The 56,302-nt window shown below is 59.0% G+C and carries 51 protein-coding genes and 2 pseudogenes (1 of these 53 only partly in view); 18 read left to right on the forward strand and 35 right to left on the reverse strand.

Going from position 1 to position 56,302, the window contains the following annotated elements; all coding sequences use genetic code 11:
- A protein-coding gene (locus NW805_RS01105; protein WP_414421375.1) for a hypothetical protein crosses the window boundary here: on the forward strand, window positions 1-1,146 show its 3' portion. Its footprint begins 486 nt before the window's first position; only the last 1,146 of its 1,632 coding nucleotides appear in the window; the start codon falls outside the window, past its left edge; its stop codon occupies window positions 1,144-1,146.
- Here NW805_RS01105 and NW805_RS01110 read toward each other — a convergent pair.
- From NW805_RS01110 to NW805_RS01125, 4 genes are all read right to left on the reverse strand, one after another.
- Window positions 1,140-2,348 carry a glycosyltransferase gene (locus tag NW805_RS01110; protein WP_414421376.1) on the reverse strand — a complete coding sequence of 403 codons (1,209 nt, stop codon included), beginning with the start codon at window positions 2,346-2,348 and terminating at the stop codon, window positions 1,140-1,142. The two genes, NW805_RS01105 and NW805_RS01110, sit on opposite strands and share 7 nt — an antisense overlap.
- 29 nt (window positions 2,349-2,377) lie before the next feature.
- Window positions 2,378-2,791 (reverse strand): PH domain-containing protein, encoded by a 414-nt coding sequence (locus NW805_RS01115; RefSeq protein WP_414407948.1) that lies wholly within the window; start codon window positions 2,789-2,791, stop codon window positions 2,378-2,380.
- A gap of 75 nt (window positions 2,792-2,866) precedes the next feature.
- Entirely contained in the window at window positions 2,867-3,373 is a 507-nt protein-coding gene (locus NW805_RS01120; RefSeq protein WP_414421377.1) for a hypothetical protein, read from the reverse strand.
- 62 nt (window positions 3,374-3,435) lie between these two features.
- Complete coding sequence (locus NW805_RS01125; RefSeq protein ID WP_414421378.1) at window positions 3,436-4,251, reverse strand: ion transporter; 816 nt, start codon at window positions 4,249-4,251, stop codon at window positions 3,436-3,438.
- Window positions 4,252-4,399: 148 nt separating this feature from the next.
- Between NW805_RS01125 and NW805_RS01130 the strand changes: the two genes are divergently transcribed.
- Window positions 4,400-4,993, forward strand: coding sequence for a Maf family protein (locus NW805_RS01130; RefSeq protein ID WP_414421379.1), 594 nt, complete (start codon window positions 4,400-4,402; stop codon window positions 4,991-4,993).
- On the opposite strand, the gene gatB is transcribed toward NW805_RS01130, so the two are convergent.
- The 3 genes from gatB to NW805_RS01145 all read right to left on the reverse strand — a co-directional run bounded on the left by gatB (window position 4,990) and on the right by NW805_RS01145 (window position 7,076).
- A complete protein-coding gene (gene gatB / locus NW805_RS01135) occupies window positions 4,990-6,462 on the reverse strand; it encodes an Asp-tRNA(Asn)/Glu-tRNA(Gln) amidotransferase subunit GatB (RefSeq protein WP_414421380.1) in 1,473 nt (490 codons plus the stop codon). The two genes, NW805_RS01130 and gatB, sit on opposite strands and share 4 nt — an antisense overlap.
- Before the next feature lie 150 nt (window positions 6,463-6,612).
- Window positions 6,613-6,897 (reverse strand): acylphosphatase, encoded by a 285-nt coding sequence (locus NW805_RS01140; protein WP_414351467.1) that lies wholly within the window; start codon window positions 6,895-6,897, stop codon window positions 6,613-6,615.
- Entirely contained in the window at window positions 6,894-7,076 is a 183-nt protein-coding gene (locus NW805_RS01145) for a hypothetical protein (protein ID WP_414421381.1), read from the reverse strand. Before NW805_RS01145 ends, NW805_RS01140 begins: the two co-directional genes overlap by 4 nt.
- A gap of 585 nt (window positions 7,077-7,661) precedes the next feature.
- On the opposite strand from NW805_RS01145, the gene NW805_RS01150 reads away from it, so the two are divergent.
- Window positions 7,662-8,404 (forward strand): IS5-like element ISSoc13 family transposase gene (locus tag NW805_RS01150; RefSeq protein WP_414421273.1). Its coding sequence is split into 2 segments (ribosomal slippage): window positions 7,662-7,980 and window positions 7,980-8,404, totalling 744 coding nucleotides; the frame shifts between segments, so codons are not numbered across the junction.
- Between the two features lie 400 nt (window positions 8,405-8,804).
- Here the strand turns inward: NW805_RS01150 and NW805_RS01155 are convergent.
- From NW805_RS01155 to NW805_RS01170, 4 genes and pseudogenes are all read right to left on the reverse strand, one after another.
- Window positions 8,805-9,866, reverse strand: a complete 1,062-nt coding sequence (locus NW805_RS01155) for a sensor histidine kinase (RefSeq protein ID WP_414421382.1) — start codon at window positions 9,864-9,866, stop codon at window positions 8,805-8,807.
- 567 nt (window positions 9,867-10,433) lie between these two features.
- Window positions 10,434-11,162, reverse strand: coding sequence for a DUF2993 domain-containing protein (locus tag NW805_RS01160; protein ID WP_011432355.1), 729 nt, complete (start codon window positions 11,160-11,162; stop codon window positions 10,434-10,436).
- 125 nt (window positions 11,163-11,287) lie between these two features.
- Window positions 11,288-13,302, reverse strand: a pseudogene (gene bchD, locus NW805_RS01165) (magnesium chelatase ATPase subunit D).
- Window positions 13,303-13,581: 279 nt separating this feature from the next.
- Entirely contained in the window at window positions 13,582-15,024 is a 1,443-nt protein-coding gene (locus NW805_RS01170) for a gamma-aminobutyraldehyde dehydrogenase (protein ID WP_414412980.1), read from the reverse strand.
- A gap of 332 nt (window positions 15,025-15,356) precedes the next feature.
- Here NW805_RS01170 and NW805_RS01175 point away from each other — a divergent pair, with 332 nt between their 5' ends.
- The 4 genes from NW805_RS01175 to NW805_RS01190 all read left to right on the forward strand — a co-directional run bounded on the left by NW805_RS01175 (window position 15,357) and on the right by NW805_RS01190 (window position 20,220).
- Window positions 15,357-15,497, forward strand: a complete 141-nt coding sequence (locus NW805_RS01175) for a hypothetical protein (RefSeq protein WP_414384465.1) — start codon at window positions 15,357-15,359, stop codon at window positions 15,495-15,497.
- A gap of 434 nt (window positions 15,498-15,931) precedes the next feature.
- Entirely contained in the window at window positions 15,932-16,645 is a 714-nt protein-coding gene (locus NW805_RS01180) for an efflux RND transporter periplasmic adaptor subunit (RefSeq protein WP_414421383.1), read from the forward strand.
- Window positions 16,564-17,229 (forward strand): efflux RND transporter periplasmic adaptor subunit, encoded by a 666-nt coding sequence (locus tag NW805_RS01185; RefSeq protein ID WP_414421484.1) that lies wholly within the window; start codon window positions 16,564-16,566, stop codon window positions 17,227-17,229. The genes NW805_RS01180 and NW805_RS01185 overlap by 82 nt, the downstream gene beginning before the upstream one ends.
- Window positions 17,230-17,292: 63 nt before the next feature.
- Window positions 17,293-20,220 (forward strand): efflux RND transporter permease subunit, encoded by a 2,928-nt coding sequence (locus NW805_RS01190; RefSeq protein WP_414421384.1) that lies wholly within the window; start codon window positions 17,293-17,295, stop codon window positions 20,218-20,220.
- Window positions 20,221-20,466: 246 nt separating this feature from the next.
- Here NW805_RS01190 and NW805_RS01195 read toward each other — a convergent pair whose 3' ends face one another.
- From NW805_RS01195 to NW805_RS01210, 4 genes are all read right to left on the reverse strand, one after another.
- Window positions 20,467-20,724, reverse strand: a complete 258-nt coding sequence (locus NW805_RS01195) for a DUF2949 domain-containing protein (RefSeq protein ID WP_011432361.1) — start codon at window positions 20,722-20,724, stop codon at window positions 20,467-20,469.
- A 193-nt stretch (window positions 20,725-20,917) separates the two neighbouring features.
- A complete protein-coding gene (locus NW805_RS01200; RefSeq protein WP_414390040.1) occupies window positions 20,918-21,712 on the reverse strand; it encodes a hypothetical protein in 795 nt (264 codons plus the stop codon).
- A gap of 128 nt (window positions 21,713-21,840) precedes the next feature.
- Window positions 21,841-22,584 carry a low-complexity tail membrane protein gene (locus NW805_RS01205; protein WP_414421385.1) on the reverse strand — a complete coding sequence of 248 codons (744 nt, stop codon included), beginning with the start codon at window positions 22,582-22,584 and terminating at the stop codon, window positions 21,841-21,843.
- Between the two features lie 34 nt (window positions 22,585-22,618).
- Window positions 22,619-22,843: an NAD(P)H dehydrogenase subunit NdhS gene (locus NW805_RS01210; protein WP_011432364.1), complete on the reverse strand. Its 225-nt coding sequence runs from the start codon at window positions 22,841-22,843 to the stop codon at window positions 22,619-22,621.
- Window positions 22,844-23,057: 214 nt separating this feature from the next.
- On the opposite strand from NW805_RS01210, the gene NW805_RS01215 reads away from it, so the two are divergent.
- The gene (locus NW805_RS01215; RefSeq protein ID WP_414421386.1) at window positions 23,058-23,648 is read left to right on the forward strand and encodes an FHA domain-containing protein; all 591 of its coding nucleotides are present in this window, start codon (window positions 23,058-23,060) and stop codon (window positions 23,646-23,648) included.
- Window position 23,649: 1 nt separating this feature from the next.
- On the opposite strand, the gene NW805_RS01220 is transcribed toward NW805_RS01215, so the two are convergent.
- On the reverse strand, window positions 23,650-25,116 hold the full coding sequence (locus tag NW805_RS01220) for a cation:proton antiporter (RefSeq protein WP_414421485.1): 1,467 nt from the start codon (window positions 25,114-25,116) through the stop codon (window positions 23,650-23,652).
- Window positions 25,117-25,423: 307 nt separating this feature from the next.
- Entirely contained in the window at window positions 25,424-26,098 is a 675-nt protein-coding gene (gene pth / locus NW805_RS01225; protein WP_414421387.1) for an aminoacyl-tRNA hydrolase, read from the reverse strand.
- A 215-nt stretch (window positions 26,099-26,313) separates the two neighbouring features.
- Between pth and NW805_RS01230 the strand changes: the two genes are divergently transcribed.
- From NW805_RS01230 to NW805_RS01240, 3 genes are all read left to right on the forward strand, one after another.
- Entirely contained in the window at window positions 26,314-27,531 is a 1,218-nt protein-coding gene (locus NW805_RS01230; protein WP_414421388.1) for an HD domain-containing phosphohydrolase, read from the forward strand.
- Between the two features lie 282 nt (window positions 27,532-27,813).
- Entirely contained in the window at window positions 27,814-28,935 is a 1,122-nt protein-coding gene (locus NW805_RS01235; RefSeq protein ID WP_414421389.1) for a methyl-accepting chemotaxis protein, read from the forward strand.
- A gap of 237 nt (window positions 28,936-29,172) precedes the next feature.
- Window positions 29,173-29,915, forward strand: a protein-coding gene (locus NW805_RS01240; protein WP_414421273.1) for an IS5-like element ISSoc13 family transposase whose coding sequence is annotated in 2 segments (ribosomal slippage) — window positions 29,173-29,491 and window positions 29,491-29,915 — 744 coding nt in all. Because the reading frame shifts where the segments join, the coding sequence is not laid out codon by codon here.
- Window positions 29,916-29,929: 14 nt separating this feature from the next.
- On the opposite strand, the gene NW805_RS01245 is transcribed toward NW805_RS01240, so the two are convergent.
- A complete protein-coding gene (locus tag NW805_RS01245; protein WP_414421390.1) occupies window positions 29,930-30,202 on the reverse strand; it encodes a DUF4359 domain-containing protein in 273 nt (90 codons plus the stop codon).
- Between the two features lie 245 nt (window positions 30,203-30,447).
- Here NW805_RS01245 and prfB point away from each other — a divergent pair.
- Window positions 30,448-31,579 (forward strand): peptide chain release factor 2 gene (gene prfB, locus NW805_RS01250; protein ID WP_414421391.1). Its coding sequence is split into 2 segments (ribosomal slippage): window positions 30,448-30,519 and window positions 30,521-31,579, totalling 1,131 coding nucleotides; the frame shifts between segments, so codons are not numbered across the junction.
- Here the strand turns inward: prfB and NW805_RS01255 are convergent.
- A complete protein-coding gene (locus NW805_RS01255) occupies window positions 31,576-32,616 on the reverse strand; it encodes an o-succinylbenzoate synthase (protein ID WP_414421392.1) in 1,041 nt (346 codons plus the stop codon). The two genes, prfB and NW805_RS01255, sit on opposite strands and share 4 nt — an antisense overlap.
- A gap of 313 nt (window positions 32,617-32,929) precedes the next feature.
- On the opposite strand from NW805_RS01255, the gene cynS reads away from it, so the two are divergent.
- Window positions 32,930-33,379, forward strand: a complete 450-nt coding sequence (cynS, locus tag NW805_RS01260; RefSeq protein ID WP_414344350.1) for a cyanase — start codon at window positions 32,930-32,932, stop codon at window positions 33,377-33,379.
- 3 nt (window positions 33,380-33,382) lie between these two features.
- Here cynS and NW805_RS01265 read toward each other — a convergent pair whose 3' ends face one another.
- From NW805_RS01265 to NW805_RS01275, 3 genes are all read right to left on the reverse strand, one after another.
- Window positions 33,383-34,672, reverse strand: a complete 1,290-nt coding sequence (locus NW805_RS01265) for a M16 family metallopeptidase (RefSeq protein WP_414421393.1) — start codon at window positions 34,670-34,672, stop codon at window positions 33,383-33,385.
- A 60-nt stretch (window positions 34,673-34,732) separates the two neighbouring features.
- Window positions 34,733-36,037 carry a M16 family metallopeptidase gene (locus NW805_RS01270; RefSeq protein WP_414421394.1) on the reverse strand — a complete coding sequence of 435 codons (1,305 nt, stop codon included), beginning with the start codon at window positions 36,035-36,037 and terminating at the stop codon, window positions 34,733-34,735.
- A 194-nt stretch (window positions 36,038-36,231) separates the two neighbouring features.
- Window positions 36,232-37,446, reverse strand: a complete 1,215-nt coding sequence (locus tag NW805_RS01275; RefSeq protein WP_414418684.1) for a site-2 protease family protein — start codon at window positions 37,444-37,446, stop codon at window positions 36,232-36,234.
- A 391-nt stretch (window positions 37,447-37,837) separates the two neighbouring features.
- Here NW805_RS01275 and nrdJ point away from each other — a divergent pair, with 391 nt between their 5' ends.
- Together nrdJ and pheS are read left to right on the forward strand one after the other, a co-directional pair.
- Entirely contained in the window at window positions 37,838-41,224 is a 3,387-nt protein-coding gene (gene nrdJ, locus NW805_RS01280; protein ID WP_414421486.1) for a ribonucleoside-triphosphate reductase, adenosylcobalamin-dependent, read from the forward strand.
- 133 nt (window positions 41,225-41,357) lie between these two features.
- Window positions 41,358-42,359, forward strand: coding sequence for a phenylalanine--tRNA ligase subunit alpha (gene pheS / locus NW805_RS01285; RefSeq protein ID WP_414421395.1), 1,002 nt, complete (start codon window positions 41,358-41,360; stop codon window positions 42,357-42,359).
- Window positions 42,360-42,420: 61 nt separating this feature from the next.
- Here pheS and NW805_RS01290 read toward each other — a convergent pair whose 3' ends face one another.
- The 5 genes and pseudogenes from NW805_RS01290 to NW805_RS01310 form a co-directional block, all read right to left on the reverse strand.
- Entirely contained in the window at window positions 42,421-42,717 is a 297-nt protein-coding gene (locus NW805_RS01290; RefSeq protein ID WP_414407870.1) for a PipX family protein, read from the reverse strand.
- 191 nt (window positions 42,718-42,908) lie between these two features.
- Window positions 42,909-43,484 carry a TIGR04376 family protein gene (locus NW805_RS01295; RefSeq protein ID WP_414421396.1) on the reverse strand — a complete coding sequence of 192 codons (576 nt, stop codon included), beginning with the start codon at window positions 43,482-43,484 and terminating at the stop codon, window positions 42,909-42,911.
- A 202-nt stretch (window positions 43,485-43,686) separates the two neighbouring features.
- A complete protein-coding gene (locus NW805_RS01300) occupies window positions 43,687-44,442 on the reverse strand; it encodes an ABC transporter ATP-binding protein (protein WP_414421397.1) in 756 nt (251 codons plus the stop codon).
- 54 nt (window positions 44,443-44,496) lie between these two features.
- Complete coding sequence (locus tag NW805_RS01305) at window positions 44,497-45,783, reverse strand: MBL fold metallo-hydrolase RNA specificity domain-containing protein (RefSeq protein ID WP_414421398.1); 1,287 nt, start codon at window positions 45,781-45,783, stop codon at window positions 44,497-44,499.
- Window positions 45,784-45,799: 16 nt separating this feature from the next.
- Window positions 45,800-46,171: pseudogene (locus tag NW805_RS01310) on the reverse strand (MBL fold metallo-hydrolase); the annotation flags it as partial.
- On the opposite strand from NW805_RS01310, the gene NW805_RS01315 reads away from it, so the two are divergent.
- Window positions 46,088-46,279, forward strand: a complete 192-nt coding sequence (locus tag NW805_RS01315; protein WP_414421494.1) for a hypothetical protein — start codon at window positions 46,088-46,090, stop codon at window positions 46,277-46,279. The pseudogene NW805_RS01310 and the gene NW805_RS01315 sit on opposite strands and share 84 nt — an antisense overlap.
- Window positions 46,280-46,541: 262 nt before the next feature.
- Here the strand turns inward: NW805_RS01315 and NW805_RS01320 are convergent, their stop codons facing one another.
- The 8 genes from NW805_RS01320 to NW805_RS01355 form a co-directional block, all read right to left on the reverse strand.
- A complete protein-coding gene (locus NW805_RS01320; protein WP_414421399.1) occupies window positions 46,542-48,014 on the reverse strand; it encodes a cellulose synthase in 1,473 nt (490 codons plus the stop codon).
- 244 nt (window positions 48,015-48,258) lie between these two features.
- Window positions 48,259-48,528, reverse strand: coding sequence for a 50S ribosomal protein L27 (rpmA, locus tag NW805_RS01325; RefSeq protein ID WP_011432382.1), 270 nt, complete (start codon window positions 48,526-48,528; stop codon window positions 48,259-48,261).
- Between the two features lie 76 nt (window positions 48,529-48,604).
- The gene (gene rplU / locus NW805_RS01330; RefSeq protein WP_011432383.1) at window positions 48,605-49,030 is read right to left on the reverse strand and encodes a 50S ribosomal protein L21; all 426 of its coding nucleotides are present in this window, start codon (window positions 49,028-49,030) and stop codon (window positions 48,605-48,607) included.
- A gap of 285 nt (window positions 49,031-49,315) precedes the next feature.
- The gene (locus tag NW805_RS01335; RefSeq protein WP_414349974.1) at window positions 49,316-50,074 is read right to left on the reverse strand and encodes a photosystem reaction center subunit H; all 759 of its coding nucleotides are present in this window, start codon (window positions 50,072-50,074) and stop codon (window positions 49,316-49,318) included.
- A gap of 36 nt (window positions 50,075-50,110) precedes the next feature.
- On the reverse strand, window positions 50,111-50,227 hold the full coding sequence (locus NW805_RS01340; RefSeq protein WP_414421400.1) for a chaperone modulator CbpM: 117 nt from the start codon (window positions 50,225-50,227) through the stop codon (window positions 50,111-50,113).
- A 172-nt stretch (window positions 50,228-50,399) separates the two neighbouring features.
- The gene (locus NW805_RS01345; protein ID WP_011432386.1) at window positions 50,400-51,335 is read right to left on the reverse strand and encodes a DnaJ C-terminal domain-containing protein; all 936 of its coding nucleotides are present in this window, start codon (window positions 51,333-51,335) and stop codon (window positions 50,400-50,402) included.
- 428 nt (window positions 51,336-51,763) lie between these two features.
- On the reverse strand, window positions 51,764-52,618 hold the full coding sequence (locus NW805_RS01350) for a M28 family peptidase (protein WP_414421401.1): 855 nt from the start codon (window positions 52,616-52,618) through the stop codon (window positions 51,764-51,766).
- The gene (locus tag NW805_RS01355) at window positions 52,618-53,397 is read right to left on the reverse strand and encodes an HAD family hydrolase (RefSeq protein WP_414407863.1); all 780 of its coding nucleotides are present in this window, start codon (window positions 53,395-53,397) and stop codon (window positions 52,618-52,620) included. The genes NW805_RS01350 and NW805_RS01355 overlap by 1 nt, the downstream gene beginning before the upstream one ends.
- A 119-nt stretch (window positions 53,398-53,516) precedes the next feature.
- On the opposite strand from NW805_RS01355, the gene lpdA reads away from it, so the two are divergent.
- Window positions 53,517-54,899, forward strand: a complete 1,383-nt coding sequence (lpdA, locus tag NW805_RS01360; protein ID WP_414421487.1) for a dihydrolipoyl dehydrogenase — start codon at window positions 53,517-53,519, stop codon at window positions 54,897-54,899.
- Between the two features lie 48 nt (window positions 54,900-54,947).
- Entirely contained in the window at window positions 54,948-56,276 is a 1,329-nt protein-coding gene (locus NW805_RS01365) for a class I SAM-dependent methyltransferase (RefSeq protein ID WP_414421402.1), read from the forward strand.
- Window positions 56,277-56,302: the final 26 nt, after the last annotated feature.

The following is a 56,302-nucleotide window of genomic DNA, read 5'->3' on the forward strand; positions in this document are numbered from 1 at the left end:
GCCCAACTGCAGCTCCGTGTACAGCAGCTAGAGGAGGAAAAAGCACAATTGCAAGCGCAAATCCAAGAGTTGGCTGCTCGACCTTCTGCACAAGAACTGGAAACCCTACGGGCGGAGCTAGAGGCTGCCCACCGCCAAGCGGAAGCCGAATGGCAGCGTTTGAAGACCCATCTGGAAACCGAAAAGGCACACATGGAAGCTGACCTGAACACCGCCCGGCAACGTATTCGCGAACTGGAAGAGCGTCCTACCCCAGAGCAATGGGCACGCTTGCAGGCGGAGCTGGATCATCTGCGCCAACAGGCCTCTTTTGCCAAGGCCGAGCGGGCCACCTTGCTGGAAGAGCTGCAGCAGAGTCAGCGGCAGCAGGCCGAGCAAGCCCAACAGATTGCCAAGCTGGAAGCGGAAGCAGCCCAGGCCGCCCACCTCAGGGAAACAGAGTCCTCACAGGCGCAGCGAATCCTTGCCCTGGAGGAGCAGGTGCAGGCTTTGACCCGCGAGCTTGGTGCTTTGCGAGCCGAGCGGGATCAGCTCATGCAAGAGTTGGCCCAGCGTCCCACCCTTGCCCAGTGGCAGGAAGTTCAGCAGCAGGTGCAGGACACCCGAGAAAGCCTGGAAGCAGCCCGGCGGGGGCGAGAACTGGCCGAGGCCCATCATCTGGTCAGCCAAAAGCAAATCGAGAAGTTGCAGCAGCAGGTGATGGCTTTGAAAACCGAGTGTGTGCAGGCCCACGCCTACGCGCAAACCCAGGAAAAGGAAGTGGCCCTGCTGCAGCAGCGCAATCAAGAACTGGAAGAGCAACTAGCCACACTGCGTCAGTCGGCCTCCGCTTCCCCTCAGCCAGCGGTTGTCGAGCCCAGGTCGAATCATCCGGCTAGTGCTCCGCACCGCTGGCGCGACCAGGAACGGATTCCTGCCGCGGCTGACGAGTCTGCTCCTTCCCCGGCCACCACCTGGAGAACACCCACCCCAGGGATCCCGCCGCTCACCCTGGACGAGCGGGAAGAAAGTGCCCCGCTCGGCTGGCGCCAACGGACAGAAAGGCTCCTGAAACGCTCCGCTTTGGCCGCTTCACGGGCAGGAGGGGAAACGGGCAGTCGCAACCGGATTGAGTTGCCGACTTTTGTGCAGCGGCGGCCCTACTGAGCGCTCCATTCTCGGGGATCCAACCGTTCTCCAGCTTGAAAACGAGGCCAAGCCCAGCGCAACAGGGCTCCCAGCTGGGCATGAAACCGCTCTGGGGCAAATTGCAGAGCATGGGCCCGAATCCGCTGCGGATCCCATTCCTGTCGATCCGCCTGCCGCAGCCCTTCCACCAGCGCTTCCACACTGGCCTCGGGAATGAGGATGCCGGTTTGGCCGTGGATGACCGTCTCTTGGGCACCTCCCCGGTTGAGGGCAACCACGGGGCGGCCGCAGGCCTGGGCCTCCACTGCCACTAGGCCAAAATCCTCCTCCCAGGGGAACAGCAGCAGCCGGCAATTGGCTAGCAGTTCCCGGAAACGATCGGGGGGCTGATGGGGCAAAAACTCCACCTGCGGCCCCGCCAGTCGCTTGAGCCGAGCCAGCTCCGGCCCTTCGCCCACAACCAGCAGCCGACGACCCAGCCGTTCACAGGCGGCAATCGCCAGATCCACCCGTTTGTAGGGCACCAATCGGCCCGCCACCAGGTCGTAATCGGCGCTGGGATCCGCCACCGGCTCCAACCCCTGCAGCGGAACGGGCGGATAAATGACCACAGCCTCGCGGCGATAGAGCTTGGCAATGCGGCGGCAAATGTGCTGGGAGTTGGCGATCAACAGATCTGGACGTTGAGCTGCCAGAAAATCCCACTGGCGCAGGCGGTGCAGCAGCCATTGGCTAATTGTGCGAATGGGCCCGATTCCCCCCAACCCTTCTCGCTGCAGATACAGCTCCCGGTTCTCCCACAGGTAACGGGTGGGGCTGTGGATATAGCTCAGGTGCAGGGTAGAGGCTCCCGTCAGGATCCCTTTGGCAAAGGCGTGGCTGCTGGAGATCACACAGTCATACCCCGAAAAGTCGAAGCTCTCGTAGGCCAACGGCATCCAGGGCAGCAGATACTTGAGGCGGGCGTGGTAGTCAGGGCGCAACACCCCCAGCCACTTGGCCCAGCCTTGCAAAAAGGAGGTGTGAATTGTCAGCTCCTGCCAGCTCGGCGGCAGGGTGTGAGCGGAGAAGAGACTGACGTAAAGGGGGGCCTGTGGGGCAAAAGCCACCAGCTCCTGCAGAACCTTTTCCGATCCCCCCGGCCAGATCAGGTACTCGTGCACCAGGGCCAGGCGCTCAGGCCAAGCGGGATCCCGGCTGGGAAGAGTGGGGACAGCCACAGGAAGGGATCCCCAAGGCTCAGGCACGGTCAGGACTGGGCAGAGCGGCGTTTTTTGCCAATTGGGCCGCTCACCTGCTTGGCCTTCTCGTCGATCCGCTCATTGATGTAGTTGTAGATCTCGCGGAAGCGAGGCAGGGCCCGCATCTCCAGGCGACTGCCATCCTTGAGGGTGAGCACCATGTCTCCCCACACGCCCAAGCCACGGGGCACCATGACCACCTTGGCGATCTCGCTGTAGATTACATCTGAGCGCTCCTTGCCGCCCCACCCCCCGATCACGGTGATGCGACGATTGGTAATCCGATAGTGTACCCACAGCTTACGCACCAGTGCCCCCACAAACAGAGGCAAGCCGACAAGTGTAGCCCCAATGAAGGAGTTCAACACCAAATCGCCACTGTGGGGGCCGCCCTCAAAAAAAACCTCCTCTTGCACCGCCATGCAGAGCACCGTCCGGTTGTTTAGAGTGTTGCCGTTAACGATCTTAAACGATTTCTCAGCTTTCCCCAACTGGGGCTAACGGCAGGTTCGGGATTGGGTCAGCCTTCGGACGGCTTGTAGGGAACGGCAGGTGGCCAAGACCAGGTAAACAAACAACACCATCACCACCACCGCCACCGCTGCAGCTCCGGCATTACCCAGCCAGCCCCACCCTTCCAGCCCCGTCAGGGCCACCAAAGCCCAAGAAGCCGGGTGCAGCATTCCCCCCAACAGGAGAATTTGCGAGAGCATTTGCCCAGCCGTAAAGCGGGATCCCAGCACCACCAGGGCCAGTCCGCCGCCGATGTTGATCAACCCCATGTTGCCCAAAAAGGCGTAGCAAATGTGCCAGGCGTACTTTTGTTTGGGCACCTCCTGCCAGAGGAGGGGCTCGGCAGGGATCCCCGAAGCCTCCTGGGGGGCGAGCGGCAACGGCTGAACTTGGCTGAGGATCCAGCCGAGGACAATGGCGGCAACCAGCATCGCCACGCCCGCCTTCACGTTCAGCTTGCCGGGGATGGTTAGCTCGGGGTAGGCCAACATCGCAGATCCTCCTGCAACCCGTCCTAGCCTATCCTGTCTTTGCCCCAAATTGGCCAACAGCCTCAATCCCTTGGATAGAGCAGTGTGCCGCAGCGCTTGCAGAATTGGGCATCCCCATCGTGTTGGGACAAACCGCACCCTGGGCAGGCCCATTGCACCGAGTTGCCGCTTTTCACCAATTGTTTGATCAGCTCCCCCACTTGCCAGGGAATTAGAGCGATCCCCGTCAGGATCATCAGCACCGTCAGCAACCGACCCAGCTCAGAACTGGGGGTGAGATCCCCAAACCCCACCGTGGTCATGGTAACGACGGAAAAGTAGAAAGCATCCAAAAAGGTGGCAAAAACACCAGGATTCACTGGATGTTCTACCTGATAGATCAGCCCAGAGTAGACGAAAACAATGGCAAAGAGAGTGAAGAAAATGCGCAGCAAAATGCGGCTATCGGCGGAGATCACTTGCCCAAACAGGGTTTTGCCCTCTACCAGGCGCAGCAGCCGCAAAATGCGAAACCAACGGAAGATGCGAATGAAGCGAATATCGGTTAGCCCGGCAAAAAAAGGCAAAATGGCGAGCAAATCGATGAGCGAATACAAGCTCACGACATAGCGCAACTTCTGCGGGGCCGCTGCCAGTCGGAGCAGATATTCCACCACAAACAAGCCGAGAATGAGGCGATCCACCCGCTCCAGCCAAAGACGTACCTCAGGGGGAATGGGATAGGTTTCCACCACAAAGAAGGTGGATGAACAGAAAACCAACACCGCCACCAACAAATTCACCCAGCGGCTTTCCGGGGTGTCTTGATCCCCCCAATAGCGCTGAAGGATCCCGGAACGGGCAAGATCGAGATCAGCTTGGGTGGGGAGAGTGGTCACAAACGGGATCCAGCTGGGAAGATATCGAGAGAGTTTCCTTTCAACGCCCATCAGGCGCATACTAACTAAGCTAATGGAAACTAGCTCACAGAGCGAACTTCCCCTAAGCAAACGTCCAGGCTTTGGGTGTTAATTAGGTGTTGAGTCGATGTTGCCTCCTATCGTACTGGCCTCGCAATCCCTTGCCCGCCGCCAATTGTTAAAGGCTGCCGGGATCCCTTTTCGCGTTCAACCCAGCTACTTCGACGAAAGCCAAATCCAGAGCTCTAATCCGGTGGAGCTGGTGCAGAAGCTGGCCTCGGCAAAAGCAGAAGTGGTGGCGGCCCAGCAACGGGAGCCCGTCTTGGTCGTGGGGGCCGACTCCGTGCTCTACCTAGATGGCGAGATCCTGGGCAAGCCGGCCAATGCTCTGGAGGCGGAACGGCGCCTGCGGCAAATGCGGGGCGAAGTGGGAGAGCTCTACACAGGCCATGCCTTGATTGACACGAAGCAGAACCGCCGCCTCACCCACTATGCGGTGACGCGGGTGTTTTTTGCCAAGCCCAGCGACGAGGAAATCCGCGCCTATGTGGCCACCGGTGAGCCGCTCAATTGTGCTGGCTGTTTTGCCATCGATGGCCGCGGCAGCCTGTTTGTGGAGCGGATCGAGGGGTGCCCCGGCAATGTTATCGGGCTGAGCTTGCCCCTGCTGCGGCGCATGATCCAGGAGTTGGGCTATTCCCTCACCGATGCTTGGAGCTAGCCGTCGAGGTGTTGCTTGAGCAGGTCGTTGGCCAGCTTTGGATCTGCCCGTCCCTGAGTTTTTTTCATCAATTGCCCGACAAAGTAGCCGAAGAGCTTGGTTTTGCCCCCCCGATACTGCTGCAGTTGCTCGGGGTTTTCTGCCAGCACCTCGGCGATCATCTGCCCCAGCAGAGCGCTATCCGAGATTTGGGTCATGCCCTTAGCTTCCACCAGGGCGCGGGCCGACCCGCCTTTTTCCAGCAGTTCCGGCAGGATCTCCTTGGCGATTTTGCTGGAGATGGTGCCCTGCTCGATGAGGCCAATCAGCTCGGCCAGGGTTTCCGGCTTCAGGGCAATGTCGGGATAGTCCAGCTTGTGGGTGTTGAGGTAGCTGGCGATGTCGCTCATCATCCAGTTGGCGGCTGCTTTCGGGTCGGCACCGGCGGCGATCACGGCTTCAAAGTACTCGGCAGTATTGCGCTCGTCGCTGAGGTAGCGGGCATCGTACACCGAGAGACCGTACACCTCCTGGTAACGTCGCCGCTTCACACCGGGCAATTCCGGCAGCTCTGCCCTCCAGCGGGCCTTTTGCTCTTCGGTAACGCGAATCGGCGGCAGATCCGGCTCCGGGAAATACCGATAGTCGCTGGATCCCTCTTTCTTGCGCATGCTGATGGTGCGCTGGCTGTTTTCTTCCCAAAGGCGGGTCTCTTGCACGATCCGCTCGCCTGCCTCCACAGCCTTGACTTGGCGGTTGAACTCGTACTCGATGGCCCGTTGGATGGCGTTGAAGGAGTTCATGTTTTTAATTTCCACCTTCGTGCCAAAGGTCTCGCACCCCAGCGGACGCACCGAGATGTTCACATCACAGCGCAGGGATCCCTCCTGCAGGTTGCCATCGCACAGCCCGGCATAGCGCAGGATGCGGCGCAGCTCTTGCACATACTCGGCTGCCTCTTCCCCGCTGCGGATGTCCGGCTCGCTGACGATCTCGATGAGGGGAACCCCCGCCCGGTTGAAATCCACCAAAGAGTAGCTGGATCCCGATAGGCGGTCGCTGCCAGCGTGGACCAGCTTGCCCGCATCTTCTTCCATGTGCAGACGGGTGATGCCGATGCGCTTGGTACGACCGTCGCTGAGCTGGATCTCAATCCAGCCGTGGGTAGCAATCGGCAGGTCGTATTGGGAGATTTGGTAGTTTTTGGGCAAGTCGGGGTAAAAGTACTGCTTGCGGTCGAACTTGCTGTAGGGGGCAATGGTGCAATTCAAGGCCAAACCCGCTTTGACCGCGTACTCCAGCACCTTTTCGTTCAACACCGGCAGGGTGCCGGGCAAGCCCATACAAATCGGGTCGATATTCGTGTTGGGGGGAGCGCCAAATGCCGTCGCGCTGCTGGAGAAGATCTTGGAGCGAGTGCTGAGCTGGCAGTGAACTTCCAGCCCAATCACAGCTTCGTATTGCACTTTGGCGGGGGCAGCAACAGTCATGGGATAGGAAAAACTGGCGGTGTAACCATTCTAGTGTGACCTTGCAGGGATCCCAGCTCACAGACAGTTTCTGGGGACGGCAGCCCAGAACCCAGGACGAGGCCGGAGCAGCCCAGCTTGAAGCAGATCCTCAGAACAGCGAAACTTCACTCAAACGGTAGGGCGAATCTCAAAAGTGGGTAGACCTTCCGGCGGCTCGGAACGTTGCTCAATGGCCTCCACAACCGAACCGGGGCTGCCCTGTTGGCACCAGCGCAGCATCGCCTCCACTGCGGCAGGGGATCCTTCAAAAACAGCCTCTACACGACCATCCCGCAAGTTGCGCACCCAGCCGCCAACACCGGCATTGCGGGCCATGGCTTCGGTGTGGGCGCGAAACCCCACCCCCTGAACCCGCCCCCGTACCCAGACGTGAACGCGAACCCTGTCACTCATGCCGACGGGGATCCCTCCGTTGTGCTGCAGGGTTCTGGCGACTCGGTCGGCTTCTCTGGAGTCTCTGAGGTCTGCCGATCCAGCCACCCCACAAGAACGTTGACCAGGGCAACCAAGCCTAGGAGCCCCAGCGAGATCCCACAGGCATACCCAATCGCTTGCCACAGCACGGAAGACATGAACCCAACCTCACGAACGCTTGTGCAGAGGATCCCACCCTTCATGCACCGTGACATCCTCCCGGCGCTCGTCCTGTGGATAGAGCGCGGGCCACCCTTCCCGTCAGCAGGACGGAGTCCTTACCTCGCGGCTGGGCATTCCTGCCCCACGCCACTTGTCTGGGTCTACAACCCCCGACAAAACGACTGGACAGGTGGTTCCCCTTCCCCAGCCTCCCTGGCTACTGCCAGCTTGCAAAACAAGTCTAATCCACAGGGAACGGTGCATCGGCAGGCAGGATGGACTCCTGCACCCAGGAACCCCTGTCCACCGGACAAGAGCAAGAGGCATCTGGATCAATCCGGTACTTGTAGGTTACCGCCAGCATAAGTAGGTTTTACTACAGATTTCGCTCAACAGATTTCGCTCAGAGGTATGGCGGGGATCCCTGTATCCCGGTGCTTACCCTGCGGGTAGAGTGCAGGACTGATTGCCCCTGCACCCCCGTTAGTTACCGCTAGCTACACCGCCGGGAAGCCCCGCCCTCTATTAGGTCGTGTTGATCTTATGTTAGGATAGAGAGAGTAATTTATAGAGGAAAGAGGATGAAGTTGGTTTTTTTAGATGAAAACAAATGGCAGAAGATATTGGCTTTTTTACAGACAGAAGAGAGAGTTAACATTGGGAAAGAAGCAAACTGCAAACAGTTTATTGAAGCAGTTCTTTGGATAGCCCGTTCCGGTGCTCCTTGGCGCTACCTCCCAGAAGGATATGGCAAATGGTACACCATCTATCAAAGATTCCACCGGTGGAGTCGTTTTGGAGTGTGGGAACGGATGTTCAAGTATTTTATTGACGACCCTGATTTAGAGCATCTCATTATTGATTCAACCACGGTTCGAGCGCACTCCTGTGCTGCCGGAAAAAAGGGGAGCAAGCTTTGGGGAGAAGCCGAGGCGGATACAGCACCAAGATTCATGTGAGTGTAGATGGGTTGGGAAATCCGCTGGAATTGAGAATAACTGGCGGAGAAAAGAGCGATATTACTCAAGGGGAAGAATTGATAGAGGGCTGGCAGAGAAAGGATACCAAAGTAATTGGGGATAAAGGATATGATGCGGATAAGTTGATTAAGAAGATAGGGGAAGCTCAAGCGGTTATTCCGCCTAAAAGGAATAGAAAGACGCAGCGGCATTATGACAAGCATCTGTATAAAGAGAGGCATTTAATCGAATGCTTTTTTCATAAGTTAAAGCAGTACCGGCATCTATGTTCTCGTTTTGACAAATTGGCCAGGAACTTCTTGAGTTTTCTCTATCTCGTCAGTGCTCTCTTTTGGCTCAAATGAAAGATCAACACAACCTAGTTAGTGGCTAGTGAATAGTGAATAGTCACTATCCACTAACCACTATCCACTATTCACTATCCAGGGTGAGGGTCGGGATGAAAGGCGGGGACATGATGTTTTGTCCTTACTGGTGCCATAAAAAGTAGTGGGTTTTATACACTGCCGCTATAGACATCAAGTACAGGGGCGGGGCATCCCGTCCTTTTCGCGTTAGCGGGACGTAGTCCTTAAGCCCAGGAAATGTCCTTTTCGCGCTAGCGGCGCGGAGCGCTAACCGGAGTCACTAGGAAGCCCGCACTCTCTCGCTTTAGCGGCGCGGAGCGCTTTACATCAACATGAGTGCGGGAGTATGTCACTTAATAATGACTACACCAGTCTTGTTCAGCACCAATCTATTGGGTTAGCGCAACACCAGGGCTAGAGCAGTCCCTTGGGATCCCGTCTCGACCAACCGCAAGTCCCCCCCGTGGGCCTGCAGGATGCGCCTGGCGATATATAGCCCCAGACCTCCTGAGCCGGTTGGGTAGTGGTGGCCGGCAATGTGAATGGGCTGGGTCACGTAGGGTTGGGCCAACTCTTCTAGGGGAGCCGGCAAGCCGGGGCCATCATCCTGCACCTGGATCTGGTGGGGGCTGACGATTAACACCACCGCATGGCGTGCGTAGCGCAAGGCGTTGTCCACCAGATTCACCAGCGCCCGCTCCAGCTCTGCCTCATCGGCGTTGCCCCACCCTTCTCCTTCGACTCGCAGATCGATTCCCCGCTCCTGGGCCAGGGATCCCATGAGCTCGGCCACCTTTCTGGCCAGGGATCCCAGATCACAAGGCCGAGGATGCAACTCGATCTCTCCCCGCTCCAGGCGGTGAGCCTCCACCATTTTCTGCACCAGAGAGAGATTGTGTTGATTTTCCTGCAGGATGCGATCCAGCAGAGCGCGACGTTGCTCCGGCTCGAGCTGTTGATCCTGTTTAAAGGCGCTCAGCAGGTGCCCAAAGGCGATGAGGGGGGTTTTGAGGTCGTGAACGAGGGTAGCGGTAAAGGCTTCTCGCCGCATTTGATCGATCTGGATCTGGCGCAGCAACTGGGCAAAAGCCTGCCGCAAGATCAGGGCTTCCTGGGGATCCCCGGGGCGGAGCAGCAGATTCCAACGGGCGGGCTGGTTAATCAAGGTTTCCAAATGAGCCAACTCGCGGGCCAGCAGGGTGAGGGGGCGCAAAATCATGGAGGACAGAGCATAGCCCACCACCGCCGACAGCACCGCCAGCAACGGGATCCACAGCAGCAGCAGGAGGATCCCTTCAGTGCTGAACTGCGTGTCGGGCCAGATCCACTGCACCGACAGGATGAAAACCAAGTTGGGGACGAACGAAAGGCTGGCAATGACCAATGCCACCTGGGTGCGCAAGCTGTGGGGAAAGCGGCGGCGCCAAAACTCAAGTACGCGGAGTGGTTGCTGTTTCAAACTCGGTGCGCTCGCTTTGACAAGACCTGCTTAAATAATGAACCAATGGTACGGAAGAATGAACATCCCCTCACGGTCAAGGCTGAAGAGTTCTTTGATCCCAGAACGACCCTTGTGTTTTGAGCCACTTCATCCTTCTGAACAGGGGGGATGCTGTAGCCCCAGCTTTTAGGATACCCAACTGCCCCACTCTTTAGAGCTAGAGAAGCCGCGCCGTATTCCGGTTGGCAAAGCTGCGGACATCACAGCAAAGGCAGCTTGATCCCCGGGCATGACCAACGTCGAGCAATTATGGCCATCTTATAGCCATTTCAAACTAGATTGAGACACTCCCCAAGCGCTCTGCGCCGCTTCCGCGACCACCCCAAGCCCCTCTCTTTTTGGGAGAGGGGAGTTAGAGAGCAATGAACGAAAATGTTTTATTCCTATTCAAGATGACTATAATGCGGAGCACTTAAGCTCCTAGGACATGAAAAAACCCCTGGGCGTCTGTCCGTGTTTCGACCCCAGAGGCTTCTTCTCTTCACTCCTCACCACTATTGAGCGTAGCCGCCCTTCCAAAGGCTGTCAAGCACTTTCCCATTGGGGTTGGCGTGTGGGAAATTGCGCTAGGGTGGCACTGCCGTACAGGATCATCTGCTGGGGCTGCAAGTTCACCCGGTCTACCCGCAGCTCAGTGCCTCGCAAGGCGAGCCGATCCAAATCCAGAAGCTCATTCAGGCAGCGTACCAAAGCTTGGCTCAAGGCTAGCTCCTCTTCTGTACCGCTTTCAAACACTGGATCTGTAAAGCGGATGCGACGCCGCTCCAGCACCTCAACCTGGGCGGAAAAACCGACGCAGAAAGCCCTGGCTTCTCCCTGCTGTACATTTGCCTGGAATTGCAGTCGTCGCGCCGGGGTGATGCTGATATGGACGTGATGGAAGGATAGGGGGCTATCATCCTGCTTTCCTAAGGCCAGCCTATTCAGCACAAAAGGTGTGTTAAACGATTGCGCCAGATCGTCTTCGCTCAGCACCACGCGCATTGTGGCCTGTACTGGCTGGCGCAGCTTGATCTTCCCCTGCCAAATTTGGCTGAAATCGATGGCCACCGCATTGCAGAATAGCTCCAGAGCCGAAAGCCTCAGGCCGTTGTACATCTGCAGATGCTGGCCCAACAGTTCAAAGCTGTCGATACGACCCTGCAACAATTTGGCAACAGGCTCCACTCGCACGCGCGCCTCCAGCCGCTCTGCATGCTTAAAGAGGGCACGAATGGCTGCGCCTACCCCTCGGCTAACCCAATCGACAGCCATGGGATTCTGCAGGGAAAGTTGGGGCAGGAGTCCTGTAGCCATGGGAAAAGGTAAAGAGCGCCTACAGGGATCATAACCAACCATTAAGAAAAGTTACAACCTCCGCCGACGGAGAGGCTGTTCTCTCAGGAGTAGGTGCGTCCTTCCTGCATAGCCGAGCGGGCCACGGCTGCGATCCCCTGGTCGGTGGCGCGGGGCAGATGAAAGTACCGTCCGCCCGCCAATTCCGCCAGCTCGGCGCTGAAGCCGGTGGTTACAAAGCGGCTTTGGGAGTCGATCAAGAGCAGCTTCAACCCCAGGGCGCGGATGCGCAGGGCAATCTCCCGCAGCTCCTGCTTCAGGTCGATGGGATCCGCTCCCAACTGGCTTTTGCTGTCGCTCCGTCCCAAGGAGCGGCTGAGGGGAATGTTGGCCCGGCCATCGGTGAGGGCCACCAGCATCACCTGACCTACATCGCCAGCGGTGCGGGCATTGACTCCCATGCGCACGGCTTGGGTGAGGGCATGGGCGAGAGGGGATCCCCCGCCACAGGGCAGGGATTCCAGACGGCGGCGGGCCAGCTCGATGGAGCGGGTGGGGGGGAGCAACACTTCGGCAGTTTCCCCACGAAAGGCGATGAGGGCCACCTTGTCACGGTTTTGGTAAGCCTCGGTGAGCAGGCGCAGGGCGGCACCTTTGGCCGCTTGCATGCGGTTGAGGGCCATGGAGCCGGAGGCGTCCACCACAAAGATCACCAGGGCTCCGGCCTTGCGAACCAGCTTTTTGGCGCGGATATCGCTCGGCTCCACAATCACGCTACGTCCCGGTTGCCGCTGGCGGCGGCTTTTCTGATAGGGGGCAGCAGCTCGCAAGGTGGCATCGACGGCAACGCGGGGGTTGGATCCCTGGGGCAGGATGGGCTTGATGTAACGGCCCCGGTCGGCGCTGAACACCAGGCTGCGGGATCCCGTTTTTCCCTGCTGGTTGAGGGACTGGGCAAAGGCCAGCAGGCGCGGGTCCAGGGCCACCTGCTCAGGATCGAAAAAAAACTCCTGCGGCAGGCTGAGGCTTTCCGGCTGGGGATCCGTCTCCTCCTGGTCCTCGCCGGTGTCGTCGGAATTGCTTGGGGAAGGATCGGGCTGTTGGGATTGGGGTGGGGGGGGAGGCGGGGCTGGTCGGGGTAACGGGCGCGGGGCAGCAGCACCAGCTGCACGGCCTGCTGCAGATCCTCGGCCAGGAGGCGATCCCGCCCCTCCAGCGCCGCCAGGGCACAGGCGGCTCGCAGGGCAAATTGTTCTCCCCGGTGCCCTTGGACGTTGCCGCGGATGGCCTCCTGCACCAGGTAGAGGAGCTGTTCCCGCTGCGGCTTGACCTGGGGCAGCCACTCCCGCGCCAGGAGGATGCGGGTGCGGATTTCCTCCAGTTCCGCCTGGTGCTCGGCCAGGAAGGGCTCGGGAGCATCGACAAATTGCGTTGCCCGTTGGACAATTTCCCCTCGCTCTTCTAGGCTCAGCTCCTGCCCCACCGGCACCACCAGTGCCAGGCGATCCAGCAGGTGGGGGCGCAGGGATCCCTCTTCGGGGTTGTAGGTGGCCACCAAGAGAGGCCGGCAGGGGTGTTGCAGACTCAGCCCCTCCCGTTCCAGGCGGTTGACCCCATCCCCCACCACCGTCAGCAACAAGTTGACGATGGCGTCGTCCAAGAGGTTGATGTCATCCACATAGAGCACGCCCCGGTGGGCGGCAGCCAAGATCCCTGGCTGGAAGACCGTTTCCCCCTGCCTGATGGAGGCCTCCACATCGACGGATCCCAGCAGCCGATCTTCGGTGACGCCCAGGGGAACCTGGACAAAGGGGGGCGATATCACTTGGGTGGGCGGCACCTCTCCGGCTGGGTAGCGAGCCTTGGCCCAGTCGGACCAGGTATCCGGCTGCGCTGGATCGTCGTTGCAATAGGATCCCGCAATCACCTCGATGGGCGGTAGCAAGGCGTGGATCCCTCTGGCCAAAACCGACTTAGCGGTGCCGCGAGGCCCCACCAGCACCACACCCCTTAGGCTGGGATCCACTGCTGCCAGCAGCAGAGCCAGCTTGGCCGCCTGTTGCCCCACCACAGCGGTGAGGGGAAAGGTACAAGGAGCGGATAGAGTTGCGGATCCCATGGTTGGCGGGTAGGCTTGGCGAGCAACGGTTCAATCGAGCAGATTCGCAGCGGAGCGGGAGCTGTACACCCCAGTCTATCGCTTGAGTGCTCCGCACCGCCTTTGCAACTGAGATTTTCTGGGGAGGTTCCAAACCGGCTCCAGACAGTTCCCCAAGCCCTCTCCCAAGGGGAAGGGGTAGGTCGGAATCAAGGCCACCAATGGCCTACGGCGACTGGGAATACCCCTGGTGAGCCGCCGCTGTTTGGTGGTCATCTTCTGTTCAAAATGGGCATCACTTCAGCGGGTTGCAATCATCACGTGTTTGGTGATTTGGTAGTCGCGCACCGCTTCTGCCGAGAGATCTTTGCCAAATCCCGATTGCTTAAAGCCGCCATGGGGGGCCTCAGAGGCAATGGGAATATGGTCGTTGATCCAGACGGTGCCGAACTCCAGATCGGCGGCCAACCTCATCGCTCGTCCGATGTCTTGAGTCCACACAGAAGCCGCCAGCCCGTATAGGACGTCATTGCCCAAGCGTAGCGCTTCCGCTTCTTCGCGAAACGAGCCGAGCGTGAGAACCGGCCCAAAAACCTCACTCTGTACGATCTCCGCTTTTTGATCGACATTGGCAATCACCGTGGGTTCATAGTAGTAGCCCTGGGCAAGCTGGGAAGGGATCCGACCGCCGGTCAGCACCTTGGCTCCCTCTGCTTTGGCCCGCTCCACAAATCCCATCACCCGCTCCCGCTGGGCTGCTGAGACCAAAGGCCCCATCTCCACTCCCGCCTCGAAAGGGGATCCCACCGTTACTTTGCGCATGGCTTCTACAATGGCCTCTTGCGCCTGCGCCAGCTTGCTCTCGTGCACATAGACGCGGGTGGCTGCCGTACAGTCTTGGCCGGTATTGACGGTGGCAGCAAATGTGGCCTTGGCAGCAACGGTCTCTACGTCCGCATCCTCGAAGACGATAAACGGCGCTTTGCCCCCCAGTTCCAAATGCACCCGCTTCAGGGTATCTGCCGCTGTCCGCATCACCTGCTTGCCGGTGGCGGTAGAGCCGGTAAGGCTGACCATGCGCACCTGGGGGTGCTCAACCAGGGCTTGGCCGGTGGCATTGCCTCCGGTAACGATATTGACTACCCCGGGCGGGATCCCAGCCTCGGCGATCAGTTCCCCCAGCATCAGGGTGGTCAGGGGGGTGGCAGGAGCGGGCTTGAGCACCACCGTACAGCCGGCGGCCAGGGCGGGGCCGATTTTCCAGACAGCCATCATCAGCGGATAGTTCCAAGGGGTAATTTGCGCGCACACCCCCACTGGCTCTTTGCGAAAGAGGGAGGTGTAGCCCTTGGCGTATTCCCCAGCACTAAAGCCATGGATGTCGCGGGCGGCGGCGGCGAAGAAACGCAGATTATCCACCGCAAATGGCAGATCTCCCCCCAAGCTGAGGAACTCGTAGGGCTTGCCAGTGTTTTCCGATTCCAAGCGAGCCAATTCGGCGGCGCGAGCTTCGATTAGATCCGCCAATTTCCAGAGGGCCAGGGAGCGCTCGCCGGGGGTGAGTTTCGACCAACGGCCATCGTAGAAGGCTGTTTGGGCGGCCTGCACCGCCCGATCCACATCGGCAGGGCTGGCATCCACCACCTCTGCCAGTTTTTCGCCGGTGGCCGGGTTCTCGATGGTCATCAGGCCCCCCCCTTGGCTATCGACCCATTGGCCGTCGATCCAGAGTTTGTAGGCCATAGCGATGTCCTCAACAGCTTGGTGAAATGGCTCTCCCCATTGTGCCGAATCTTTTTGGCTCGGCTTGAATCATAAGCTTCATTCAACTTTGGCAACTTTGGGGTGCAGAGATGGGATCCTTTGGGATTGGGATGGCCCAAACGGCTATTCGCAAAGCGGGCCGTAGACTGTGGCCAACGGCGCACTGGTGAGGATCCCGCATCTGCTAACTAACGGAGGTGCAGGGGCAATCAGTCCTGCACTCTACCCGCAGGGTGAGCACCGGGATACAGGGATCCCCGCCATACCTCTGAGCGAAATCTGTTGAGCGAAATCTGTAGTAAAACCTACTTATGCTGGCGGTAACCTACAAGTACCGGATTGATCCAGATGCCTCCCAACAAGCCGCTCGCGGTAGCGGGACGGAGGCCTTGCTGTTAGCGTGGCTGGAGATTGGCCGGCGCGTATACAACTACACTTTGCGGGAAACCTAAGGAGTGGATAGCATCTTGCTCTTGGCCGGTGGACAGGGGTTCCTGGGTGCAGGAGTCCATCCTGCCTGCCGATGCACCGTTCCCTGTGGATTAGACTTGTTTTGCAAGCTGGCAGTAGCTAGGAAGGCTGGGGAAGGGAAGCCACTTGTCCAGTCGTTTTGTCGGGGGTTGTAGACCCAGACAAGTGGCGTGGGGCAGGAATGCCCGACCGCGAGGTAAGGACTCCGTCCTGCTGACGGGAAGGGTGGCCCGTGCTCTATCCACAGGACGAGCGCCGGGAGGATGTCACGCATCCACCCTAGCTCTGGATTGGGAAGGATGGCCAGCGCTTTTGCACAGGCGCAGCAGGGCACAGTCTCAGTACCCTGGTTGATTGAGTCAATGCAGAGGTGGGATCCCTCTGTTGGGATAGCCGTTAGGGAGGCAGGTTCACGATGCAACTGCGAACAGCTCTGCCGCTGTTGTGCCTTTCTCTCTTGGTAGCTGCTTGCCGGCCCGGCGGGCCACCTCGCAGCATGGGGGGTGAAGGGGGCGGAGAAGGCCAACCCACACCAGTGGCCGTCGGCAGGGTAGAGGAACAGCAAATCGAAGAGACTTCAGAGTTCATGGCCAGCCTCGGATCCCAGCAGGTGGCCAGCATCCGGCCCCAGGTGAGCGGACAGGTGACTCGGGTGTTGGTGCAGTTGGGATCCCAGGTGGCTGCCGGAGCCCCTCTCTTTGAGATCGACAGCCGGCAGCAACAGGCGGCGGTGGCCGGCCAAACAGCGGGGATTGCCGCAGCCCAAGCCAACCTGGAGAGCGGCCGGGCCGTGCTCAGCCAGTTGCGGGCGGATCGGCTGCGGCTGGAGGCAGCGGCGGAGTTTGCCCGGGAGCAGCACGAGCGCAACCTGCGCCTCTTGGCCGAGGGGGCCATCAGCCAGGCGCAAGCGGATCAATCCAGCCGCGACCTGCGCCAGGCGGAGGCGGCTTTGGCGGCGCAACAGGAGCAGATCCGCGCTCAGGAGGCCGCGACTTGCGGGCAGAGCGGGAGGTGCAGCGAGCCCAGGCCGAGGCGGAGCGGCAACAGGTGCAACTGCAGTTTTTCCAGGTTACAGCTCCCTTTGCCGGCATTGTGGGGGATGTTTTGGTGCGGCAAGGGGACTACGTGACGCCTCAGACGGTTTTGACCACCTTGACCCAAACCCAGGCGCTGGAGCTCAACCTCAACATCCCGTTGCAGCGGGCCCCCCAGCTGCGCATTGGCACGCCGGTGCAGATCCTGGATAGCCGCGGCGAGGTGATCGGCAGCAGCCAAATCTCTTTCATTGCTCCCGAAGCCAACGCCGCCACGCAATCGGTGCTGGCCAAGGCTCTTCTGGAGAACCCTGCCGGCCAGTTGCGCTCGGCCCAGTTTGTGCGGACTCGGGTCATCTGGGAGGAGCGGCCGGCCTTGCTGGTGCCGGTGACGGCGGTGGCCCGCTTGGGGGCGCAAACCTTTGTCTACACGGTGCAGACAACGGAGCCGCCAGCAGAGGGCATGCCCCCGGGGGCGGTGGCGGTGCAAAGGCCGGTACGGCTGGGATCCATCTACGGAAACAGCTATGAGGTGCTGGAGGGTTTGGAGGCCAATGAGCCAATTGTGCTGAGCGGCCTGCAGAAAATCCGCGATGGCGCCCCGATTGTCGATGAGGTGCTTTTTCAGCAGAGGATGCAGCCACAAGGGGGAGGGAGACCTCCTGGATCCCCGCCCTAGGTCCTCTCTCTCCGGCGGTTTCCCAACTCAGCTATCCCCTTTCACTCCTCACTGCGCTGGACTATGTTTGTTGACTTTTTCATTCGCCGCCCTGTTTTTGCCAGCGTCTGCTCCATCCTGATCGTGCTGGTGGGGGCGGTGAGCATTCCCCTACTGCCGGTGGACTACTACCCACAGGTGGCGCCGCCAGCGGTGAGGGTGACTGCTGTTTATCCTGGGGCCAACGCCGAGACGGTGGAGACGGCGGTAACCAATGTGCTGGAGCAGGAGATCAACGGCGTCGAGGGTATACGGTCTATCGCCTCGGTGAGCAGCAGCAACGGCACCAGCCAGATCACCGTTACCTTCAGCCCGGATCGGGATCTGGACACGGCGGCTGTGGATGTGCAGAACCGGGTGGCGCGGGCCCAGGGCCGGCTGCCGGCGGAGGTGATCCAAAACGGCATCAGCGTGGAAAAGGCCGGCGACAGCGCCTTTGTGCTGGTGTTGGCGCTGCGCTCAGAGGCGGGGGAATACGACGAGCTGTTTTTGAGCAACTACGCGGAGCTGTTTGTGCGGGATGCTTTGCGGCGCATCCGCGGCGTCAGCGATGTCATCATTTTCGGGGAGCGCACCTATGCCATGCGCATCTGGCTGGATCCGACGCGGCTGGCCAGCTATGGTTTGACAGCTCTGGATGTGGTAAACGCAGTGCGCCAGCAGAATATCCAGGTGCCCGCCGGCCAAATTGGCGGCCAGCCCAGCCCCCCGGATCAGGAGTTTCAGATCAGCGTCCAGGCCACGGGGCGGCTGTCGCAGCCGGAGGAGTTCGCCCAGATCGTTCTCAAGGCCAACGCCGATGGCAGCTTGGTGCGCATTGTCGATGTGGGCCGGGTAGAGCTGGGGGCCCAAAGCTACGATACGTTCTTCCGCATCGGGGGGCAGGAGGCGGTGGGGATCGCCATCACCCAACAACCGGATGCCAACGCCCTAGAGGTGTCGCGGCAGGTGCGGCAGACGTTGGCGCAGCTGGCGGAGAGTTTTCCGCCCGGCTTGATCTACGAGATCCCTTTCGACGCCACCCTGTTCATTACCGAGTCGGTGCAGGAGGTGATTTTTACCCTGCTGCAGGCTATTGCCCTGGTGGTGCTGGTACTGTTCATCTTTTTGCAAGATTGGCGCGTCACCCTCATTCCCACCGTTACAATTCCGGTGGCGCTGCTGGGGACCTTTGCCGTGTCGGTTTCGCTGTCCACGTTTAATGCCATTACCTTGGCTCCGGCTTTGTCGGCGCTGCTAATTCGCCCCCGCTCAGAGCAGATGTTTTGGCTGCTGCGCTGGTTTGACCGCGCCGTGGAAGGGATCCGAGCGGCCTACTGCCGCCTGCTGGAGCTGGTGGTGAAGCTGCGGCTGTTGGTGGTGACGGGGTTTATTGCCTGTTTGGGCCTCACCTACTGGCTGTTCCAAATTGTGCCGACGGGGTTTGTGCCGGATGAGGATCAGGGCTTTTTCATCACCATTGTCCAGGGGCCGCCGGGGGTTTCCCTCAACTATACCGACAGGGTGATCCGGCAGGCCGCCGCTATTTTGGAGGGGATCCCTGAGATCGAAAATCGGGTGATCGTGGGGGGGTTCAGCTTTACCGGGCCCTCGCCGGGGAATGGGCTGATCTTTGCCACCCTCAAGCCCTGGGAAGAGCGGCGGCAACCGGAGCAATCGGCGCAAGCGATTGTCAACCGGCTATTTGGGCCTTTTTTGGGCGGGATCAGCCGCGCATTGGTGATCCCGATCCTGCCGCCGGCCATTCCCAATTTGGGGGTTGCGGGCGGGTTTACTTTCCAGCTTCAGGATCGGGGGGTGAACGATTTCAACCTCTTGGAGCAGACGGCCAACACCCTGTTTTTTGTGGGCAACTCGCCGCCCCCGCCGGGCCAACCCCCCTTGGGCTTGCGGATTAACCCGCCCACCTTCAACGCCAATTCGCCGCAGCTAGAAGTACAGGTGGATCGGGAGATGGCCCAGTTGTTGGGGATCCCTCTGTTGGATGTCTTCTGCACGCTGCAGACGCTGCTGGGGGGCACCTACGTCAATGATTTCGACCTGTTCAACCGCAACTACCGGGTCTATGTGCAGGCGGATCAAGCATTCCGAGGTAACCCGGAAAGCATCGGCCAGTTCTACGTGCGGGGTGGGCAGGGGCAGCTCTTGCCGTTGAGCACCCTGGTTCAGGTGGAGGAGACCACCAGCCCGGCCATCATCAACCACTTCAACCTCTTCCGCTCGGTGGAAATTCAGGGCAGCGCCCTGCCGGGCTTTAGCTCAGGGCAAGCGATTCGGGCTATGGAAACTCTAGCCGCCCAGTTGTTGCCGCAGGGGTTTGGCTTCGAGTGGTCGGGCCTGTCGCTGGAAGAAATCAAGTCGGGAGGACAGGCGCCGCTGATCTTTGCTTTGGGCTCGGTGTTCGTCTTCCTGGTGCTGGCGGCGCAATTTGAGAGCTATGTGGATCCCTTGATCATTTTGTTGGCGGTGCCGCTGGCGGTTCTTGGGGCTCTTTTGGCGCAACTGCTGCGGGGCTTGACCAACGACGTCTTCTGCCAAGTCGGGTTGGTGATGTTGATCGGGCTGGCCAGCAAAAACTCCATCTTGATTGTGGAGTTTGCCAACCAGTTGGTTGCCCAAGGGATCCCCCTGGTTAAGGCTGCAGTGCAGGCGGCAGAGACCCGCTTCCGCGCCATTCTGATGACCGCCCTGAGCACTATCCTGGGTATTTTCCCTCTGGCAGCGGCCACGGGCGCAGGGGCAGCCAGCCGTCAGTCGCTGGGCACGGCGGTGATCGGCGGTATGCTCGTTTCAACGGTGCTCAGCTTGCTGATTGTGCCGGTGCTCTACCTGGTGATCAAAGGGATCCAGGCGCAGATTTTGGGGGGATCCCCTTCGCCTGTGGATCTGGCGCATTTGCCGCCGCCGGAGGATCCCAAAGAGGTGCTGCCTGGTGGCGACAGCGTTGGGTAGGTAGCCAGGGGAATCTGCTTGATGCTTGTCTTTTGGCGGAAAAGTTCCGTTGCCTTGCTTCCTAGCTCTCCCTTCGGGAGAGATTGGGGGTGGTCGCGGAAGCGGCGCAGGGCGTTTGGGCGGCACCGCGGAGCAGTTGAGAAGTGTCTTAGTCTAACTTGAAATGACTGTACACCTTGGTTCCGTACTGCAAAGGACTTCCAGCGCTTTTGCACAGGTTTGGGGAGGCTCTCGTTCATCGCTTTCTCATCCACCGCAGGCCCTGTCCTCGAGCAGTTCGGACTCGGCTTCGCTGGGCATTTTTTCCCAGAACTGAGCCAGGTGTTGCAGGCCCACAAAGCCCAACTGCCAGAGGATCAAGGCTAGAGGGCCGTGCTGCTGCCGTTGGATCTTCAGGGCCAGAGCCAGTTGTTTGGGCTTGAGGAGCTGTTGCTGCTCAGCAAACTGGCAGAACTGTCGATCCCATTGGCTAAGGGCTTGTAAATCCGGCAGGGTCGGTTCCATAGGTTTGGCCGGGCAGGAAAGGATTGAATGTCGAGGATCGGGATCCTCGTACTGATTCTGGGGATCTTCTTGCGGATCCCTTGCAACAGGTTTCTTCCAGGGTATGTGACCACCCAGGCCCTCCCAAGGCCGGTTAGGGCAGAGAGCACTGAGCTTTGTTGCAAAGCTTGCTTATAGGTCCTGGCAGGATAGTCTATCCCCAGGGGTCGTCGTCGAAAGGACTATCTGACCAATAGCCACTCTGCTGGGGTGGAGGGGGCTGTTGGGGGAGAGGAGGCGTGTAGGCAGGGGGTGGCGTTGGGATGGGGGTGGGTTTTTCCAGATCCTCAAGTCGAGGCAGGTCGGCGGGCTTGGGCTCAACACCAAGGCTTCTCAGCTTGGCTTGCGTTTCTTGCACTTGAGCATTGAGCTCTTCCAGGTAGGCGCGGTAGTGGTTGGCAGCTTCCAGGTACTGCTTGGCTTTCTTTTCGTTTTCCCGGACGACCGCCTCCAGTTCTTTGGTGCGAACGGTGTAATCGGCCTCTTGATTGGTGAGGTTTTCGATGGCTTGGTTGAGTACAGCCCGCCGTCGCTCCAGTTGGGCTACAATTTCCGACAACTGTCGTTCTCGCTCGCTAAGGCTGCGTTCCCGGTTTTGAGTTTGTTCCAGTTGAAAGCTGGCCTGGCTGAGCTGCTCTCGCAAATACATCACCTGGGGCTCCGTCTCGTTGCGTTCCTGTTGCAACTCAAAGACCCGCGCTTCCAAGTGATCTTTTTCCTGCTGCAACACTTCCCGCTCGTTCAAAAGACGGGTGTAGAGCTGGTTGAGAAAGTCCACCTCCATCACCACTTGGCTAAGCTGAGTGGCGTATTCCCCAACCAAAGCCAACTCCCGAGCGAGGTTTTGGGTTTCACTGGTGGCTTGATCGGTGAAAAACTGGGGAAGTTGGGTGGTTTCTCTGAGGCGTTGGGTAAATTGCTTGAAGCGGAAAGAAAAGTTGCTCGCCATTGCCGGTGCGGTAGCCTCGAAGATCAGGGGAATGCCGATGGTTGGATTTCACAGGGCTTGGATTGCTTCCAATCTACTTGGATTGCTTCCAATCTAACATTGAGCTACAGCTTTTGCGGAAGCTTGCCTTAGGTGGGATCGGGGGGAGTTTCAGGGATCAGCATGGCAACTTCCCCAGAGGGATCCCGCTTCTCAGATTCCGGCTGGGGGTTTTCTGTCGCTCTGTTTTTATCCTTGTCTTTTTGGTCTTTCGAGGTGCCTTCTGAATCTTGGCCGGAGATGCGGCGCAACAGCCGTTGCAGGAGTGGGCTGCGGCGATCGCCGATGACGGAGAAGCGGCTTTCGATCTCTTCGACGGGGACGGGATCCATTTGAGCCAGCTCCGGCTCGCTGAGGAGGAGTACCCGTATCGTTGCAATGGGGATCTGCAAGAATAGGTTGGATCCCCAAAATCCAAAGGCAGCTATGGCTAGGCCTGCCAGACGGGTGCCGTTGCCAGGGGTGAGCGGGGCAAAGAGGGGGGCAAAGTCGTAGAGGCGCTCACCGACTTCCAGCATCAGGATTGCCGCCAACAGCGTCAAGATCTTGTGTTCGGGGCTGAGGAAGGCGGCCAAGATGCGGCGCTGGTCGGGGGTAAGTTCTTCCGGGGGGACAGAGGCCACCCACAGGCTGAAGATATCCAATGGCTTGCGCCACTGCATAGCAAAGACCGGCCCAATGCCCACCACGGCCACCCAGGCCTGCTCTACCCCCACCGGCAGGAGGGGATCCCCTGTGGCCAGCCCGATCAGGGTCAGCCCTACCCACAAGGGGAAGAGGAGGATGCCGGCGGCATGGATCCAGAGGAAAGGTTCCTGCCAATGGCTGCGCATGGGGAGATGCCAAAAGGGACAGGGGAGAGCAGGGCTAGGGGCGGGATTTGTCCACCACTTCCAATTCTGTGAGGCGGAAGGTGACTAATTTGTCCCAGTTGCCGCCTTCAAAGAGGACAGCGGCATGGTTGTCGGTAACCCGCTGTACCTGGCCCTCAAAGCAGTAGTAGGTGTCGTTGGGGTTGATGACCCGCACGGCAACGCCGGGGTAGATCGGGGGAAGGGCTTCGAGGAGGGTTGGGGTTGGAGTCGTGTTCACGTTTCAGCTATCCTCTTTTTTTGCAGAAGCTCTGCCTTACTATTATGGGAGAAAGCCCCTCTCTTGCCGAGTCTCCCCCTCGTTGAGCTTCTTCCCACAGCGGTTCGCCGAGGGTTGGGCAATGGCTGAGGTGTGGCTGACAGCCCGCTAACGGGAAAGGAGCCTGTACTGCAACTTCGACGGTCAACCCAGCTCCCCCTCAAGGCCCCAGACCATGGCTACCGGCGCACAGTCTTCCCCCTCCCAAATCTGGCATGTGTTGGTGATCGATGATGAACAAGGACGGCGGGCTGTGGCCCTCAGTGCTGCCACCTATTCCATCGGCAGGGATCCCAGCAATGCGATTGTCATCGATTCGGCGGCGGTTTCCCGGCAACACGCGCTGCTGCTGCGGCTACCCCAAAAAGATGGCCAGTATACCTACCGGCTGCTGGACGGCAATATCGAGGGCAAGCGCAGCACCAACGGCGTCTCGGTGAATGGGCAGAGATGTTTGAGCTGGGATCTCAAGGATGGGGATCAGATCCTGTTGGGGAATCAGGTGCGGATGCAGTACTGCATTCGTCGGTTGTCAGACGAAGATTTTCAGCAGTATCTCCAGTCTGTAAGCTTTCGCAGCGTGAAGGCGGAGGTGGTGGATCGACGCTCCACAACACTGCAGCGGTTTGATCCGCCCTCGATGCAGGCGATTTTGCCCCAAGAGGAGACGACGGAGAAGATTGAAGGCGTGAGGCCCCGACGTCGCCATTCGCTGCGGCTGCTGTTCCAGACCCTCTGGGGGCGTTTGAGGGGAAAGCTGAGATAATTTAGCCCTCAGGAATGCCCACCCGTTCTGAGTCTGGGAGCGCTGATGCAGTCTCGTCGGTGCCGTCTTTGCGGTCTTGCTCTGACGCTTCTGCCTGCAAGTCCAGGAGGGAGGGGGAGTTGGCTTCCCCAATCAACACTCCCCGCAGCCAGAGGGGAGCGACAAAGGTGGTGGCAATCACCATGACGATAATGCTGACATCGAGGGCATCGGAGAGAACCCCACTGGCGGCCCCCACACCGGCAAACACCAGGCCCACCTCACCCCGGGGAATCATGCCCACTCCGATGGCGTAGCGGTTGATGCCCGGCTTGCCAAAGGCCCCCAAGCCCGCTGCTAGCTTGCCCACAATGGCAACTCCGATCAAGAAGACGGCAATGATCAGCCCCTCTCGGTTGACGGGGAGGGTGGGGTTGAGTACGGCAAGGTTGGTTTTGGCCCCAACGCAGACGAAGAAGATGGGCACCAGTAGGTCGGAAATGGGCTTGATCTGTTCTTCCAGCTCTTGCCGTTTCTCGGTTTCGGCCAAGATTAAGCCAGCGGCAAAGGCGCCCAAAATCGCTTCTAGATGAATGATTTGCCCTACATAAGCCAGCAGAAAGGCCAGCACAAGGGCGGGCAGAAGGGGGTTACCTCGGGTCTTCAGGCTGTTGAGAAGGGCAACAAAGTAGGGGCTGAGAAGGCGCCCCAGAACAATAGAGCCGACCAAGAAGAGGATGGCACTGAGGATGATGATGCCGATATCGGAAAGGTTGACTTCTCCGTTTTTGGCCAAGCCCGCCACTACGGCCAAGATGATGATGCCCAATACGTCATCCAAGACGGCGGCACCAATGATCACTTGCCCCTCTGGGGAGGTGAGTTTTTGCAGCTCGGCCAAGACGCGGGCGGTGATGCCGATGCTGGTTGCTGTGAGGGCAGCGCCGGCAAATATGGCGGGGATAACGGGCACATGAAACAGGTAGAGCAAGCCCAGGGTTCCGGCCAGGAAAGGCACAGCGACCCCGATGACGGCTACGGCTGCGGCTTGAGGGCCGACCCGCAACAGCTCGGCCAGATCCGACTCGAGGCCGATTTCAAACAAGAGGATGATCACCCCGATCTCGGAGAGGATGTCGATGATCTGGCTTTGGGAGGAGAACACCTGTACCAGGGATCCCTCGTCGAGGCCGGCAGTGGCTTGCAGAAATTGCATCAGTGCTGAGGATTGAGCCAAGGTGTGCAGCTCTTGGCCGGAAACTTGTCCTTCTGGGAAGACAAGCAACCCCAGAGCGGAGGTTCCCACCGTAACGCCCCCCAGCAATTCTCCCAGCACCGGCGGAAAGCCGAGGCGAACGGCGATTTCTCCGGCAATACGGCTGGCCAGATAGATGACCACCAGAGCCATCAGCACCGCCGCCAAGATCAGGGGTAAAAGATTGGCAGCCCCTTCCGCTTCAAGGGGGGCAGCGGCTTCAACAGCAAGCAACACTGAATCTAGGTTGTTCAACAGCAAGATCTCACCCTCAAATGATGAACAGCTTTTTGTCTCGGGCCGGCCCTGGTGGGAACGCTGCCGTTCCCATTCCTTTCGCCCTTCTGCTGGAAGACTGTTACAGAAGCTAACCTCCCTTGGGAACTGTTGGCAACGCCCAGGTAGGCACTCTTATACTCCAGATAATTGATACTTATCTGGAGTATTGTCTCCACAGACGTTCCCATGAGCAGGACGAAGCCCTTACCACTTCCTCTCCTGGAAAACCCCTCAGAACCGGCAATCCAGGACAAGCTGCTCCTCAGGAGGAAGCCTCGCCATGGCCCGGTGCAGGGTTGGATCCATCCGGATCGGACGGTGGCCCAGACAGATCCAGAGGATTAAAGCGGTTCATGGCTGTCCTCAGTCCCTCTTGCAAGCAGCACTCCACGGCCTCTACCGCCGTATTCAACACCCGCTCCAGCACCTCTTGTTCTGCAGGCGCAAATCCCCCCAACACATGCCCGACCACATCTTGGCTGCCCTTGGGTTTGCCCACCCCCAAACGCAGCCGCGGAAACCCTTCGCTCCCCAAGTGCTGAATGATGGACTTCATGCCGTTGTGCCCACCGGCAGAACCGGATCCCCGCAGGCGCAGACGACCCAGCGGCAGATCCATATCGTCGTACACCACCAGCACAGAGGCGAGATCTAACTTGTACCAATCCAGCACCGCCCGCACCGATTGGCCGGAACGGTTCATGTAGGTTTCCGGCTTGAGCAAGCGTCGCTTTCCTCCCAGGGCAAACCCTTCTCCGTAGCTACCTTGGAATCGCTTCTCCAAAACCAACGGGATCCCCCAGCGCTGCGCCAGCCGATCCACCACCATAAAGCCGCAATTGTGGCGGGTATTGGCGTATTGAGGGCCGGGATTGCCCAGGCCCACAACGAGCTGCAGGGAAATCTCATCGGTTCCCTTGGGCTTGACCTGGGTCACAACGTTTCTCGCCTCCTCGAGCTAAAGTAAGGCATCGCTGCTTTGAGTGGTGTTGGCGTGTTTTTGGGCTGCTGGTCGCCCCGAAGGTGTCAGATACCCAGCCGGACTGAGTCGGGACAGCGGTGAGGATCCCTGGGGGCAAATGGCTCGCCGCCCATGACTCTGCCATTGTTTATTGTCAACGCTCATTGTGAACGCTTCTGACCAACCCTGCTATGAGCCTGCCCACCCCCTTCGGTCTTCACCCCAGCACAACCGAATTCGATGCCTCGGATGCCCTGCGCCTCAGCCAGTGTCTGATTCAAGTGGGGATCGCCCTCTCCTCAGAAACAGATCTGGGGCGGCTGCTGGAGTTGATCGTTGCTCAAGCCCGAGAACTGACCCACTGTGATGGGGCCAGCCTCTTTGTCCGAGAGGGAGAAGAATTGCGGTTTTTCGTGGTCAACCGCCATGAGGAGCTGCGGGATCTGCGCCTGCCCCTCAGCCCTTCCAGCATTGTGGGCTATGTGGTGCTCACCGGGGAAAGCTTGAATTTGCCGGATGTCTACCGCCTGCCCGCCGACCGGCCCTATGCCTTTAACCCACAGGTGGATCGGCAGACCGGCTATCGCACCCGCTCCTTGCTCACCGTGCCGATGCGGGATCCCTCAGGAAAGATCCTCGGCGCCCTACAACTGTTGAACCGCCTAAAGCCGGATCACCCCACCCCCCTAGCTCCTGACCAGGTGGCCGAGTGGAGCCAACCTTTTTCTGAGCTGGAAGTTAGCGTGGCAGAAGCCTTGGCCTCCCAGGCGGCGGTTGCCTATCAAAACGTCCAATTGCGGGAAGAGCTCAAATCTGCCCACTTCGAGACCATCTTCTGTCTGTCTGTGGCCGCAGAATACCGGGATCAAGATACCTCCTTTCACCTGAAGCGGATGAGCAACTACTCCCGCATCATCGCCAAGCACTTGGGCCTCTCCAGCCATGAGCAAGAGCTGATCTTCTACGCCAGTCCCATGCACGATGTGGGCAAAATCGGGATCCCCGATGCCATCTTGCAAAAGCCGGGGCGCCTGACCCCAGAAGAACGGCAGATCATGAACCGTCACCCTGAGATTGGTTATGAGATCCTCAGCAAGTCCGACTCCGAGCTGATGAAAAAGAGCGCCATCATCGCTCTGACCCACCACGAGAAGTTCGACGGCAGTGGGTATCCGCGCGGCCTCAAAGGAGAAGGGATCCCTCTAGAAGGGCGGATTGTGGCCTTAGCCGATGTATTCGATGCCTTGGCCAGCCGTCGCCCCTACAAAGAAGCCTGGGCTTTGAATGAGGTCTTTCAGTTTGTAGAAGACAACAGCGGCAGCCATTTCGACCCGCAAGTGGTGGCCGCCTTTAACCGAGGACGCAGCGAAATTCTGGAAATCTACCACCGCTATCCAGAAACCCGCTAAATCCAGCTCCAGATCAATCAGGGATCCAAGATACCAACCCAGAACATTCAGCTCCAAAGGGATCCGTCCCAGCAAACCGCAAAGAAGGGATCCCAGGCCATCCTTTCCGTACAATCCCGCAGAATCTTATGGGCAAAAGGTGGGATCCCAGGGCAAACTGAAGGTGGTCGATTTTCTGCAGGAATCACCCCATCAAAGGCCGATTTAGGGCCGACTTTTTGTGTTGCTCTACACATTAGCATCCAACCCATCTGTACCCAACGTGTGCCGAGGATCCCTGTGATGGCTACCCTGACGAACCCGCCCACTCCCACCCTATCGATCAACACCAAGCTGCGTGACTTGGCCTTGGTGGAGTTTCAGGTGAACGAGTCCACCCCTTGCGAGAATGTGGTGCGCCGCCTGGAAGATGACAGCAGCCTTTCAGGAGTCATCGTGCTGGACGAGCGGTCGCAGGTGCGGGGAATGTTGACCCGCCGCGCCATTTTGGAGTGGATGCTTAGCAAGCCCTACGGCCTGGATGTGTTTTTGAAGCGGCCCATCAGCTCCATGGTAGAGTTCCATAGCCGGGATTTTCTCTTGCTCCCCGGCGACTGCGATGTCATCCAAGCAGCCGACCGAGCTTTCCAACGGCCCGAAGAGACCATCTATGACCCCGTGGTGGTTCAACTGGGATCCCAGGACTACCGCCTTCTGGATGTGCCGGTGCTATTGGTGGCCCAGGCTCAGGTGCATCTGGCCACCCAGCGCAAGCTACAAGAGCAGCAGGAAGAGATGAAAAGGATCTTGGCAGAGCTGGAGCAGGAAAAAAACCGCAGCCTCCAGTATGCCCGGGATCTGGAGCGGCAGAAAGCCGAGATCCTCAGCCAAAACCTGGCCCTAGATATGGAACGCCGGCGGGCCCAACAGCGCTCTGAGGAGCTGGCTCGCCTCAACGCCCGCATCATCGAGATTAGCTCGATCCTCTCGGAGAAGGGCAAATCCACCTTTGCCGCCACCTTTGCTGGGGTAGAAGCGGTGCGCACCCTCTTCCAGGAAATTGCCGACAACAACCAGGAGCTATCCCGCGAACTCAAGGAGATCAACACCATCGTGGATTTGATCGTGGAGGTGGCAGGATACATTCGCCTGCTCTCTTTCAATGCGGCTGTAGAGGCCAACCGCAGCGGTGGTGCCGGTGGCTTTGGAGCCATTGCCCAGGAGATCCGCAAATTGGCGGGACGAACCACCGAGGCCAGCAACCGCATTCGCGGCCTAGCAGAGCGTATCCAGCGCCAGAGCCAATCCACACTGCAATCGGCCCAGAGCAGCGCTGAGGTGGTGCAATCCCTTTACCAGCAGGCCCAGTCGGCCCAGTTGGCCTTGGAAGAGCTGCAAACCCTGTTGGAACGAGCCCAAATCTAGCCTCCCTTTTGAGATTCTTCTGGATCCTGAGAGCCTGAGGTTGCCATGGTGGCTAGGGGGCAGCTTTCCCCTCTCGAATCTCATAAGTGTAGAATTGCCCTGCCACGGCGAGGGTTTCAAAGTGGTAGGTGGGCAAGGAAATCCCCAGCGGGCCAAAGTTGAGCAACGACAAATCGGTGGTATAGGTCGTGTTGATCTTATGTTAGGATAGAGAGAGTAATTTATAGAGGAAAGAGGATGAAGTTGGTTTTTTTAGATGAAAACAAATGGCAGAAGATATTGGCTTTTTTACAGACAGAAGAGAGAGTTAACATTGGGAAAGAAGCAAACTGCAAACAGTTTATTGAAGCAGTTCTTTGGATAGCCCGTTCCGGTGCTCCTTGGCGCTACCTCCCAGAAGGATATGGCAAATGGTACACCATCTATCAAAGATTCCACCGGTGGAGTCGTTTTGGAGTGTGGGAACGGATGTTCAAGTATTTTATTGACGACCCTGATTTAGAGCATCTCATTATTGATTCAACCACGGTTCGAGCGCACTCCTGTGCTGCCGGAAAAAAGGGGAGCAAGCTTTGGGGAGAAGCCGAGGCGGATACAGCACCAAGATTCATGTGAGTGTAGATGGGTTGGGAAATCCGCTGGAATTGAGAATAACTGGCGGAGAAAAGAGCGATATTACTCAAGGGGAAGAATTGATAGAGGGCTGGCAGAGAAAGGATACCAAAGTAATTGGGGATAAAGGATATGATGCGGATAAGTTGATTAAGAAGATAGGGGAAGCTCAAGCGGTTATTCCGCCTAAAAGGAATAGAAAGACGCAGCGGCATTATGACAAGCATCTGTATAAAGAGAGGCATTTAATCGAATGCTTTTTTCATAAGTTAAAGCAGTACCGGCATCTATGTTCTCGTTTTGACAAATTGGCCAGGAACTTCTTGAGTTTTCTCTATCTCGTCAGTGCTCTCTTTTGGCTCAAATGAAAGATCAACACAACCTAGAGGCTGAAGAGGATAAAATTCTGCCGGCGGGTTTGGCGCATGAACAAAGCTTCCAGTTCGGGCTGAAGCTCTCGGACGAGGGTATGACATTCCTCAATCAAAGTGGCCAGGAAAGCCGGGATCTGAGCACAGTATTCCCGCGTAGCGTAGGCAGCCAGTTGTTCCCCTGCATAGGTTCCGTACTCTTCTAAGGTGGGATTGGTGATGGCCAAAGCAGCCACCCCTCCGGCCAAAACCAGCCCGGAAAGCAAGGAAAAGACCTTCAGCATCGCAGCCTCCGAAACCGAATTCTTTATTCTGCTATAGGCTTGAGCCACCTCAACAGGGATCTTTCGGCAGAAGCCAAAGGACTCCGTCCTGCCTCTGGCGGGGTTGTTGCTATGGACAAGGGATCGCAATGCTGTTGCAATGGGAACGGCCAGGAACTGCCCCACAGAAGGGCTCCATCCCTTGATTGAGTTGCCGGCCCACAGGTTAGGATGGGATCCGACGCGCAAACAGCTTGCTGCTCTCTATGGAACTTGCCGATCTAAGACGCACCCTAGAATCGCTCACCTTGCGCCTGAGCAACGCTCAGGACTATCTTTGACCTGCCCCACTTGGAGCAACAGATTGCCATCCTAGAGCAAGAAGCCTCGCAGCCGCAGTTTTGGAATGATGTAGAGGCAGCCCGCCGCCACCTGCAAAAGCTCAACAGCCTCAAGGCCTCCTGGGATCAGGTGCACCGCTGGAAGGATCGCCTGGAAGATGCCGCCAGCGCCCTCGAGCTGCTCCAAGAAGAGCCCGATCCAGAACTCCTAGCCGAGACAGCAGGATCCCTGGCAGCGGTGGAGCGGGAGTTGAGCCAATGGGAGCTGCAGCAACTGCTCTCCGGCCCCTACGACCAAAACGGTGCCATCCTCACCATCACCGCCGGTGCAGGGGGAACCGATGCCCAGGACTGGGCGGAAATGCTCTTGAAAATGTACACCCGCTGGGCACAAAACCAGGGCTACAAGGTCAGCCTCTCGGAATACTCCGAAGGTGCCGAAGCCGGTATCAAGTCCGCCACCCTGCTGATCGAAGGCCCCTACGCCTATGGGTATCTTTCTGCCGAGAAGGGCAACCACCGCATGGAGCGCATCAGCCCCTTCAACGCCAACGGCAAACGGCAAACCAGCTTTGCTGGCGTAGAGGTGATGCCGATTCTGGAAGAGGAAAGCGAGTATGAGCTGAAGATGGAAGATCTGGAGTTCGAGACCTCCCGCTCAGGTGGGGCAGGTGGCCAAAACGTGAACAAAGTGGAAACAGCGGTGCGGGTGATCCACAAGCCCACCGGCATTGCCGTGCGCTGCACCGAGGAGCGCTCCCAACTGCAAAACAAAGAGCGAGCCATCCAGATCTTGAAGGCCAAGCTGATTGCAATGGAAGAGGAAAAACGCAGACAAAAGCTGGCCGAGATCCGCGGCGAGATGGTGACTCAGGGCTTTGGGGGGCGTATTCGCACCTACACCTTCGATCCCTACAAGCTGATCAAAGATCACCGCACCAACGCCGAAACCTACAATGTCGAGGCCTTTATGAACGGCGAGCCGGAGGAGCTGATGCATTTTATCCAGGCCTATCTGCGGCAGGAATACGCCAAACAACAGGCCGCCGCAGTCTAGGGCCGGCTGTAGCGCTCCCACACCGCCTGCATGAGGGCAGCCCGCTCCTGGGCTGAGAGCTGGGTCAAGGTCAGGGGATCCCCTTCCTGGAAAAACTCCCCTACCCCCCATCCCACGGCCCGGGGAGAGGCGGTTTTGGCTTGCAGGGATCCCGCCCAAGCCAACCCGTGCCAGGCGCCGATGGCAGTCTCCAGCGCCGAAGAAAAGACCAGATCCAGGCCGGGATGGCGGCTGAGATACTCTCGCAGCGCAATGCAGGAGCCCACCAGAGACGGCTTCACCACCAGGATCCCTTTCCATCCTGACCGATGGATCGCTTGCAACTGCTCCAGGCAGGCCACCGATTCATCCAAAGCAACGGGGGTTTGGTACTGGCGGCTGAGCTCCACCAAATGGGCGTGCTGATCCGGCGGCAGAGGCTGCTCCAAAAACTCAATCTTGACCGGCGAGGCCTGGTTGAGCCGATCACAAACCATCAGCCACCGGTGGGCCTCCGCAAGCGTTAACCCCCCATTGGCATCCAAACGCAGATGGGATCCCGGTGGCAACCGCTCCAGCCATTGCTCCAGCTTCTCCAACTCCTGCTGCATGGGATCCCTCCCCACCTTGAGCTTGTACACCGACCGCGTGAGTGGGACGGAGTCCTTGTAGGAGTCCTTGTAAGATTCCGGCGGCAGGGTCTCCCCCAAAAGTTCACAGAAAGAGAGTAGAGAGAGATCCTTGTTCAACCAATCGGGATCCCGACAGGCCAGCCAAGCGCCTTCCAACCCAAACCGGCAGGCCGGCAGTGCTTCTGGGATCCCCAAAATATACGCCTCCGACAAAAGAGGGGGCAGCTGCCGACAAAACGCCAGAGCCTGCTCTAAGGTCTCGCTGCCAAACCAAGGGATGGGAGCAATTTCCCCATATCCCTGACAGCCTGTCTCCCGATCTGTAAGTCGGATCAGGATCCCTTCGCGCACGGACCACAGTCCGTGGTGGGTACGCAGGGGCCGCCGAAGGGGGCGCCGATACAGGCAGAACGCAAAGCCTAGCACCTTTTTCTCCGCTTCCAAGGATCCTCAGAGTGAGGAGCTACAAGTAGAGCATCTCAAAGATTAGAGAAATGTTGCAAGCGAGATAGCGGGACTGATGTTCTTGCTGTAGCTGAAACTACAGAATTGAGTTGAAGACATAGCGTATCTTCCTGCCCTAAGAAGTGCTTCCTTACGTATGATTAAGGAAAAAAGCAGCAGATTCTGAATAGAGCATCACTTTTCCCAATAAACCTGTGCCACTGAGGAATCGCGGGTTCGGGTTTGGGTGGTAAATCCAGATTGAGTTGCCTGCACAGCTAAAACTTAGGAGTCGATGATGAGTACAGCCATTCCCGAAATCACCAAAAAGCTTTTGGAAGCCAAAGCTGAAAGGGGATTAACTTTTGCTGACTTGGAAGAGAAAATAGGCCGGGATGAGGTGTGGATTGCAGCGGTCTTCTATCGTCAGGCCAGTGCTTCCGCAGAAGAAGCAAACAAAATTGCCGAAATCTTAGGCTTGGACGCCGCTGTCGCTAAACAATTGACCGAATGCCCACTGAAAGGCTTAGGGCCAGTGGTGCCGACGGATCCCTTAATTTACCGCTTTTACGAGATTGTTCAAGTTTACGGCATGCCAATCAAAGCCGTGATTCATGAAAAGTTTGGCGATGGAATCATGAGCGCTATTGACTTCACCCTAGACATAGAAAAGGAAGAGGATCCTAAAGGAGATCGTGTTAAGGTGATTATGTCTGGTAAGTTCCTGCCCTATAAAAAGTGGTAGCAGTTAAAACATCGGCTCTGCTTCTGCCAAGGCCGCTTCCGGCCCCACCAGAGCAATGGCCGAGTTGGTCAGGTAGGTTTTTGCGGCTTGGTGGAGCTGCTCTGGGGTGAGTTGCCTGACCCTCTGCAAATACTGCTGGTCAAACTCCATGCCCAAGCCCAAAATCTCGTACCAGCCCACCAGTTGGGCCACCTGGGCATTGGTTTGTTTGCTGAGGGCGTATTGGCCCAGAAGTTTGCGCTGCGCCATTTCCACCTCCGCCGGATCGAGGGGATTGGCCTGCAGACGGTGGATTTCTGCTTGTAGGCGCTCCAGGGCCACCTGAGTATTCTCTGCCGCAGTGCCCATGTAAACCCCAAAAGGGGCGGGATCCCGGCGGGTGGCAAAAAAAGCCGAGACCTCATAGGCCAGGCCACAGCGCTCCCGCAGTTCCACAAACAGACGGCTGGATAGACCGCTGCCCAAGTAGGTGGCCAACAGTTTCAGGGCCGGATAATCCGCAGAAGCAGCAGGGGATCCGCGAAACCCAATCAAGATTGTTGTCTGCTGAGTGGGCTGGGGCAACCTCAGCAGTTGGGGATCCCTCAGAGGGGGCAGGGGAACATCCCGATCCTCTGGAGAGGGGCCGGGAACAACCCAGTCCCCCAAAGCCGCTTCCACCTGGGCAGCCATTTGCTCCGGCGGCTCTGGGCCGATCACCACCATCACCATTCCATTGGGACGACAGTAGGCCGCGTGATAGGCCACCAAATCCTCGCGGGTCAGGGATCCCACCGTCTCCAGCCGTCCCAACCCCGGCAGGGCGTAGGGATGATCCCCATAGAGGGCCTGTCGCACCTGATCGAAAGCCAGGCTGAAAGGCCGTTCCTGCTGGGCGCGAATGGCTTGCAGCATCAACCCCTGCTCTCGCGCCACCTCCTCTTCAGGAAAACTGGGATCCCGTAATATCTCCGCCAGCAAATCCAGCAACTCCGGGAAATCGGCAGCCACACAGCGCAGGCTCACCTCGAAAGAGTCGGCAGAACTGTCCACCGATAGCGAGGCTCCCAGCGATTCCACCGCAGCAGCAATGGCCTGGGAGTTGCGCCGATGCGTGCCTTTGGTGAGGACAGCCGCCATCAAGTGGCTCACCCCCGCCTGTTGCGGCCGCTCTGCCCGGCTGCCGCCGCGGAAAAAACAGTGGGCAGCCAAGATCTCCACCGTTGGGTTCTGGCCCAGCAACAGCGTGATGCCATTGGCCAAAAGGACGCGCTGTAAACGGCCACGTTGGGTGGCAAGCAGAGCAGAGTTCATGCAGGCAAGGGATCCCGTCCAAAATCCGAAAGTCAAGAGTCCGGAGCGCCAAGGCGGCGCTTAACGGCAAGCCAGTTGCAGCTCCGAGGCCATTGCTGGATCGAGGGCAGTCGGCTTGAGAACGGTGACTACATAAGCCTCCGGAGACAAGTACTGCTGGGCCAACTCCCGGATCTGAGCCGGAGTAAAGGATTGCACCAGCTCCAGGTACTCTTGAATGCGTTGCACCCCGCCCAACGTCTCGTAGTAGCCATAGATGCCCGCCAATTGGCTGGGGGACTCGGCGGAGAACAGAAACTCATGGATGAGCATACGCCGGGTGCGATCCAACTCTGCTTGGCCAATGCCATCCTGCTGCAGCTTTTCGATCTCGTGCAGAATCGTCGCCTCCACCCGCGCCACATCCTCCGGCTCCAGTTGAGCCCCAATACAAAACAGTCCCCCCTCCTTCAACACCAGCGAAGAACAGCCAATGGCCCTCACCCAGCCCCGCTGTTCCCGCAGCAGATGCACCAGCCGCGAAGTACGGCCATCTCCCAGCAGAGAAGCCAACATCTCCAGGCCACAGGCTTGTTGCCAATCGTCAATGCCAACGGTAGGCCAGGCCAATTTCAGACGGGCTTGCTCCAAGCGGGCATGGTCGCTCTCCCGGCGCAGGATCCCTTGGGGACGAGGCTGGGGCGGGATGGGGGGGCTGGCCGGTGCTGGCCCAGCAGCAGAGCTGCCAAACTGCTCCTCCACCAAGGCCAACGCCCGCTCGGGATCGATGCCACCCGTCACCACCACCGTCATGGATTCAGGCCGATACCAAGCGCGGTGGTAAGCGCGCATCACCTCAGGGGTCAGTTGCATCAAGCTTTCCGGTGTGCCCAACACCGGTCGTCCATAGGGATGCTCCCCATAGGCGGTCTGCATCAAAAGCTGATAGGCCGTGTAATCAGGGTTGTCGGCGGCGCGGCGAATTTCCTCCAGAACCACCTGCCGCTCCCGCTCAAACTCCAGATCTGGGATCCCGGCCCGCAAAACCACCTCTGCCAGGTAGGGCAGGGTATCCGCCAGGTCGGCAGCAGCCACCGTAATGTAGTAATGGGTGTAGTCTTGGCCGGTGGCAGCATTGGTAACTCCTCCCCGTCCTTCCACGGCCCAATCCAGCTCACCAGGAGCCAGCCGCTCGCTACCCTTAAACACCATGTGTTCCAGAAAATGGGATAGGCCCAGCCACTCCGGCGGCTCATGGCGTCCGCCTGTCCGTACCCAGACATCAACGGTTACAGAATCGGCAATGGGGATGGGATGAACGATAACGCCTAGCCCGCTGCTCAGTCGGTGGGTGTAGGCAGGCAAGAGACGAGGAAAGCGGTTCAAAATTCTTAATTGATGGAGAACAGTCTTAATTGTAGATGGAGAGGGTCTCCCGGAAATAGTATCTGAGACTACTTTTCTTGGTCTTCTCTCGCCGGCTTGCGGAGGCAAAACGCTCCGCCCCTTTTGGGGAACCTTTTGTGGAAGAGGAAGAACCTAGGCGCCTTGGGCCGCCCCCTGTCCACCCATCTCCCCAACTAAGGCTCTTGATGGAAATCCGGGGATCCCTGCCAAGCCAGACTGGGGGATCCCTCTCCGGCCAGATTGTCCTCCACCTGAAATCCAGGGGGCCATTCTTCGCTATCGCGCACCCGCTGCACCACCTCTTGGGGCAGCACGACCCCCAACTGCCGGGCAGCCATGGCCACCACATCCCCCCGGTCGATCAAGCCAGCAATGGCGCCGGTGGGCGTGAAAACCAAAATGCGGCGGGGTTCTGCCTGGCGCATCATCTGAATTACCTGGGGAATGGGGGTCTCTTCTCGTACCCCCTGCAGTTGCTCCATCGGCTTGAGAATAGCCTTGAGGGTGAGGCGATCCCACTGGCTGCGCTCGATGTCGTTGAGCAATTCTGGCCTGACCAGCCCACGGTAGCGGCCATCTTCCTCAGCAAAATAAACGTCCGCCGGTTGAGTTGGGGCTTCCGGCCTGAGAGAAGAAGGCACCAGATAGCGATCCACAAACTCCCGCAGGCTCATGTTCGCGTCCAAAACCCGAAACTGGCGGGTCATCACATCTGCAGCTTTCAGGCGGGCCAGCACCTGCTGCAGTTGCGCGTACTGGCTGTAGCGGCGGGCGGTGTTCAAAATAAACAGGCCGATCAACCCCACCCAGAGGCCGTTGAGGCTCCCCCAAAATACCACCAGCAGACCTAGCCCCACCAAACCCCAGCCCACCCCCTGGCCGGCTCGGGCCGCCCACAGCATACCCTTTTGCCGATCCCCTGTCCAACCCCAGATGGCCGCCTTGAGCATTTGCCCCCCATCCAGAGGCAGGCCCGGCAGCAGGTTAAACAGGGCAATCGTCAGGTTGATGGCAGCCAAGCTGGTGAGGGTTGAGGCCAGCATCGACTCCGGCACAGCCCAAGCCCGGGCCACGCTGAAGAAAACAAACAGACCCAAGCTGAGGAGAGGGCCTGCCACCGCCACGCAAAAAGCCCCAAGGGGGCGGGGAACTTCCCGCTCAATCGCCGCCATACCCCCAAAAATAAATAGGGTTATCGAGTTAACCCGTACCCCATAGGCGCGGGCCACCAAGCTGTGGGCCAACTCATGGGCCAGCAGAGAAAGAAACAACCCCATCGCCGTCAACACCCCGTAGGAGAGCACCAGCAGGAGGGCCGCCGGGAACCAGGTGTAGTCGATGAAAAAGGGGATCCCCCACAAGCTACCGATGCGCAGGCGACTGGTCATGACGATACAACTCCTTACACAGCTCTCACTGGGGAGAAGGCCCAGGAAGGTGCCGTTGAAGACGACAAGCAGCCCCTTAACTTGGGATCCCTCTCCTCCACTGTAGCCCTTCTGCCGGGCCTTCCGTTCCCTTGCGGCTCCCCCGGCAGACAGCGGGCCTGCCCTATCCCTAGAGGCTCTTAAAGATCTTCTCAGAGCACAACACTACCTACAACACCAGACCCCCGAAGATTGTGATAACGTGGTTGGGCATTGGGTCGGCGGGGTTGCCAACCGGCGCTCAAGAGTCGGAACTACCGAGCTTTGCAGAAGAGGTGTGGCTATGGTGTGGACTTCGTCCCACTCAGGCGAACAGAGCGAAGAAGTGCAGGGACTTGATCCCGCCCAGACGATGGGAGCCGCGCCTCCAGGCGAGTTTCCGGCCACAGCCCCGGCGGCCAGCCCGGTGTTCTACCGCACCTACAGCCGTCGCCGCCCGGATGGCAACCGCGAGACTTGGGGCGAAGTTTGCGAGCGCACCTTGGCCGACATCGCCCGGCTGGGGCGCTTCACCCCTCAGGAGCGGGAGCTGGTAGAGCGCATGCAGCAGCAGTTGAAGGCGTTGATCTCCGGTCGAGCCTTGTGGGTGATGGGCACCGACTGGATCCAGAAGCCGGAAAACTTCTCCGGTGCCTACAACTGCACCAGTTTGGCGGTGGTGGACTGGCGGGCCTTTGGCCTGATGATGGATCTGGCCATGATGGGCTGCGGCACGGGAGCGATGCTGGAACCCCAGTTCATCCGCCAGTTGCCCCCCATTGTCAACCGCCTGCGGGTTCACGTGAAGGGATCCATCGGCACCACCCCTCCCGAAGAGCGGCAGGAGCGCACCCGCATCCAACGGCAGGGATCCCAGGTGCACATCCAGGTGGGAGACAGTCGCCGCGGCTGGGTGGAGTCCTACCAAGCGCTGCTGGAGCTGGCGTCGGATCCCAGCTTTGGGGGCCAGGTGGAAGTGACAGTGGACTTGAGCGATGTCCGCCCGGCTGGGGAGCGGCTGAAAGGGTTTGGGGGCGTGGCCAACCCCATTAAGCTGCCCGGCTTGTACGAGCGCTGTGCCGCCATTCTCAACAGGGCAGTAGGGCGGCAGTTGAACTCCGTGGAATGCTGCCTGCTCATTGACGAGGCGGCGGTGGTGGTGGTGGCGGGAAACATTCGTCGTAGCGCTGGCATTCGTCAGTTTGCTGCCGACGACCAGTTGGGAGCCACCGCCAAAGACAACCTCTGGCAGCAGGACGAAAACGGCAACTGGAGAATTGATCCCGAGCGAGATGCCCTGCGCATGGCCAACCACACGCGGGTGTTTCACCGCAAGCCGACGCGGGAAGAATGTATTGAGGCCGTGCGCAAGCAGTTTTACTCAGGCGAGGGGGCCATCCAGTGGGCCGGGGAAGCCGTAGCACGGGCCAATTGCGACCTTATCCCACCCGACCTAAAACCCGACTTTCTCAAAGCCTATGAGGCAGGAACGGCCCGAGAATGGCTAAAGGGACGGGATCCCTCCCTAGGGGAAGAGGAACTTCAGGATCGCCTGTGGCGCTATGGGCTGAACCCCTGCGTGACAGCCGATACCTGGGTGCACACGGGCGATGGGCCGCGCCAGGTGAGAGACCTGATTGGGAAGCAGCACAGCACCTATGTCAATGGAGAACTATTCAGTACCACACCGGAGGGGTTCTTCTACTCCGGTACCAAGCCTGTGCTGAAGCTTTTGACCAAGGAAGGGTTCTCTCTGCGGCTGACAGGCAACCATCGGGTTCTCAAAGTCACCGCTCAAACCCAAAAGGCACAATACACCGAGTGGGTACCGGCAGAAAGCCTACAACCGGGCGACCGCATCCTGCTGCACAACCATCGCGATCTCACCCCGTGGGATGGGGCGGGTACCTGGGAAGAAGGCTGGCTTTTGGGGAATTTGCTGGGTGACGGTAGCCTTACGGCAACCCCGTGGAACGACACGGCTTTATTACGCTATTGGCAAGATACCCAAGCCGAAATGAGCCAGTATGCGATTCAGCTTTTGCAAACGGCAGTGGGTTACGAGCCCCGCCAGCCAGAGGCATATCACTATGCGCAGCTTGGGTTGCGGGTTATCGGCTCCAGGGGGTTGGCAAAACTGGCGGCCCAGTTCGGCATGAGGCCCGGACAAAAGCAGATGACAGAGGCGCTCGAAGCCACCAGCTTCCAGTTTCATCGAGGCTTCTTGTGCGGGCTCTTTGATGCGGATGGCAGCGTGCAAGGTAATCAGGAGAAAGGGGTTAGCGTGCGGCTCTCTCAAAGCCATCTGGGTACCCTCAAAGCGGTTCAGCGCATGCTGGCGCGGCTGGGCATCATTGCAGTTTTGTATGAGAATCGCCGTCCTGCTGGATATCGCCTGCTGCCGAACAGTGCTCGCCAACCTGCACCATACGCTTGCAAAGCCCAGCACGAATTGGTTATTGCCAACGACAACTTGCATCTGTTCCAGGAATGGGTCGGCTTTCGGGAACCGCACAAAGCCCAAAAGCTAGAGGCACTGCTGAATGGCTACAAGCGCCAGCTCAACCGAGAGCGGTTTGCTGTGACGGTTGCTGCCCTTGAGGCAGACGGGGTAGAGCCGGTGTATGACTGTACTGTCCCCGGCCCAGCGTGCTTTGATGCCAATGGGTTTGTTGTCCACAACTGTGGCGAGATTATTGGCCACACATTCCATTGCAACTTGGCCGAGATCCACCTCAACCGTTTGGATCCCCACAACCGGCAGGAGCAGGAAGACGCCTTTACAGCGGGAGCTCTCACGGTGGCAGCCCTACTCCACCACCACTTTGTGGAACCTCGCTTCCAGCGCTCGCGGGAATGGGATCCCATCGTCGGCGTCTCGTTCACAGGCCTGTTCGACTTTTGCGTCAAAGCCTTTGGGGTTGAATGGCTGCGCTGGTGGCAGGAAGGGAGACCCGATACCCCCATCGGGAAGGAATTCAAGCAGCAGGAGCGGGAATACCTCAGCCGCTGGAAGGAGATCGTCCACCGCGTGGTCTGGGACTACTGCGACCGCCACAGCCTGCGCCGCCCCAACCGCTGCACCACGGTTCAGCCCGCCGGCACCAAGTCGCTGCTCACCAACGCCTCTCCCGGCTGGCACCCGCCCAAAGCCCAACGCTACATCCGCCGCATCACCTTTGCCAAAAATGACCCGGTGGCGCTGGCCTGTCTGGACTATGGCTACTCGGTGGTACCTGCTCAGGCGGACAAAGATGAAAACGGGAACTTGCTCAACGACCCCTTTGATCCCCGCTGTACCGAATGGCTGGTGGAACTGCCTGTGGAAGTAGAATGGGCCAACCTGCCCGGTGCTGGCCAGATCGAGATCGAGCAATTCTCGGCCCTGGCCCAGTTTGACTTCTATATGCAGGTTCAGAAGTACTACACCACCCACAACACCTCCGCCACCATCGAGCTGCGGGAGGACGAGGTGGAAGCTCTGGGATCCCGTATCTACGAAGCCATCCGCGACGACGAGGGCTACATCAGCGCAGCGCTGCTGGCCCGCTTCGATGCCCCCTTCCCCCGCCTGCCTTTTGAGAAAATCGACAAGCCCACCTACGAACGACTGGTGGCCGAGGTCAAAAAGAGACGGCGGACAGATAACTTCTTCGCGGCCCTGGCCCGCTACGACCGCAACTTTACCTTGGCAGCAGAGGGACCGGCAGGGTGTGACGCTCTGGGGTGTCTGTTGCCAGATTCGGCGCCTCAGAGCTAGTTCCCCAAAAGGGTTCCCCCTGCTGCCGACCAACCCCATCGGATGCAAAGGCGCGACCGAGCTCCCTCCTGTGATACCTTTGTAGGGACTCCTCACAACCCCAGGGATCCCTTCTGCCCTTGGAATCGGCCCCATGCAAGACGAAAAAGACACGCTTCGCCAACAGCTTCTCACCCTGCAAAGCGAGGCCCTCGCCCAAGTGGAACAAGCTGACGGTCTGGAGGCTCTGGAACAGATCCGCATCGACTACCTGGGCAAGAAAGGTAAGCTCTCCAAAATCTTGGGGGGAATGGGGAAGCTGCCCCCAGAAGAACGGCCTGTCATTGGCGCTTTGGCCAACACCTTTAAAGAGGCCCTCCAATCCAGTCTGGAGCAGCGCAAACAGGCCCTTGGTGAAGCTCAACTGCTGGCCCGCCTAGAAGCAGAGCGCCTGGATGTCACTATGCCCGGGCCCCGTCGGCCTCTGGGGCGGATCCATCCGCTGCAGGCCACCATCGACCGCATGCTCGATATCTTTGTGGGAATGGGCTACACCGTGGTGCATGGGCCGGAGATCGAGACGGAGTACTACAACTTCGAGGCCCTCAACACCCCTGCCGACCATCCGGCGCGGGATATGCAGGATACCCTCTACCTGGCCAATGGCTATCTGATGCGTACCCAAACCTCCTCGGTGCAGGTGCGCTACATGGAGCAACACCAGCCGCCGCTGCGCATTGTGCATGCCGGTCGGGTGATGCGCCGCGATACCGTGGATGCCACCCACTCCGCTGTGTTTCACCAGATGGAAATTTTGGCGGTGGGCGAGAACCTCACCTTTTCCGACCTGAAGGGCACCCTCAACACTTTCATCACCCGCCTATTGGGCAAGCGAGAAACCCGCTTTCGGCCCAGCTATTTTCCCTTTACCGAGCCTTCTGCTGAGATGGACGTGCGCTTTGGCTCGAAATGGCTGGAAATCTTCGGCTGCGGCATGGTGGATCCCAATGTATTTCAAGCGGTGGGCTACGACCCGGAGCGCTACACCGGATTTGCGGCAGGGATCGGCATTGAGCGGATGGCCATGCTCCTCCACGGCATTCAGGATATCCGCCTGTTTTATACCAGCGACCTGCGCTTTCTGTCTCAGTTTTAGGTGGCTATTGGGGGACGAAACCCTCACCCTCAGCCGTGCCAGACCTTCGAAAAAACCTCTGTCAGGAAAAGGTTTGCTTGTAGATCAACTGCAATTGTTCTAGCTCATCTTGGCGGGCAGCACGGCGCAGCAGGCGCATTTGCTCTTCGATGAGCTGGCGAGCCTCATTACGGCTAATCGGATCGAAGACCAACTCCTCCATGGCAGCAGGATCCCCGCTGTTATCCGGCGGCCTGAAGTAAACCCGAAAAAAGAGCCTTTGGGCGTAAAGGGTCGTGAAGAGAGCCTGATTTTCGCCGACCTGACACAGGCTGTAGAGCAGACCAAATGTGGGGTGATTCAGATACAACTCATTCATGCCCAATAGCGTATCACTCTTGGGAGAGAGAAGAGACTTTTCTTCCCGGTCGGTGCCAGAGAAAGTTCCGGAAATGATGGGGCTACGGCTCTTGAGACCGAGGGTTTGAATCACAAGTTCCGCCCGGCTCGATTTTGGCTGTTGCAACTGGATTCAACATTAGCAAACTAACAAGATTTTGGGTCAGGCTGTTACCGCCGCTGCTGTTCCTGCACCTTCCTCTTCGTGTCATTCAATTCGTTTTCCACCTCTAGCTGACGAAATTGCTCTTCCAATTCATCCCAAGCCTCGAAAGGTTTTCCCCAAGGGCTGAAATTCCGGTCCGGGTTGTCGATGCCTTTGGCTTGCGCGGCTCTTACCTCCTGCAGCTTAGCCTTCACTTCTTGGCGGCGCTGGCGAATCTGCGGCAGCAGAGCTTCCATTTGTTGGATTTTCTCCTTTTGGGCTTTCATTTGACCCCATAGCTGGCTGCCCCTCTCCAACAGCTCAGCCTCCCGGCGTCGCGCTCCTTCGGCCAGATCGGGACGATTGGCCCGCTGCGCCTTCTCAATGCGAAAGTGCCAGGTTTTAATCTCCTCGGCTAAGTTGAGAATGCTTTTTTGGAGAGCCTCCTCTTGGACGCGGCTTTCCTGCAACAGCTGCAGGGTATCCGATTCCTGCTGGCGCAACTGCTCATCGAGGGCTTGCAGCTCGATCTCAGGGTGGGCCCTGAGAAATTCCTCCAGGCGGGTTTCCAAAAATCGGATGATATCTTCGATCAGTTTCATCGATGGATCCTCTTCCCAAGCCCTCAGTTGCGTTTAGAGTAGCCCAAGCTGGGCCATCCTAGATAGGGTTATCCCATGCCCGTTTAAGACATTCCCTTCGACCTTCACCCAAAGTGAGGCCAGGGATCCATCCGGCACGCCAGTTCACCGCAACTGGGAACTCTCCTGAACCCAACTGCCCCCAGGCGGATCCCTGTCTTCCTCAATCCAGCAAACGGCCATCCCCAACCCGGATAATGCGCTGGGCGGCCTGGGCTACTTCAAGGTCATGGGTGACCACGACCAGGGTGATGCCCTGCCGGTGGAGCTCCGCAAAAAGGTTCAGCACTTCCTGGCCGGTATGGCTATCCAGAGCCCCAGTCGGCTCATCAGCCAGCAACAGTTGGGGTCGGTTGACAATGGCACGAGCAATCGCCACCCGCTGCTGCTGGCCGCCGGAGAGTTGGGCCGGACGCTGCTGCAGTTTGCTCCCCAAGCCCACTTGTTCTAGGGCTTGCTTGGCCCGCCGGCGTTGCTCCGGCTCCGGGATCCCGGCATAGGCCAAGGGCAGCATCACATTCTCCAGCGCCGTCAAGACGGGCAGCAGATGAAACTGTTGGAAGACAAAGCCAATTTTCTGGTTGCGAATGTGGGCCAAATCGCGATCGGTCAGCGTGGAAACTTCCACCCCATCCAGCCAGTAGCGCCCTGAGCTGGGCCGATCCAAGCAGCCGATGAGGTTCATCAGGGTGGATTTGCCGGATCCAGAGGGCCCCATAATGGCGCAATACTCTCCCGGCTGGATCGCCAAGTCGATATCGTAGAGGGCCTGAAAACTGCCCTCCGGCAGTGGATAGACTTTGTTCACCCCAACCATCTGCACTACGGGCGGGCTGGCCGCAGCCAAGGCCTCGGCTGGGCGCTCCAGGGATCCGACCGGCCCACGGCGATGATTTGCCCAGAAGTCTTGCTCAAGCATGGTTGGCACCGCGACTTGCCCCATTCTAGCCTTTGGGCTTCCCTGGCTTGACGGCTAACCGGAAGAGCGGATCTCCTGCGGCTGATGGTAGGGGCAGCTCCCCTGGGGATCCACCCTGAGGCGGTAGAGGGGAGAGCGTTCCTGATCGCAGCGAAAGGCTTGGGCTTGGGAAGTCAAGATCTGGCGGGCAAAGCGACAATTTTGGCACTTTTTGCCACCGTGATGACTGGATACAGAAGGCTGTTTTGGACGCGGCACGATCCCTGCTGGAGAAGGGGCAGCCTCTGCCGGGCGGATCAGCTCCCGTGGAGAAAGGCCGCGCAGCACCAGTTCGGATCCCTGCCAGCGGGCTTCCACCAGGCCGGTATCGGCCCAGGCCGGCCAACGGGGATCCTGGGTGATCTGGGGCGGCAGACGCACCTGTACCCCCGCCAAAGTCCGCGGCGACCCCTGCTCCTGCCAAACTTCTTCCACCTCCCCCTCATAGCGCAAAGGGGGATCCCTGATCTCGGCGGGGGAACCGGCCTTCAGCTCCGCGAGCCTAACTGGGGTTTGTAGGTGCCCATCGGGCAACTCCAGCCAATGCCCAGGCTGAGGGCAGTGGACATGGTAGCGATTGCACAGCTCCGGCAGATCCGCCAGATCCTGAGCCTGCTTGGGGTCGGCGTGAACCAAGACCAAATGCTGGGGGCGAAAGGTGTGGATGATCTGGGTGAGATGCCCGACATCGTTGTGGCTGTGCCAGGTTATCCATTCAACGGCAATGCGGGAGCGCAGCGGCGCCGGCCAACGCTCAAACGGGGTAGCCAGTTCCACCTCTGGCAGCCGCACCAGCAGACAGGAGCGCTGCGGTTGGGCCAACAACCTCGACCAAATTGGATCCCAAGCCTCAGGCCCGGCATCGGCGTCGCACAGCAGCAAGCCTTGGGGCAGAGGATCCGCTTCGGTAAGGGGCTGAACCCGCGGCTGCAGGCGGTCTTCCCAGAACAAGGGCTGGTAGGTGGCGAAATTGCGCACCGGCTCCGGCAGGTAGGTGAGCAAGCGCTCGTAGAGATTGCAGCCTGCCGCCAGCCCCGGCGCCACCCATATCTTGAGCTCTTGGGGGGCTTGGGTAAAGCGGTGGTGGGCTTTGAGGAGAAAGATCAGCTCCTGCCCCAACCCCAACACTGGCAGGGGAAACAGCACCGTTTGCCCCGCTTCCAAGGCGCTGAGCAACCGCTCCACCAGGCGATTTTCCAGGTGACGACGGGGTGGATGGCGGGTGGATCCCAGCGAAGCCTCGATGAGCAACACGTCCGGCTGCCAGTGGCGCAAAGCAATTGAGGTCCAAGCCGGGGGCAAAGCGAGTTGAGGCCAGGGAACAGTCGCCCGTGTACACGCAGGCTTGGGCCGGAGTGGTTTGGGTATTTTGCAGCAGGGTTGCCGCCGCTCCCGGCAGATGCCCAGCCGCAAAGAAAGTGAGCATCAGATGGGGCAAAATCTCTCGCGCCCGGCCCAAAGGCAGCGCCCGAAAGGGGGGAAAGCGAATGTCCCGGTCGTAGCCTGGCCAAACGCCACACTCCCACAGACCAGCGGCCAAATGAGCAGTCACCGGCGTGGCGTAGAGAGGTACCTGAGGGTAACGACGATGAAAAGCAGGTAGCCCTTGCACATGGTCAAAGTGAGCATGGCTGCAGATTACCGCATCCGGGATCCCTGGCAGAGCCTTAAAGAGGGCAGGAGCGGGCAACCCGCAATCGAGAAGCAAACGGTGGGATCCCATCTCCAGCCAATAGGCACAGCCCTGCTGCCAGGGATCCGTACCCAGGGGGAGCAGTCGAAGGGGGGGTCTCTCTGACTCCACAGGTGTGTCGTTCTGAACCTAGAAGACCGCGTTCAATCCTGCAAACAGGAGGGGCGACTTGGCCAGGGATCCCCCCTCTCCACCGGTACACCTCCCCGGAGAGTTGGAGACAACCTGTGCCGATCCACTTATCCTACACTTCTCACAGCATAGCGTTTGCCCACCATCTGCCGCGGCAGCCTGCCATTTCATCCATGCAGCAGCTGAATGGATGTGGGGATTTGGTTTTGCGATGAACTTGTCTTGGCTTGGCAGCCTATGGGTCGGCGCTCTCTTCTGTCGCCGCAGCGGCGCTGCTGCTGGGAAAAGCAAAGCCGGCAAAATCGTGATCGTCGGGGCGCACCGTCAGGATCATCAGGTTGTAGAAGGCCCAGACCAAGCCAAACAGCAGCTCAGGCCAAGAGGGATCCCAACTGCCGGCAGAACGCAGGGATCCCACCCCCATAGCCAGAAAAGTCAGCACAATAGCCAGAGCCTGAGGTCCTAAGGAGAGCTGGGAAGGCTGCTCGGGATAGGGGGGCACTCCCTGCAGACTTTGCACCAGCGCCTGGATGGACTGAAAAAACTGGCTGCCCGTCTGCCGTTCCGACTGCCAAGCTGCCCCCCACAAATGCGGGGGAAAGGCCAAGAGCCAACTGATGCGCCCCAGGAGAGCATAAGGCAAAAACCACGCGAAGAAGACCCGGTCAAAGTCCGGAACCGGCCTCCACCCCGTGCACAGAAAGACCTTCGGCACCGCCAAGTAGACCAGCTCCGCCATCCCACCGGCAGCCCAGAGGGCCAGCCACAGGTATTGAAAGCGCTGCTGCTGCGTGGTCGGCTTGCCCCAGAAGGGATTTTCCCTCAAGGCCGAAAACAAAGCCAGCAAAGCAACGCGGCGGTTGCGCAAGGGCAACAAAACACCCGTAACCTGGGTTTGGCGAACCAATTGAGACTGCCAGCCGCGGCAGTGCATCTGACACCCCAACTGCACAGGGCGGCAAATGTCGATCTGCGGGATCCCTTCCAAAGCCTTGCGCCGGATGAGACAGCCAGAACCCAACAGGGGTGCCGCCTGGTAGCCCTGGGATCCCACCGCCAAGAGCTGCTGCAGTGGGTGAACGGCTCTGGGCTGGCCTAGGGTGCGCAGCATTGCCTGCACAAAGCCAGTTCGGTTGACAATTGGAGCCCGCTCCGGCGAGTCGTAAAAGTGGGGCAAGGTCTTCCACAGGAAGTCCCGCTCGAGAAAATGGCCCGGCTGTACTAGGAGGAGATACTCCCCTTGGATATGAGGGGATCCCATTGCATAAGCCAGGGGGTCGGCTGTGGGGCTAGGGCAGGCCCAGTATTCGCAGGGAATGGCCCGGGCCGCCTTGGCCATCTCCTCATCCTCTACCCGATCCACAATGTGGACAAACAACCGCTCCCAAGGGTAGTCGAGGTGCAGAGCCGAAAGCACTGTTTGCCGGGTTGCCTCCAGAGAATCCCACTGGCGCAGCACCAGTACATCCACCCGCGGCAATTGGAAAAACGACCGCCGCAGGACCTCTGGGGATGGGAGCGTCTCTCTCGGCACTTGAGGATAGCGGCTGAGGGTAAAGCCCACCGCCGCCAGCCAAACATACAGCTCTGCCCCCCAAAACAAAAGGGATCCCAAATCCATCAACCCGGCTGTCAGTCGCCAGTAGAGGTACATCACCCCGGCAATGAGGTGAAGCAACCCTGCCCAGCGAAACAGATACACTCGCATCAACTTCCTGCCTTCCGTGCTTTTGCCATTTTTGCCCCTAAGTGGTCAGGGATCCCTAGCTCCTCTCCTCTTCCGGCTGGCCCCAATCCTCAAGAACGAAAAAAGTTCAGGAATCAGCAACAGCAAAACCCTGTCTGCTCTGGAGCAGACAGTTTTCAGCCCGGCAAGCAGCTTGGTCGACAGAAGCGAGAATCTTCTCTTGCGGAAGAAACTCTCCCAGGCAGTTTCAAAGCTGGGCCTTTCCCTACTGGGCAGCCACCTCAGCTGGGTAGACACTCACCTTTTGCCGCCACTTGCCATAGCGCTCAAAAGTCACAATGCCGGTGACCACAGAATACAAGGTGTCGTCGCCGCCGATGCGCACGTTCACCCCTGGGTGAAACTTGGTGCCCCGCTGCCTGACCAGAATGTGGCCGGGATGCACCAGCTCGCCCCCATAGCGCTTCACCCCCAGCCGCTTGGCATTGGAATCTCGACCGTTGCGAGTGCTGCCCGTTCCCTTCTTATGAGCCATAACGCCTCCTATGCAACTGCGTGATCAACAGAAACGAGATAAAAAAATCGGGATTCAGGACACCTGAGTTCAGAGTTTATTCCTCATCCGCAGGGATCCCTGTCGCCGCTGCCGAAGGGGCTGCCTCTGGGTTAGACTCTGGAGCCGCTTCCGTACGGGATGGTGCCGTGGCTAGGGGCACCCCATTGAGTTCAATAGACTCGATCAGCAGACGGGTCAGCGGTTGCCGATGACCCCTCTTTTTGCGGGTCTTTTTCTTTGGCCTCATCTTGTAGACGATGATTTTATCGCCGCGCCGATGCTGTAAAACCCGTGCCCTGACGACCGCCTCCGAAACGTAGGGATGCCCCAACGTGATTTGTCCCTCGTGGTTGATCAACAGCACACGAGACAAATCGAAGGGGCTGTTCTCCTCCACTTCCGCCAGGCGATCGACCTCGTAAAAACGCCCCGGCTCCACCCAAAGCTGCTTACCGCCGGTTTCCACAATTGCGTAAGTCATCTTTCTCCCTGCCGTACAGGTGCCCTGCGGGGGTCTTGAAACCTGATCCGAGCATTGACAGCGATTTTAGATCGTAGCCGAAAAAGCCGCCGTCCGTCAGCTGGGTTTGGTCGAGGACTGGCTTGCAACAGTTCCGGTCGAGCAGTGGGACAGACTCCCCAAGCACCTCATGCTGTTGCCCCCCAGCCCCTTTCCCAGAGGAAGAGGGGAGTTGGGAAGCAGTTGGGAAGCAAATGTGCAGCATCTGAGGCGACCGCAGGCCAGAGGTTGCAGAGTCATTCTTTGCTATTCGGTCAGCTTCTCCCAAGCAGCCTGAAGGGCAGCCTGCATGCGCTGAGCGGCGCGGCTGAGGCGATGTTGCCAGGTTTCCCACTTGTGTTGCAGAAACTCTGCCGCCTCGTCCAGTAGGGAGAGATCGAACTTGCCCCCTTTGGCCAGCTCGTCCCGCACCTGCTTCACCTTAACGCGCACCACCTCCGGCGGATCCTGTGGGCCAACCAACGCCTTGAGGCGATCCCCCATGCGCTGGATAAGCTGTTTCACCTGCCGAGATTTTTCGCTCCAAAAGTTCTTTAAGCCTTCCGCTTCCGATTTCAGCCGTTGCGGAGCATCCTCCTTAACCACCACCGCGTCCACATCAATGGCTTCCACGTCCTCAGGCAGGAGAACGGCGCGCCCCCCCCAAGGCTCGGCAATGCTGCCACCCAGAATATAAGCGGCAATCGCTCCAGTCTCCCAGTCAAAGAGAAAATCCTCAATCCAGCCGACCTCTCGATTCCCAATGCGCACTGTGCGGCGGTAAAGAGAGCTGATGGGGGTTAGGGGGGTAGCAAAAACGGTAGAGTAGGTCAGCAGCGCGTCTGGCCCGATGAGAGAAATCTGCTCCAGGGGGGTGTACCCCTGCTGGCTGGTGAAGTAGCATACCCGCCCTGTTGGGTCAACCCAGATTTCTTCTACGGTACCCAATGCGGTAGCAGTGCTGCCATCGAGGGCCAGCAGGCCCACCACTTGGCTACGTCGGATGATCTGTTCCATAGGGTTCATCGAAGTTTATCTCCTTGATGGGTTAGCTGGGCAGCCTCAAAATCCGCGGTAGTGGCGCAGTTGCCCCCTGAGCCGGGCAATTTCCTGAGCCATGTCCAAGACCATCGCTGCCCCCGTCCAGTTAAGCCCCAAGTCTCGGTGTAGGCGGCTCATTTGCAACAACCGCCTGAGCTGTTGGGGGGGTCAGGTAGCTGCTCTCGGCCTCCACTAAGCCTTGGGCCAGCAGCCATTCCAGCAGGTGGGGAGGGATCCCCAGCAGTTCCGTGGCCTGCTCGAAGGTATAGAGCGGTATAGAGCCGTTCTTCTACCCGCACAATGGCCAAACTCATAGACTCACCTCCTGCAAGTGGGCGCGGGGATCCCAGCTACGGCTTTGGCGCAGCTTTTCGTAGAGATCCCGCTCGGTCTGGGAAAGGGATTTGGGTGCCACCACCTTCAGCCGCACCAGCAGGTCGCTCCGCTGGCCTTGGGGATCCCGCCAGCCTTGGCCCCGCAGCCGCAGGGTTTGGCCGCTGTCTACCCCGGCAGGGATCCTCAGTTGCACGCGACCCGTAGGGGTGGGAACTTCCGCCGTCCCTCCCAAAGCCGCCTCGTCAGGAGTAATAGGCAGCTCGCAGAGCAGGTTGTCTCCGTCAAAGCGGAAGAAGGGATGGGGGGGCAGCTCCAAAGTGAGGTAGAGATCCCCTCTTGGCCCGCCAAAGGGGCTGACCTGGCCTTTGCCCTTGACGCGGATGCGACTGCCCGGCTTGGCACCGGGGGGAATGCGGATGGTTAGCGTTTCTCCATCCAGGTTCAGCCGTTTCTGGGTGCCGTGGAAAGCTTCTGCCCAACTGAGACCCAGGGTGCCCTCCACATCCTGCCCCGGCAAATCCACCGAAACAAACGGCCCAAAGCCGCCGGCGAAGCCCTGGAACCCGCTGCGGCGGGATCCCATACGGCCCAGCAGCTCGTTGATAAACTCCTCGAAGCTGGCGTATTGGGCGAAGCCCTCCATGCCCGGCATTCCAGCAGCAGAACCAGTACCCACCCGCTGCCAGTACTGCCCAAACTGGTCGTAGCGCCGCCGCTTTTCCGGATCTGAGAGCACCTCGTAGGCTTCGTTGATCTCCTTAAAGCGCTCCTCTGCCGCCTTATTCCCAGGGTTGACATCGGGGTGATACTGGCGGGCCAACTTGCGATAGACGCGCTTGATTTCCTCGGCAGAGGCATCTCTGCTGACGCCCAGGATCTTGTAGTAATCCTTGAAGTCACTCGCAGCCATAGGCTCACCCCTGCAAGGTTAGGGTTTTTCGAGCTATTTCCAGAATACAAAGTTGCAGTTGGCGAATTAGAGCAGATCCAAAAGAGGTAGAGGCAGAAGGGCGAGATGGCGCTTTACTGTGCTCTCACTACTTCGGAAACTTTGGAAACGCACTTTTTGGGAGCTTGGGCAAAAGTGCTCATACACAATGCTCCTGCTGAGTTTCACACTGCCAAGGCAGGTTTTTTTAACCTTTTCCCCATTACTACTCTCATCCATTGTCTCCCCTCATCAACAAAGGATCCAGTCGAAGAATCGCGAACCCCCTGGAGAAATCTCCGTACTGAGGATGCCAACTCTACCCTTACCCCCAGCCTCCTTCCAGAGAGAGGGGAGTTAGGACTTAACGCACGCTACTTGTTGTTGAACGACTGTAGTGTTTGGAAGAGCTACAGCGAGCGGATCCCGGCCATCAAGCCCTGGCAGACCCCCGTCAGGAAATCTGGATCTAGGGTTTCCAAGGTATCGCTCAGCTTGTGGTAGTGGGGGTTGCGCAAGAAAGCGGTGTCGGTAACCATAACGGCAGGGTAACCCGCATCCCAAAAGGGGGAGTGATCGCTCAGGCGAGTGGCAGGCAGGATTAGGCCCCGCTGCCCGGCCAGCAGCCAGCAACAAGGGATCCCCGCTTTCTGAAAATCATGCTGCAGCTTGAGCAGATCCCCCCAGGTGGGCCAGTTGCCGATGAGACCGATGTAATCTCCCCGGTTGGGGTAGAGCTTCTCAAGGCCAGCGGGGTAGCGTTGGGATCCGGGGGTGGGATCCCGGTAGCCCAGCATTTCCAAAGACAGCATCAGCCGTAGGGATTGCCTCTGACGTTGAAGAAACTGGGCGTAAGCCCCACTGCCCACCATCCCCCGCTCCTCCAGGTCAAAAGCCACCAGCCACAGGGGGGAAGGGGCAGGGTTGGCGGCAAAATGGCGGGCCAATTCCAGCAACACCGCTATGCCGCTGGCGTTGTCGTCTGCTCCAGGGGTTGCCGGAGCGGCGTCGAAGTGGGCCCCAATGAGAATGGGCGGGCGACCAGAACGGGATCCCGGCAATTTCAAGATCCAGTTGCGGTGCAGGCGGCCACCGGCCTCAAAGGGGAAGGACTCCAGGGATCCCCACTTAGAAAGCTGCTCTTGGATGTAGCGCTCCACCTGCTGATGGCCCAAGGGCGACCAGTCGGGATCCCGGGGCTGGGCCACTTGCTGCAGATGAGCCTCTAGGCGCTGCTGCAGGTCTGGGAGCTCTGCTGCTGACATCAGTTTCCCACCTCAGAGGGAATGGCTTGGGCATGGACTTGGCAGGCCAACTCCAGGGTGAAGTAGCGGTGGGATCCCACCGTTCCCGCCAACACCCGAAACGGATCCTCAGGCTCCCCCAGGTGATCCAGCACCAGAGCCGCCCCGGAAAAATCCTGATCCCGGGTATAGTCGTTTACCGTCACCACAGTGGGAATACCGGCCTGCTGGGCCGAGCGCAGCCCATTCTCCGAGTCTTCAAAGGCCAGGCAGGCCTGGGGGGGCAGCCCCATCTGTTCCAGGGTGTAGAAGTAGATGTCGGGGGCGGGCTTTTTGGCGGGGACAATATCGCCGGCAGCGATCACTTCAAACCAGCTTAGGCTCTCCGGCAGTGTGTGCTCCAAAAGGGCTGTTACATTTTCCGGCGTGGTGGTGGTGGCAATGGCCAAGCGGATCCCAGCAGCTCTGGCCTCCTGCAGTAGCCGCTTGACACCGGGGCGCAAAGGGATCCCGCCTTGGGCCAATAGGGCAGTGTAGTGGCGGGTTTTGGCCTGGTGCAGCCGGGCAATGAGGGCATTTAAATCTTCACCAGGGGGTAGCGGCGGCTGGCAGGTTGCAACGAAATGGCGAATGCGCTCTTTGCCCCCCGTAATGGCCAGGAGTTGGCCGTAGAGCTCCACCGACCAGTGCCAGTCCAGCCCTGCCTCGGCAAAGGCAGCGTTAAAGGCCACGCGATGACCATCCCGCTCCGTGTCCGCCAGCGTGCCGTCCACATCGAAGATCAAAGCTTGGAGTGTCATGTGTACCCCCACCCGCCTACAAGCGACTCTATGCTACTGCATGGCTTGGGTGCCCCTAGCCAGGTTTCTGGGAAGGCCAACAAGGTGAGAAAATGAGGCACTGGTTATCCAATCTCGCCATGAGCTTCGATTTTGACGTAATCATCATCGGTGCCGGCGTCGGCGGCCACGGCGCTGCTTTACATGCGGTCGAATCTGGCCTGAAGACCGCCATCGTTGAAGGTGCAGAAATGGGCGGCACCTGCATCAACCGCGGCTGCATCCCCTCCAAGGCTCTGCTGGCCGCCTCAGGACGCCTGCGGGAACTGCAACATAGCTCTGGGCTGGGCATCCAAGTGGGATCCGTCCAGGCTGACCGGGGAGCGATTGCCGCCCATGCCGCCCAGGTGGTGGAGAAAATCCGCGCCGACATGACCTGCTCCCTGGAGAGGCTGGGGGTAACAATCCTGAGAGGGCGGGGCAAGTTGGTGGCACCCCAGCAGGTGGAAGTCCAGGAAGAGAAGGGATCCTATACCTACACGGCGCAGGATGTTATTCTTGCTACGGGCTCCCGCCCCTTTGTGCCCCCTGGCATCGAGGTGGATGGCCGGACGGTGTTCACCAGCGACGAGGCGGTGCGGCTGGAGTGGATCCCGGAGCGCCTAGCGATTATCGGCAGTGGCTACATTGGCCAGGAGTTTGCCGACATCTACACTGCCTTGGGATCCCAGGTCATCCTCATCGAAGCCCTGGAGACCCTGATGCCGGCCTTTGACCCCGATATTGCCCGCCTGGCCCAGCGGGTGCTGATTAAGCCCAGGCAAATCCAGACCTACGTGGGGATCACGGCCAAGCAGGTGATCCCTGGCCAGCCAGTAACGATTCACCTCTCCAACGGCGAGACGCTGCAGGTGGATGGCTGCTTGGTGGCTGCCGGTCGGATCCCGGTCTCAGAGGGGCTGGGCTTGGCCGAGCTGGGCATCGACACCGGCAAACGGGGGTTCATCCCCGTCGATAGCCGCATGGCCACCGATTTGCCTCACCTCTGGGCCATTGGGGATGTGACAGGCAAAATGATGTTGGCTCACGCGGCGGCAGCTCAGGGGAGAGTGGCCGTGGAAAACATCTGTGGCCGTACTGCCTACATGGACTACCTCAGCATCCCGGCCGCGGTGTTCACCCACCCGGAAATGGGTTTTGTGGGGCTGACCGAACCTCAGGCCAAGGAGGAAGGCTACAGCGTGGGCACGGTGCGCACCTACTTTGGCGGCAACTCCAAGGCCATTGCTTCGGGAGAGACAGAGGGCATGGTCAAGCTGGTCTTTGACAAGAGCACCGGCCTACTGCTGGGATCCCATATCTTCGGGCCCCATGCGGCGGATTTGATTCACGAGGCAGCTCAGGCCATTGCTCGCCGGGCCACGGTGCGAGATCTGGCCGGCTTGGTGCACTTTCACCCCACCTTGTCAGATTCTCTGGAGGAAGCCTACAAGCGGGCAACTCACGCTCTGGCAGGGGCTTAGCAACGGTTGGGAAGATCTCCCCGCTCAAAACCTCAAGAAAACCGTAGGATGGGGGGGAATACGTGGGAGGAAGTGCTTTTGGTGAGCGAAGCCGAGATTACCCAGGCAGTGCAGGCCCAGTACGAGACTTTCCCCTATCCTCCTATTCCTTACGACCGGCCCTTTGAGGGCTTCTCCAGTCTGGGCAGCTATACCTTGGCGCAGTACGCCCGCACCCGCACCTTGCAAGAGCCCACAGGATCCAGGTTTTTGGTGGCCGGGTGTGGCACCGGCTGGGAAGTGCATGGCATTGCCGCCAGCAACCCCGGCTATGGGTCGGTGGTCGGGATCGACATCAGCCGCCCGGCCCTAGAGATTGCCCAAAAGCGAATTAAGCACCACGGCCTACGCAACTGCTCTGTGCAGTACGGGGATCTGCTGGATCCCTCTACTTGGCCCGAAGGCAGCTTCGACATGATCAGCTCCTACGGCGTGATTCACCACACTGCAGATCCGGTGAAGGCTTTGAGCAATCTGGCATCGCGGTTGGCTCCCGATGGGGTGATGGCGCTGATGCTCTACAACCGTTCCGGCCGTTGGCATCTGTACCGCATTCGGCGAGCCTTGGAGTTGTTGGGCATCACCCCACCTGCAACCCCAGAAAAGATCGAATTTGTGCGGCAACTGCTGAAGGGAGCCAGCCCCAATTCCCTTTTGGCCAAGCACGCCAAGGCTCACCAAGAATACTATGGACAAGATGAAAACATTGTCGATAATTTCTTCCATGCCAATGATATTCCTTTCGACATCGGCGAGATTCCCGACTTGCTTGCCCAAGCCGGGCTGGAGTTTATCGATGTAGCCCCCTACTTGGACTATTGGAATGCCAGGCCGTTGATTGCCGCCACCCACCTGGAGTTCCACCGCCGCTACGAGGCCCTCGCTCGCATCGACCAACTGCGGGTCATGGAGTATCTGGAGCCTCTGTATCACACGCAAAATCTCTTTTGGTGCTGCCATCAAGGTCAAAAGATAACAACTTGGGATCCCTTTACAGTCGAATTTTTTAAGAGCTCCCGCTGGCAACTCAACCCCTTGTTCGTCCGCTATGGCAGCGTGCGCTACTGGGATCAAAAAATCCCCTTTTCAGATCTGTTGGGCAAGCTGGATCCGGCCCAGATCCTGACCCAGAAGATGGATATTTTCTGGCCTATCGCCCGGATCCCGGGCAAGATGATGGCCTCTACCCGCTACCAAGTGGTGGAGCTGCTGCTGCCCTTGGCCAATCAAGCCCGTTCTGGCGCTGAGATCCTGGCTGCCCATGAAGAGAGAGCCGACCACCTTCTCAACCTCTTCAGACAGTGGGAAGCAGACCGGTTAGTTCTGCGGGTTGTCTAGCTTTTGGTTATTCCGAAATACCCTAG

This window comes from Synechococcus sp. W60.1, assembly GCF_047461575.1.
Taxonomy (GTDB): domain Bacteria; phylum Cyanobacteriota; class Cyanobacteriia; order Thermostichales; family Thermostichaceae; genus Thermostichus.

Coding starts and splice junctions, on each gene's coding strand:
- NW805_RS01115 (WP_414407948.1), bottom strand. CDS start 2,791: ATGGCGGTGCAAGAGGAGGTTTTTTTTGAGGGCGGCCCCCACAGTGGC.
- NW805_RS01120 (WP_414421377.1), bottom strand. CDS start 3,373: ATGTTGGCCTACCCCGAGCTAACCATCCCCGGCAAGCTGAACGTGAAG.
- NW805_RS01130 (WP_414421379.1), top strand. CDS start 4,400: ATGTTGCCTCCTATCGTACTGGCCTCGCAATCCCTTGCCCGCCGCCAA.
- gatB (WP_414421380.1), bottom strand. CDS start 6,462: ATGACTGTTGCTGCCCCCGCCAAAGTGCAATACGAAGCTGTGATTGGG.
- NW805_RS01140 (WP_414351467.1), bottom strand. CDS start 6,897: ATGAGTGACAGGGTTCGCGTTCACGTCTGGGTACGGGGGCGGGTTCAG.
- NW805_RS01145 (WP_414421381.1), bottom strand. CDS start 7,076: ATGTCTTCCGTGCTGTGGCAAGCGATTGGGTATGCCTGTGGGATCTCG.
- NW805_RS01160 (WP_011432355.1), bottom strand. CDS start 11,162: ATGGCTGTCGATTGGGTTAGCCGAGGGGTAGGCGCAGCCATTCGTGCC.
- NW805_RS01170 (WP_414412980.1), bottom strand. CDS start 15,024: ATGGCCTACAAACTCTGGATCGACGGCCAATGGGTCGATAGCCAAGGG.
- NW805_RS01175 (WP_414384465.1), top strand. CDS start 15,357: ATGCTGGCGGTAACCTACAAGTACCGGATTGATCCAGATGCCTCCCAA.
- NW805_RS01180 (WP_414421383.1), top strand. CDS start 15,932: ATGCAACTGCGAACAGCTCTGCCGCTGTTGTGCCTTTCTCTCTTGGTA.
- NW805_RS01190 (WP_414421384.1), top strand. CDS start 17,293: ATGTTTGTTGACTTTTTCATTCGCCGCCCTGTTTTTGCCAGCGTCTGC.
- NW805_RS01195 (WP_011432361.1), bottom strand. CDS start 20,724: ATGGAACCGACCCTGCCGGATTTACAAGCCCTTAGCCAATGGGATCGA.
- NW805_RS01200 (WP_414390040.1), bottom strand. CDS start 21,712: ATGGCGAGCAACTTTTCTTTCCGCTTCAAGCAATTTACCCAACGCCTC.
- NW805_RS01205 (WP_414421385.1), bottom strand. CDS start 22,584: ATGCGCAGCCATTGGCAGGAACCTTTCCTCTGGATCCATGCCGCCGGC.
- NW805_RS01215 (WP_414421386.1), top strand. CDS start 23,058: ATGGCTACCGGCGCACAGTCTTCCCCCTCCCAAATCTGGCATGTGTTG.
- NW805_RS01230 (WP_414421388.1), top strand. CDS start 26,314: ATGAGCCTGCCCACCCCCTTCGGTCTTCACCCCAGCACAACCGAATTC.
- NW805_RS01235 (WP_414421389.1), top strand. CDS start 27,814: ATGGCTACCCTGACGAACCCGCCCACTCCCACCCTATCGATCAACACC.
- NW805_RS01245 (WP_414421390.1), bottom strand. CDS start 30,202: ATGCTGAAGGTCTTTTCCTTGCTTTCCGGGCTGGTTTTGGCCGGAGGG.
- cynS (WP_414344350.1), top strand. CDS start 32,930: ATGATGAGTACAGCCATTCCCGAAATCACCAAAAAGCTTTTGGAAGCC.
- NW805_RS01265 (WP_414421393.1), bottom strand. CDS start 34,672: ATGAACTCTGCTCTGCTTGCCACCCAACGTGGCCGTTTACAGCGCGTC.
- NW805_RS01275 (WP_414418684.1), bottom strand. CDS start 37,446: ATGACCAGTCGCCTGCGCATCGGTAGCTTGTGGGGGATCCCCTTTTTC.
- nrdJ (WP_414421486.1), top strand. CDS start 37,838: ATGGGAGCCGCGCCTCCAGGCGAGTTTCCGGCCACAGCCCCGGCGGCC.
- pheS (WP_414421395.1), top strand. CDS start 41,358: ATGCAAGACGAAAAAGACACGCTTCGCCAACAGCTTCTCACCCTGCAA.
- NW805_RS01290 (WP_414407870.1), bottom strand. CDS start 42,717: ATGAATGAGTTGTATCTGAATCACCCCACATTTGGTCTGCTCTACAGC.
- NW805_RS01295 (WP_414421396.1), bottom strand. CDS start 43,484: ATGAAACTGATCGAAGATATCATCCGATTTTTGGAAACCCGCCTGGAG.
- NW805_RS01300 (WP_414421397.1), bottom strand. CDS start 44,442: ATGCTTGAGCAAGACTTCTGGGCAAATCATCGCCGTGGGCCGGTCGGA.
- NW805_RS01320 (WP_414421399.1), bottom strand. CDS start 48,014: ATGCGAGTGTATCTGTTTCGCTGGGCAGGGTTGCTTCACCTCATTGCC.
- rpmA (WP_011432382.1), bottom strand. CDS start 48,528: ATGGCTCATAAGAAGGGAACGGGCAGCACTCGCAACGGTCGAGATTCC.
- rplU (WP_011432383.1), bottom strand. CDS start 49,030: ATGACTTACGCAATTGTGGAAACCGGCGGTAAGCAGCTTTGGGTGGAG.
- NW805_RS01335 (WP_414349974.1), bottom strand. CDS start 50,074: ATGAACCCTATGGAACAGATCATCCGACGTAGCCAAGTGGTGGGCCTG.
- NW805_RS01340 (WP_414421400.1), bottom strand. CDS start 50,227: ATGAGCCGCCTACACCGAGACTTGGGGCTTAACTGGACGGGGGCAGCG.
- NW805_RS01345 (WP_011432386.1), bottom strand. CDS start 51,335: ATGGCTGCGAGTGACTTCAAGGATTACTACAAGATCCTGGGCGTCAGC.
- NW805_RS01350 (WP_414421401.1), bottom strand. CDS start 52,618: ATGTCAGCAGCAGAGCTCCCAGACCTGCAGCAGCGCCTAGAGGCTCAT.
- NW805_RS01355 (WP_414407863.1), bottom strand. CDS start 53,397: ATGACACTCCAAGCTTTGATCTTCGATGTGGACGGCACGCTGGCGGAC.
- lpdA (WP_414421487.1), top strand. CDS start 53,517: ATGAGCTTCGATTTTGACGTAATCATCATCGGTGCCGGCGTCGGCGGC.
- NW805_RS01365 (WP_414421402.1), top strand. CDS start 54,948: ATGGGGGGGAATACGTGGGAGGAAGTGCTTTTGGTGAGCGAAGCCGAG.